Origin of the sequence: Pseudomonas cannabina (assembly GCF_900100365.1) — a bacterium.
GTDB lineage: Bacteria > Pseudomonadota > Gammaproteobacteria > Pseudomonadales > Pseudomonadaceae > Aquipseudomonas > Aquipseudomonas cannabina.
In genome coordinates, this window is sequence record NZ_FNKU01000001.1 from 342,332 (window position 1) to 398,581 (window position 56,250).

Annotated in this window: 57 protein-coding genes and 1 tRNA gene (2 of these 58 only partly in view); 39 read left to right on the plus strand and 19 right to left on the minus strand. The window is 57.6% G+C overall.

Annotated features, from left to right (window positions below; translation table 11 throughout):
• A protein-coding gene (locus tag BLT55_RS01630) for a pectate lyase (RefSeq protein ID WP_054999381.1) crosses the window boundary here: on the minus strand, positions 1–1,052 show its 5' portion. 235 nt of this gene lie to the left of the window's left edge; the window shows 1,052 of its 1,287 coding nt (coding positions 1–1,052); it begins with the start codon at positions 1,050–1,052; its stop codon lies off the left edge, out of view.
• 306 nt (positions 1,053–1,358) lie between these two features.
• Here BLT55_RS01630 and BLT55_RS01635 point away from each other — a divergent pair, with 306 nt between their 5' ends.
• The 3 genes from BLT55_RS01635 to BLT55_RS01645 all read left to right on the plus strand — a co-directional run bounded on the left by BLT55_RS01635 (position 1,359) and on the right by BLT55_RS01645 (position 4,702).
• Complete coding sequence (locus BLT55_RS01635) at positions 1,359–1,853, plus strand: CesT family type III secretion system chaperone (RefSeq protein WP_054999382.1); 495 nt, start codon at positions 1,359–1,361, stop codon at positions 1,851–1,853.
• A complete protein-coding gene (locus BLT55_RS01640) occupies positions 1,850–4,237 on the plus strand; it encodes a restriction endonuclease (protein WP_223862749.1) in 2,388 nt (795 codons plus the stop codon). Before BLT55_RS01635 ends, BLT55_RS01640 begins: the two co-directional genes overlap by 4 nt.
• 75 nt (positions 4,238–4,312) lie before the next feature.
• Positions 4,313–4,702 (plus strand): type III secretion system chaperone, encoded by a 390-nt coding sequence (locus BLT55_RS01645; RefSeq protein WP_054999383.1) that lies wholly within the window; start codon positions 4,313–4,315, stop codon positions 4,700–4,702.
• Positions 4,703–4,750: 48 nt separating this feature from the next.
• Here BLT55_RS01645 and BLT55_RS01650 read toward each other — a convergent pair whose 3' ends face one another.
• Positions 4,751–9,529 (minus strand): AvrE-family type 3 secretion system effector, encoded by a 4,779-nt coding sequence (locus tag BLT55_RS01650; RefSeq protein ID WP_310886930.1) that lies wholly within the window; start codon positions 9,527–9,529, stop codon positions 4,751–4,753.
• Between the two features lie 27 nt (positions 9,530–9,556).
• Here BLT55_RS01650 and BLT55_RS34475 point away from each other — a divergent pair, with 27 nt between their 5' ends.
• The 15 genes from BLT55_RS34475 to BLT55_RS01725 all read left to right on the plus strand — a co-directional run bounded on the left by BLT55_RS34475 (position 9,557) and on the right by BLT55_RS01725 (position 21,959).
• Positions 9,557–9,979, plus strand: a complete 423-nt coding sequence (locus BLT55_RS34475; RefSeq protein ID WP_310886931.1) for a hypothetical protein — start codon at positions 9,557–9,559, stop codon at positions 9,977–9,979.
• Positions 9,980–10,080: 101 nt separating this feature from the next.
• Positions 10,081–11,619 carry a lytic transglycosylase domain-containing protein gene (locus BLT55_RS01655; RefSeq protein WP_054999385.1) on the plus strand — a complete coding sequence of 513 codons (1,539 nt, stop codon included), beginning with the start codon at positions 10,081–10,083 and terminating at the stop codon, positions 11,617–11,619.
• Between the two features lie 1,183 nt (positions 11,620–12,802).
• Positions 12,803–13,747: a sigma 54-interacting transcriptional regulator gene (locus tag BLT55_RS01665; protein ID WP_074799885.1), complete on the plus strand. Its 945-nt coding sequence runs from the start codon at positions 12,803–12,805 to the stop codon at positions 13,745–13,747.
• Positions 13,748–13,792: 45 nt separating this feature from the next.
• Entirely contained in the window at positions 13,793–14,701 is a 909-nt protein-coding gene (locus tag BLT55_RS01670) for a sigma 54-interacting transcriptional regulator (RefSeq protein ID WP_054999386.1), read from the plus strand.
• 94 nt (positions 14,702–14,795) lie between these two features.
• Positions 14,796–15,065, plus strand: a complete 270-nt coding sequence (locus BLT55_RS01675) for a type III secretion system major pilin HrpA (protein WP_054999387.1) — start codon at positions 14,796–14,798, stop codon at positions 15,063–15,065.
• Between the two features lie 52 nt (positions 15,066–15,117).
• A complete protein-coding gene (locus BLT55_RS01680; RefSeq protein ID WP_054999388.1) occupies positions 15,118–16,209 on the plus strand; it encodes a harpin HrpZ family protein in 1,092 nt (363 codons plus the stop codon).
• 33 nt (positions 16,210–16,242) lie between these two features.
• Positions 16,243–16,617, plus strand: coding sequence for a type III secretion system inner rod subunit SctI (sctI, locus tag BLT55_RS01685; RefSeq protein WP_054999389.1), 375 nt, complete (start codon positions 16,243–16,245; stop codon positions 16,615–16,617).
• Positions 16,618–16,625: 8 nt separating this feature from the next.
• Positions 16,626–17,432 (plus strand): type III secretion system inner membrane ring lipoprotein SctJ, encoded by an 807-nt coding sequence (gene sctJ, locus BLT55_RS01690; RefSeq protein ID WP_054999390.1) that lies wholly within the window; start codon positions 16,626–16,628, stop codon positions 17,430–17,432.
• A complete protein-coding gene (locus tag BLT55_RS01695) occupies positions 17,432–17,956 on the plus strand; it encodes a hypothetical protein (protein ID WP_054999419.1) in 525 nt (174 codons plus the stop codon). The genes sctJ and BLT55_RS01695 overlap by 1 nt, the downstream gene beginning before the upstream one ends.
• Positions 17,957–18,002: 46 nt before the next feature.
• Positions 18,003–18,590: a type III secretion system stator protein SctL gene (gene sctL, locus BLT55_RS01700; RefSeq protein ID WP_054999391.1), complete on the plus strand. Its 588-nt coding sequence runs from the start codon at positions 18,003–18,005 to the stop codon at positions 18,588–18,590.
• A gap of 75 nt (positions 18,591–18,665) precedes the next feature.
• Complete coding sequence (locus BLT55_RS01705) at positions 18,666–18,890, plus strand: type III secretion protein (protein ID WP_054999392.1); 225 nt, start codon at positions 18,666–18,668, stop codon at positions 18,888–18,890.
• Positions 18,877–19,308 (plus strand): hypothetical protein, encoded by a 432-nt coding sequence (locus BLT55_RS01710; protein WP_054999393.1) that lies wholly within the window; start codon positions 18,877–18,879, stop codon positions 19,306–19,308. Before BLT55_RS01705 ends, BLT55_RS01710 begins: the two co-directional genes overlap by 14 nt.
• A 1-nt stretch (position 19,309) precedes the next feature.
• Positions 19,310–21,409 (plus strand): type III secretion system outer membrane ring subunit SctC, encoded by a 2,100-nt coding sequence (gene sctC, locus BLT55_RS01715; protein ID WP_054999394.1) that lies wholly within the window; start codon positions 19,310–19,312, stop codon positions 21,407–21,409.
• A complete protein-coding gene (gene hrpT / locus BLT55_RS01720) occupies positions 21,406–21,609 on the plus strand; it encodes an HrpT family type III secretion system protein (RefSeq protein ID WP_054999395.1) in 204 nt (67 codons plus the stop codon). Before sctC ends, hrpT begins: the two co-directional genes overlap by 4 nt.
• A gap of 2 nt (positions 21,610–21,611) precedes the next feature.
• The gene (locus BLT55_RS01725) at positions 21,612–21,959 is read left to right on the plus strand and encodes a hypothetical protein (RefSeq protein ID WP_054999396.1); all 348 of its coding nucleotides are present in this window, start codon (positions 21,612–21,614) and stop codon (positions 21,957–21,959) included.
• A gap of 419 nt (positions 21,960–22,378) precedes the next feature.
• On the opposite strand, the gene sctU is transcribed toward BLT55_RS01725, so the two are convergent.
• The 12 genes from sctU to sctW are packed head-to-tail and all read right to left on the minus strand — an operon-like array spanning position 22,379 to position 32,905.
• Entirely contained in the window at positions 22,379–23,458 is a 1,080-nt protein-coding gene (sctU, locus tag BLT55_RS01730; RefSeq protein WP_054999397.1) for a type III secretion system export apparatus subunit SctU, read from the minus strand.
• A complete protein-coding gene (gene sctT / locus BLT55_RS01735) occupies positions 23,455–24,249 on the minus strand; it encodes a type III secretion system export apparatus subunit SctT (RefSeq protein ID WP_054999398.1) in 795 nt (264 codons plus the stop codon). The genes sctU and sctT overlap by 4 nt, the downstream gene beginning before the upstream one ends.
• A complete protein-coding gene (gene sctS / locus BLT55_RS01740; protein WP_054999399.1) occupies positions 24,250–24,516 on the minus strand; it encodes a type III secretion system export apparatus subunit SctS in 267 nt (88 codons plus the stop codon).
• Between the two features lie 7 nt (positions 24,517–24,523).
• Positions 24,524–25,177, minus strand: coding sequence for a type III secretion system export apparatus subunit SctR (sctR, locus tag BLT55_RS01745; protein ID WP_054999400.1), 654 nt, complete (start codon positions 25,175–25,177; stop codon positions 24,524–24,526).
• The gene (locus tag BLT55_RS01750) at positions 25,174–25,581 is read right to left on the minus strand and encodes a FliM/FliN family flagellar motor switch protein (protein ID WP_054999401.1); all 408 of its coding nucleotides are present in this window, start codon (positions 25,579–25,581) and stop codon (positions 25,174–25,176) included. Before BLT55_RS01750 ends, sctR begins: the two co-directional genes overlap by 4 nt.
• The gene (locus tag BLT55_RS01755) at positions 25,571–26,287 is read right to left on the minus strand and encodes a hypothetical protein (protein WP_054999402.1); all 717 of its coding nucleotides are present in this window, start codon (positions 26,285–26,287) and stop codon (positions 25,571–25,573) included. The genes BLT55_RS01750 and BLT55_RS01755 overlap by 11 nt, the downstream gene beginning before the upstream one ends.
• Positions 26,284–26,880, minus strand: a complete 597-nt coding sequence (locus BLT55_RS34480) for a type III secretion system HrpP C-terminal domain-containing protein (protein ID WP_054999403.1) — start codon at positions 26,878–26,880, stop codon at positions 26,284–26,286. Before BLT55_RS34480 ends, BLT55_RS01755 begins: the two co-directional genes overlap by 4 nt.
• Before the next feature lie 6 nt (positions 26,881–26,886).
• A complete protein-coding gene (locus tag BLT55_RS01765) occupies positions 26,887–27,333 on the minus strand; it encodes a hypothetical protein (RefSeq protein ID WP_054999404.1) in 447 nt (148 codons plus the stop codon).
• 3 nt (positions 27,334–27,336) lie between these two features.
• Positions 27,337–28,686, minus strand: a complete 1,350-nt coding sequence (locus BLT55_RS01770; RefSeq protein ID WP_054999405.1) for a FliI/YscN family ATPase — start codon at positions 28,684–28,686, stop codon at positions 27,337–27,339.
• A complete protein-coding gene (locus tag BLT55_RS01775) occupies positions 28,683–29,669 on the minus strand; it encodes an FHA domain-containing protein (protein WP_054999406.1) in 987 nt (328 codons plus the stop codon). The genes BLT55_RS01770 and BLT55_RS01775 overlap by 4 nt, the downstream gene beginning before the upstream one ends.
• Positions 29,670–29,702: 33 nt before the next feature.
• A complete protein-coding gene (gene sctV / locus BLT55_RS01780) occupies positions 29,703–31,802 on the minus strand; it encodes a type III secretion system export apparatus subunit SctV (RefSeq protein WP_054999407.1) in 2,100 nt (699 codons plus the stop codon).
• Positions 31,802–32,905, minus strand: coding sequence for a type III secretion system gatekeeper subunit SctW (gene sctW / locus BLT55_RS01785; protein ID WP_054999408.1), 1,104 nt, complete (start codon positions 32,903–32,905; stop codon positions 31,802–31,804). The genes sctV and sctW overlap by 1 nt, the downstream gene beginning before the upstream one ends.
• Positions 32,906–33,151: 246 nt before the next feature.
• Between sctW and BLT55_RS01790 the strand changes: the two genes are divergently transcribed.
• Positions 33,152–33,706, plus strand: coding sequence for an RNA polymerase sigma factor (locus BLT55_RS01790; protein WP_054999409.1), 555 nt, complete (start codon positions 33,152–33,154; stop codon positions 33,704–33,706).
• An 83-nt stretch (positions 33,707–33,789) separates the two neighbouring features.
• Positions 33,790–36,114 (plus strand): type III effector HrpK domain-containing protein, encoded by a 2,325-nt coding sequence (locus tag BLT55_RS01795; protein ID WP_054999410.1) that lies wholly within the window; start codon positions 33,790–33,792, stop codon positions 36,112–36,114.
• A 208-nt stretch (positions 36,115–36,322) separates the two neighbouring features.
• Here BLT55_RS01795 and BLT55_RS01800 read toward each other — a convergent pair whose 3' ends face one another.
• Positions 36,323–36,688 carry a PA0061/PA0062 family lipoprotein gene (locus BLT55_RS01800; protein WP_244158992.1) on the minus strand — a complete coding sequence of 122 codons (366 nt, stop codon included), beginning with the start codon at positions 36,686–36,688 and terminating at the stop codon, positions 36,323–36,325.
• Positions 36,689–37,400: 712 nt separating this feature from the next.
• On the opposite strand from BLT55_RS01800, the gene BLT55_RS01805 reads away from it, so the two are divergent.
• The 3 genes from BLT55_RS01805 to BLT55_RS01815 all read left to right on the plus strand — a co-directional run bounded on the left by BLT55_RS01805 (position 37,401) and on the right by BLT55_RS01815 (position 39,919).
• Entirely contained in the window at positions 37,401–38,165 is a 765-nt protein-coding gene (locus BLT55_RS01805; RefSeq protein WP_139206369.1) for an Hrp-dependent type III effector protein, read from the plus strand.
• Between the two features lie 73 nt (positions 38,166–38,238).
• Positions 38,239–38,724, plus strand: coding sequence for a type III secretion system chaperone family protein (locus BLT55_RS01810; RefSeq protein WP_054999413.1), 486 nt, complete (start codon positions 38,239–38,241; stop codon positions 38,722–38,724).
• A gap of 352 nt (positions 38,725–39,076) precedes the next feature.
• Positions 39,077–39,919: a DUF1460 domain-containing protein gene (locus BLT55_RS01815; protein ID WP_054999420.1), complete on the plus strand. Its 843-nt coding sequence runs from the start codon at positions 39,077–39,079 to the stop codon at positions 39,917–39,919.
• Between the two features lie 168 nt (positions 39,920–40,087).
• Here the strand turns inward: BLT55_RS01815 and BLT55_RS01820 are convergent.
• Positions 40,088–40,172, minus strand: a tRNA-Leu gene (locus tag BLT55_RS01820).
• Positions 40,173–40,289: 117 nt separating this feature from the next.
• Between BLT55_RS01820 and queA the strand changes: the two genes are divergently transcribed.
• The 6 genes from queA (at position 40,290) to BLT55_RS01850 (ending at position 46,373) form a co-directional block, all read left to right on the plus strand.
• Complete coding sequence (gene queA, locus BLT55_RS01825; protein WP_054999414.1) at positions 40,290–41,354, plus strand: tRNA preQ1(34) S-adenosylmethionine ribosyltransferase-isomerase QueA; 1,065 nt, start codon at positions 40,290–40,292, stop codon at positions 41,352–41,354.
• A 14-nt stretch (positions 41,355–41,368) separates the two neighbouring features.
• Entirely contained in the window at positions 41,369–42,484 is a 1,116-nt protein-coding gene (gene tgt / locus BLT55_RS01830; RefSeq protein WP_104442755.1) for a tRNA guanosine(34) transglycosylase Tgt, read from the plus strand.
• Between the two features lie 52 nt (positions 42,485–42,536).
• Positions 42,537–42,872, plus strand: a complete 336-nt coding sequence (yajC, locus tag BLT55_RS01835) for a preprotein translocase subunit YajC (RefSeq protein WP_002552468.1) — start codon at positions 42,537–42,539, stop codon at positions 42,870–42,872.
• 63 nt (positions 42,873–42,935) lie between these two features.
• Positions 42,936–44,804 carry a protein translocase subunit SecD gene (gene secD, locus BLT55_RS01840; protein ID WP_054999416.1) on the plus strand — a complete coding sequence of 623 codons (1,869 nt, stop codon included), beginning with the start codon at positions 42,936–42,938 and terminating at the stop codon, positions 44,802–44,804.
• A 9-nt stretch (positions 44,805–44,813) separates the two neighbouring features.
• Positions 44,814–45,725 carry a protein translocase subunit SecF gene (secF, locus tag BLT55_RS01845; RefSeq protein ID WP_054999417.1) on the plus strand — a complete coding sequence of 304 codons (912 nt, stop codon included), beginning with the start codon at positions 44,814–44,816 and terminating at the stop codon, positions 45,723–45,725.
• 108 nt (positions 45,726–45,833) lie between these two features.
• Positions 45,834–46,373: a glycine zipper 2TM domain-containing protein gene (locus BLT55_RS01850; protein ID WP_002552471.1), complete on the plus strand. Its 540-nt coding sequence runs from the start codon at positions 45,834–45,836 to the stop codon at positions 46,371–46,373.
• Positions 46,374–46,427: 54 nt separating this feature from the next.
• Here BLT55_RS01850 and suhB read toward each other — a convergent pair whose 3' ends face one another.
• The gene (suhB, locus tag BLT55_RS01855; RefSeq protein ID WP_007248509.1) at positions 46,428–47,243 is read right to left on the minus strand and encodes a type III secretion system regulator SuhB; all 816 of its coding nucleotides are present in this window, start codon (positions 47,241–47,243) and stop codon (positions 46,428–46,430) included.
• A gap of 224 nt (positions 47,244–47,467) precedes the next feature.
• Here suhB and trmJ point away from each other — a divergent pair, with 224 nt between their 5' ends.
• Positions 47,468–48,232 (plus strand): tRNA (cytosine(32)/uridine(32)-2'-O)-methyltransferase TrmJ, encoded by a 765-nt coding sequence (gene trmJ, locus BLT55_RS01860; RefSeq protein ID WP_074799888.1) that lies wholly within the window; start codon positions 47,468–47,470, stop codon positions 48,230–48,232.
• Positions 48,232–49,008 carry a serine O-acetyltransferase gene (gene cysE, locus BLT55_RS01865; RefSeq protein WP_055000634.1) on the plus strand — a complete coding sequence of 259 codons (777 nt, stop codon included), beginning with the start codon at positions 48,232–48,234 and terminating at the stop codon, positions 49,006–49,008. Before trmJ ends, cysE begins: the two co-directional genes overlap by 1 nt.
• Before the next feature lie 129 nt (positions 49,009–49,137).
• Here the strand turns inward: cysE and BLT55_RS01870 are convergent, their stop codons facing one another.
• Both BLT55_RS01870 and BLT55_RS33840 read right to left on the minus strand, forming a co-directional pair.
• Complete coding sequence (locus BLT55_RS01870) at positions 49,138–49,914, minus strand: thioesterase family protein (protein WP_055000635.1); 777 nt, start codon at positions 49,912–49,914, stop codon at positions 49,138–49,140.
• Between the two features lie 135 nt (positions 49,915–50,049).
• On the minus strand, positions 50,050–50,349 hold the full coding sequence (locus tag BLT55_RS33840) for a YopJ family acetyltransferase (RefSeq protein WP_055000636.1): 300 nt from the start codon (positions 50,347–50,349) through the stop codon (positions 50,050–50,052).
• 473 nt (positions 50,350–50,822) lie between these two features.
• Between BLT55_RS33840 and iscR the strand changes: the two genes are divergently transcribed.
• The 8 genes from iscR to iscX all read left to right on the plus strand — a co-directional run.
• Positions 50,823–51,314: a Fe-S cluster assembly transcriptional regulator IscR gene (gene iscR, locus BLT55_RS01885; protein WP_007248512.1), complete on the plus strand. Its 492-nt coding sequence runs from the start codon at positions 50,823–50,825 to the stop codon at positions 51,312–51,314.
• Between the two features lie 44 nt (positions 51,315–51,358).
• The gene (locus BLT55_RS01890) at positions 51,359–52,573 is read left to right on the plus strand and encodes an IscS subfamily cysteine desulfurase (protein WP_055000637.1); all 1,215 of its coding nucleotides are present in this window, start codon (positions 51,359–51,361) and stop codon (positions 52,571–52,573) included.
• Between the two features lie 81 nt (positions 52,574–52,654).
• Positions 52,655–53,041, plus strand: a complete 387-nt coding sequence (iscU, locus tag BLT55_RS01895; RefSeq protein ID WP_007248515.1) for a Fe-S cluster assembly scaffold IscU — start codon at positions 52,655–52,657, stop codon at positions 53,039–53,041.
• A 33-nt stretch (positions 53,042–53,074) separates the two neighbouring features.
• A complete protein-coding gene (gene iscA, locus BLT55_RS01900; RefSeq protein ID WP_003365093.1) occupies positions 53,075–53,398 on the plus strand; it encodes an iron-sulfur cluster assembly protein IscA in 324 nt (107 codons plus the stop codon).
• Between the two features lie 11 nt (positions 53,399–53,409).
• On the plus strand, positions 53,410–53,931 hold the full coding sequence (gene hscB / locus BLT55_RS01905) for a co-chaperone HscB (RefSeq protein ID WP_055000638.1): 522 nt from the start codon (positions 53,410–53,412) through the stop codon (positions 53,929–53,931).
• A 44-nt stretch (positions 53,932–53,975) separates the two neighbouring features.
• Positions 53,976–55,838, plus strand: coding sequence for a Fe-S protein assembly chaperone HscA (gene hscA, locus BLT55_RS01910; RefSeq protein ID WP_055000648.1), 1,863 nt, complete (start codon positions 53,976–53,978; stop codon positions 55,836–55,838).
• Between the two features lie 3 nt (positions 55,839–55,841).
• A complete protein-coding gene (fdx, locus tag BLT55_RS01915; protein ID WP_055000639.1) occupies positions 55,842–56,183 on the plus strand; it encodes an ISC system 2Fe-2S type ferredoxin in 342 nt (113 codons plus the stop codon).
• A gap of 14 nt (positions 56,184–56,197) precedes the next feature.
• Positions 56,198–56,250, plus strand: the 5' end (the start) of a protein-coding gene (gene iscX, locus BLT55_RS01920) for a Fe-S cluster assembly protein IscX (RefSeq protein ID WP_055000640.1). The gene runs 148 nt beyond the window's last position; the window shows 53 of its 201 coding nt (coding positions 1–53); it begins with the start codon at positions 56,198–56,200; the stop codon falls past the right edge of the window.

Here is a 56,250-nt window from a genome sequence, read left to right on the forward strand (position 1 = left end):
AAGTGGGTGTCAGCGTTTAGCTGGATGATCTTGTCATCTGCACCTTGGGCACTGCTGTTCTTGATGTCCAGATTAGTTAACTTTGCGCCTCCCTCGCCTTTGACGGTGATCAGGTCCTCACCAACGTTTTCGGCGTGCAGGTTATCAATAGTGACTTTAGCGTCTGTGGCGGCTTTGACGTGGATCCCGTCAGCTTCGTTCTGACCCAGGTTCACGTTTTTCAATGTGGCGCCTTCAGCCAGCTCGAACAGAGGTTTCTGGCTCTCGCCCTGGCCTCCGTCGCCCAGCGCGTTGCTGGCAGTGAACGTCTTGCCCTGCCCATCGAAGGTCTCGCCTGCGCCTACCTTGATGGTTTGATTGACAACGACGGTGTCGCCGGAGGCTTTAGGAACTTGCACCGGGCCCGTACCGGTCGGTGCACTACCTTTGTTGGTAGGAGTAGTGCCATTGTCCGTTACGGAAGGAGTCCCGCCATTGCCGCCGTCTGTTGCGGAATGAGTCCCGCCTTTGCCACCTGCTGCAGAAGTTGTATTGCCACCGCCACTACCGCCTGTTGCAGAGGTCGTATTACCACCGCCGCCGCCGCCGCCGCCACCTGCTGCAGAGGTTGTGTCGCCGCCACCACCATTGTCAGTCGCTTCAGGCGTACTGCCGCCACCATCATCAGCCAGCGATGTGTCGCCGCCAAGGCCGTTTTCGTTTTTAAACGGATCCTGCTGCTCACTCGGATTCTGATCAGTGTCCTGCTTCTTATTAGCGTTCGTGAGCATTTGCAGTAACGACATCAGCAGCGCGCTGAGCAACTTGACGATATTGGACTGGCTATCGCCGGCTTTATCGGGATCTTGCAAATTCTGAGTGGTGTCTTCCGGCGTTCCGAAGCGGACGTTCTGTTGCTTGTCGTTACCGAACAGCAGGGCTTCAGCGTCTACAGCGGGTTGATTATTCTGTCCGGCCAACGTGGTTGTCTGCGGGCTTTTGCCGCTTAGCGCCGAGAAGTCCAGTTGGTTTGATGGCGGTTGGTACGGTGTGGACCTGATTCCGATGCTCATGGTTGCTTTACCTCGGTGAGATTGACATATGAACCAGCGTCGTACTCCGGATGTACCTGCGTCGATCGCCGCGTCCTTGTCTGGTTCTATAGGTCGATGAGGACTTTGTACTGACGTTGCTCGAAGTGAGTGGCATCGCGAGGCTGTAGGTTCCCGTTTCCGGCGGTGTTGCAGGGTGATTTTTCAATACGCTCGCTGGATCTGTTCGCCGCGTGCAAGGAACCAAAATGCCAGTGCCTCCGACTCAGTGCTGACACACCGGCGGAAAAACAGGTGTGGTGCCCTATCGGATCAAGAGGCCGTGAAATGACCAACAGTGACCAGTACCAGAAACTCATCAATGAAATCTGCGCGCTCAGCCTGATTTCCAAGCCTGAGCGTTTTTACGAATCTGCCAATTTCAACATCAGCGAAGTGGACTTCACGCTTCAGTTTCGAGACCGCGATGAAGGCAGCGCGGTGCTGATTTACGGTGACATGGGCACGTTGCCCACGCGTGGCCGTGACAGCGCGCTGCTGGCGTTGATGGACATCAACTTTCATATGTTTTCGGGCGCCCACAGCCCCGCGTTTTCATGGAATGCTCAGACCGGTCGAGTATTGTTGATGGGCTCTGTGGGCCTGGAACGAGCGTCGGCCGAAGGCGTGCTGCTGTTGATGAAGTCGTTCGCGGACCTGGCGAAAGAGTGGCGTGAGCACGGTTTCATGGGGGCCGCCGGAACAACACCCTCCCCGACGGCTCAGCCGGTAACGCCAACAGGCAAACGCGACAGCCTTTCAGCGCCCGGGAGGTTCCAATGAACAACTCGCGAATCGGTGGACCAGGCAGTGTCGAGATCACTCAGACACACCAGCAGCCCGTTGCCACGCCTGGCCCGACCGCCCACCCGAATGCGGTGACGCCAGGTATGCACCCGCCGCTGACGCTCACGCAGTCACAGTCAGGAACGCACGCAGCCGAAAGCTCCGCCGCCGGCGCGGCGCGCCTCAAAATAGCGGCACGCCACGCGGAACTGTTAGAGGTGTTTCAGAGTGAGCGGGCGACAGCGCCGGGCAGCGGAGCGCCGATGATCAGCCCGCATGCTGCTTTACTGATTGGTGGCCTGCTGGAATCCGAAAAGCTGCCGTTTGAAGTTGCCGCAGAACGGTTGTCTCCCGAGCGCTATCAATTGAAACAGTTCCAGGGTTCTGACCTGCAGCAACAGCTGGACAGGTTCGCGGCGCCTGGTCACGCGCCCGATAAAGCTGAAGTCGGCCAGCTGATCAAAGGTTTTGCCACGTCAGTCGCCGATCAACTGGAGCACTTTCAGCTCATGCATGACGCTGCGTCCGCTCCGCAAGGCCCGCATGCCGCCGAAGATCGCGCCGCCCTTGCTGCCAGCCAGACGGCTCTGGGTGGATATGCCGGTCGTGCCAGCAAAGCAATCGGGGAGGGGCTGAATAACAGTATTGCAACGCTGGATGAGAACATCGTTTTGCTGGATGTCAGGCTGCAAAATCCCGAAGAGGGTGATAAAGAGGCTCTGCACGCGGACCGGCAGGCACTGGTTGACGCCAAAACCACGCTGGTCGATCTGCAAGCCGACTTCAGCAAATCGCCTGAGGCCAAACGCCTCAATTCTGTCGCTGCCCATGCCCGACTGGACAACGTGGTCAGTGATCTGGTCACTGCGCGTAATACCGTGGCTGGCTGGAAGGGTGCAGGCCCGATTGTCGCCGCCGCGGTTCCGCAGTTTCTCTCGTCAATGACGCACCTGGGCTACGTGCGGTTGTCCACTGCTGATGGAATACGCAATAAGGTGCCGGATGCCAGCAGCGACGCGAACATGCTCAGAGCAGTGGTCACGGGGATGGTCGCGGGTATTGCCCACGAGACTGTCAACAGCGTGGTGAAACCGGTGTTTCAGGCCGCTTTGCAAAAGACCGGCCTCAACGAGCGTCTGAACATGGTGCCGATGAAGGCTATTGATACCAACTCGGTCATTCCCGACCCTTTTGAGCTCAAAAACCAGAACGGTGAGCTGGTCAGAAAAACGCCCGAGGAAGCGACTGAGGACAAAGCGTCCGTCGAAACCCAGCGAGCGATCTTGAATCAGATGAAGGTTCAGGGCTCGTCCACTCACCCTGTGGGCGAAATGATAGCGTACAGTGCCTTTGGTGGTTCTCAGGCAGTGCGCCAGATGCTCAACGATATTCACCAGCTCAATGGCCAGACGCTGAGTGCCCGAGCGCTCGCGTCCGGGTTTGGTGGCGCGGTCTCTGCCAGTTCGCAAACGATCCTGCAATTGAAGTCCACCTACGTTGACCCGCAGGGGCGCAAGATTCCGGTCTTTACGCCGGACCGAGTCGAAGCCGATCTGGGCAAGGATCTGGCGAAAGGTATGAACCTGCTCGATCCGTCGGTGCGTGCTACGTTTTACAGCAAGGCGATATCGGGTGTGCAGAGCTCTGCACTGACCTCAGCCCTGCCGCCAGTGACAACCTTGCCGAAGGGGGCAAGCGGCACGCTCAGTGCGGGAACGATCGTGCGCAACATGACCCTGGCGGCAACCGGGTCGATTTCCTATCTTTCGACCCTGTATGCCAATCAGTCGGTGGCGGGTGAGGCCAAGGCCTTGAAAGAGGCTGGTCAGGGCGGGGCGACGCCGATGCTCGAGCGCACCGAAACGGCGATGAAAAACATCGTCGATCCAGGCCGGGCTTCGCTGCCGCACACGTTCCAGCAGACGACGTTAGGAGGTTTTCCGAGAAAGCTGGAAAACGCCTACCATTCGGCCAGAGGTGTACTGCAGGTAGCCTCGCAGTTTGGCGTGGACATCGCGCGCGCTGCAGACGGGCTGGCCGCTGACGGCGTGTCGTCATTGCGCAATTCGCTGAAATCGGCAAAGCCGCCTGAAGCACAAAGTCGTCCAGAAGCGAGTCAGCAGGCAAGCGAGCCCGTCGACGAGTCGTATGTCGAGCTACAAACGCCACGACCTGGCCCGACAGCGCCACGCGCCGAACGGCCGGCACCTGTCGTCCCGCTCGACGATGCGCAATTGAGTGCGCTGGAAGAAGGTAAGTTGAGGCGTGTAAATCCATCACGCGCCGAACGGCCGTCACCCGTCGTCCCGCTGGACGACGCTCAATTGAGCGCGCTGGAAGAAGGTAAGTTGAACCCTGAAGATCGGTCTGTTTCCCGTTGACCCCACCGCCGGACACAGGTCGCAGCGGCCTGTTGTCCGGCCATTCCGACCGTTTTATTTTAAAGGACTACAACGATGCAAACCTTGCGACCTGACTTCTCGCGCTTCATCAATGCACTGGGTGCCCAACTGGGGACTTCGCTGACCTTGCAGAACGGTGTGTGCGCCCTTAACGACGCTCAGGACAACGAAGCCGCAGTCATCGAGTTGCCCGAACACAGCGAGATGGTGGTCTTTCATTGTCGTGTCGGGCGTTGCCCCGAACGCGCAGCCGATCTGCAGCGCTTGCTGAGTCTGAACTTCGACGTCGCCCGTTTGCATGGCTGCTGGTTTGCGGTCGATCAGGGCGATGTACGCCTGTGTGCGCAACGTGAGCTGGTGTCGCTGGATGAGTCATCATTCTGTGACGTGACACGTGGGTTTATTGTTCAGGCACAAGAAGCTCGCACATTTCTGCACGCTTGAGGATAAAAAAAGCGCCGCTCATGGCGGCGCTTCACGAGCCTTCCGTGATCAGCTTTTCAGTTCGAACCCTTCCTGCTTCAGTTTTTCAGCCGCGTCCTTGAGTGAAGCCGAGGGCCGCGACAGCTCGCCGTCGAAGGTGTAACCAATCGGTTTGTCCTGGTCTGCACCATAAATGAAGTTGATGCGCCCTAAGGTTTTGGTCACGCTCAGGTTGGCACCGCTGTTGTAACTGACCAGCGGTGTCGGCGACGTGAAGTTTTCTGCCTGGGTTGCGGTGTGGAATACCACCAGCCGCTTGATCCGCATGTTGTTACGATCTTCCAGCAGGGTGGACAGGTCTTTCTGCGTCATGGTGCCGTCCAGACTGCCCTCGTCGATGGCGTCGATCATGGAATCCTTGGGCTCCAGACGCACTCGGGCGAGCGTGCCTTCACTGCCTTCCAGTTCCTTGACCATGGCCCTGAGCTTGGGGTCATTACGCATGAATTCGGCGACCCGCTCGGCATTGCCTGGCGCAGTGGCGTCCCGTACCGAGTCCATGATTTTGGTCATGACGCTTTTCTGGCTGAGGCCGGAGAGGTTGGTTTTACTGGTCTCGAAACGTGCGTTGTCCAGCACGCTGTGTTTGTTGACCGCCGCTTTGTGCTCGATCGTCGCCCGTTTCAAGCTGCGCAGCGCCTTGTACTGTTTGTCGTTTTGCGACGATGTGTCTTTGAACAGCTCATTAAGCCCGTCGAGCTGAGCCTGGATGACCTCGGTCGGGTTCTTGCCGACATAGCGTGCATTGAGAGGGTCGGCCAGTTCCGCCAGTCTGGTTTTCGTGGTGTTGTCCTTGAAGGCTTCTCCCAGGCTCTTGGACAGCTTGGTCAAACTTTCAGTGGTCAGGGGTTTGGCCACATTGAAGCGAAACTTGACCCTTTTTACAGTCTTTGCTTCGATTGTCGCCGTTCCGGCGATGCCCAAGTTGTTGGCAGCGGACTGACTGGCCGGTGCCGTGGCGGGCGTAGGAGTCGCGCCGGGCGTAGTAGTCGGGTTGACGTGGCTGGCGCTGATCTGCGCACGTGCCTGCCCGCCGACCGTCAGGCTGTTGAACCAGCGCGGCCGGTTCTTGCCGCCCTCACGCAGTTCAGTCTTGTCGTTTTTCTGGGTCATTGAATAGTCGGTGTATGACATCAGGTTGGCGGTGACATTCGCCGCGATGCCCAAGCGTGCAATGGCGGAAAACGGCGAGCTGCCGCTTTCGGACAGATTGAAACCGACGCGCGCATCAGGGCCACCGCCGAGCGTGATATCGGCGTTGAACCGGCGCGCCTCGTAACTCTCGTGGTCAACCGCTTTTTTCAACATTTCCAGCGGGCTCAATTTGCCTTCGAACAGGTTGTCGACAAACCCGTCGATGTCTTCGTCCGGGATGTTGAACACCACACCGGCGCGTTTGCTCGCGGCGATCGTGCCTGTCAGGTCTCCGCCGAGGCGCAGGTTGGGCGTCATCTTGCGGTCGTTACCGATATCGACACTTCGGGCTGGATTGTTTTCGTCGAAAAAGCCCGGCCAGAAGTCGTGCCCGGCACCCACGCCCGCACTGACTGTACCCGCAGCCTCACTTATCAGGTACAGCGTGATACCGCTTTCAGTGCGCTCCGCGTTGAGAATGTAATTGCGGTTACCCGTGGCACCCGCAGATGGAAACGGTCCCGCCCCCAGGTCGGAGAGGACGTTGAGCGGGCTGGTGAGGTTGAGGCCGTAGCTGCGTTGCAAGCCGATTTCGTCGTCACCGTGTTCGAGTTGTTTAAGCATGCTTTTGAACCTGGAAGCGAGTTCTGTCTGGTCCTTGCTACCGGTGGCGGCGCGCATGTTGACGCTGACCGCATGATCAGGCTTCTTGAATGATTTCAAGAAAGAGTTGACCGCTTCATAACCGCTTTCCAGCCCGGCGTTGTCGGTAAAACCCATGTCCGTGACCTGCTTGACCGGATTCTCGCCGTAGGTTCTTTCACGCAGTATTGTCAGTTTGTTCTTGAACGTAGTGAGGTCGCGTTGCCGCGGTCGTTCTTCGATCTTGTCCAGCAGATCGCCCAGCTCTTTCAGTGTCACCAGGTCCAGTGCCAGACGCGCTTTGCTCAGTCCATGATCTTCACGTGCGTCGCGGCGTTGCCCCAACGGGATCTCGATTTTCGGATGCGTGAGTTTCAGCCCGCTGCGCTTGAGTGTGCTCAGCAGTTTTCCAGTCGGGTTGTCCGCTGAGGGGCTGACCTGGGTCAGGGCGTCTTGCAGTTCTTTGACCATATCGTGCCCGGAGCTTTTGAAGTTGAGCACAGAGCCCAGTTCTGTAAGCTTCTTGCCCAATTCCCTGCGTGTTGACGGTTTGGCCAGTTCGCCATGCTGATTGAGCAGACCGTCCGTCTGCCTGAGGTTTTTCACGCTACCGTAGCTTTGACCAATGGCCATCAGCGCGGTGTAGCTATGATTTTCCAGCTCGTCGCGAAAGGCTTCCAGGTCCTTGACCAATGTCGCACCCTGGGGCCCCAGATCCAGCCCGGCGATACGCGCTTTCAAATCCTTTCCCGGAGCCGGTGGTTCTCCTCCGGTTTCATGAATCAGTTCCAGTTGCTTGAACAGCCTCGACTCGCTTTCATACACCTCTTTCAACCCCAGCCGGCCGCGGAAGCTGTGTTGAATATGGTTGCCGATGTTCTTAATCCAGCGCGGCGGTTCTGCGGTATTTTTGTAAATGTTGGCCCGGATGTATTCGCTGGTGCTGGGACGATTGCGTTTTTCCACGCCGCCCGCCCCGAGGACATTGATGTCAGTCTTGACCGTCAGCCCGGTGCCGGGAATACGCCAGGTCTTGTTGGAGCGCTTGATGCGGGAATGCACGTCGTTCAAGCCGTTCTCTTCCACAGGACGCTGCTTGAACGCTTGCCACTTGCCGTCCTTGAGCTGCATCAGGCCTTGTTCGGGCGCGTCCTCGATCTGCGCGCTCAATCGGTTGTCATCGTTGCTGAACAGCGCTTTGACCGGTTGCCCCTGCGGCGTGGCCACCGGCGTCCACTTGCTTTCGAGCAGCGCCCCGAGCTTGTTTGCTTGCCAGGCGGTTTTGGGCAGACAGAAAAGCCCGCCGGTGCTGGTCCGCGCATAAAGGTTATGCTTTTCGTCCAGCGAGAGTTCCTTGATATCGCCTTCCAGCCCCGGGAAATCCATTGGCACGGGCGGGTGGTCCTTTTTATGGACGGTCAGAAGGTTCTTGTCATCGAGGGCGAAGAAGCGCGTGTCGCTGACCATGGCGAATGCGGTGATTACCCGGTCCTCCAGCCCTTCGATTTCTTTGCCCATCTCGACTTTGGTCGAGCGTGCCGTCTGCGCCAGCGCGGTATTGTGGTCGAAGGCCTGATTGGGATGTTCGGGGGTGACGGTGAGCCGGAGCAGCTTGCCGCCTTTGAGCACATAGGCGTTGCTGTCTGCGCCCCGTTGCAGGCGGTCAATATCCTTTATCCCGGCGTCTTTCCAGCATTGCGGGGTAGCGTCCCAGCGCTGGATGCGCCCACCGCTCATGCCCACCAGCCCTGCGCGATCGAGGTTGAGGCGGTTGGCGGGCTCTGGCGCTGTCGGCATGTTCAGGCCACGCGTGTTATCCAGTACCAGCGCGTTGGTCAGGTTCCAGCCGCTTTCCAGTTTCGATGCCTGCTCGTCGAGCGCGTGCGAGTGGATCTCGCCCTGACGGTTTTTGATCAGCGCATGCACTCGGCCATCATCCCCGTTGATAAACCCGGTGACGCTGTTATGGCCGCCCATCGCTTGACCTGCCAAGGTGTAATGGGTCCGCTCGGGCATCAGGCGCAACGTCGGTTCATTTTTTTCGAAGGCGTTGCGGTCGGCGCTGTAAAGCCTGCCCTGATTGTCGGCAACAAACAGCTTGTTGGCACTCAGCCCGATTGCCACGGCTTGCGCAAGGCCGTGATCGAGCTCCAGGGTTTTGGTCTTTTTCGGCGTCAGGCTGCCGATCACCGGGCTCATGTCAGTCAACAGAACCGCCTGAGTCTCCTTGCCGCTGAGCAACGCCGCGGTGTTGTCTGGTGCCACCGAGAATGCAGCGAGCTCTTTGACCTCGACATGCGGCATGAACGGGCTGGAGAGGTCGACGAGCACGTCATCGCTTTTTGCGTAAACCGAGCCATTACCCCCGGTTGCCAGGCTATTGAAGGCAATCTCTTCCGTATGTTCCGGCGCTTTCCAGCGGGCGCTTGTCGGGTCGAACTGGTACAGCCGGTCTTCATGTACGCGCAGCCGGTCGCCACTGCTGGTCTGGTATACATCGGTGATATGGGCGAAATGTGCCTTGCCGGGTAATTCCAGGCTATTGCGTCCCCTAGGGGCGTCGATGTGGATATGGTCGCCGACACGCTGCATGTCTACGGCCGGCGGTTTGTTTGCTTCTACCGCGAGGGTTGCCGTGCTGCTACGAATCAACGCCAGCGAGCTGTCGTCCTGCTCCAGGTGCAGCAAATGCCCATTGGATTGCAACAGTTGGTGTCCCTGTACGCCTTGCTGACTCTGGCAAGCCAGATAGGTTTGTCCTGATTTAGTGAGAATGTCGCTCAGCAGCGGTGCCATGCCGGGCGTGTCGAAGGTGGAGAAGTCGGGCTTGCCATCAGCACCCAATTGAATAGTGCCTTGGGGTGGCGCGTTGCGCACCAGTTGCTCGTCCTTGAATTCGAAACGACCGCCATCGCTACGCTGCAGGCGAGGTCCCTGAGTTGAGGACGGTTCAATCGGGTCATCCGCTTTGGTTCCGGAACTGCTTGCCTCATCAGGCCTGGTGGCCCGCAATGACTTACCTGTGTCATCGGTGCCTCGATGACTGCTGCCGGGCAGGCGAGATTCGCGAAGATCATTTTTTACTGTTTGCCCATTCGACGTGGGCGGTACGGTTCTGGTGTTTCTGGCAGGGGGAGAGGTGGCAGGCGCCTGGCGAGGCGCTTTGGCTTTCTGAAACAGCTTTCCGGCTTTTTGAAATATCCGTTTACCGACACTTCCCAGCGAGTGCGAGGCGCGCTGGGTAGGCTGTTCGGTCCGCTGCTGCAGGTTGGCGGGGTTGCGAATGTCCGCTGTTGCTGGTTGCTGGATTACGTTTCCGGTGTTCCGGTTGGCCGTCGATACCTGCACGGTGAATCTCCTTGTCCTTTGCTGCCAAGCGATGGCGAGGTGAATCCTGAAAAATCCTTCATCAACTGGGTGTCGCGAGATGACTGGCGGTTCCACAGAAATGCACTCGGCTGAAATGTTTCAGCAAAAAGGTTTTAGCGTGGATATTGACTGCATTGGGAACCGGAATGGCGAGCGCGCCACGTAGGGTGGACACGCACAGGACATTCCCGCCAATGCCAGCCGCTCTCTTTCACAGTTCCAGCCCTCGCTTGCTGGCTCGCTCGGTTCAAATCGCCGTGCTGGCTTTGGGCTCGCTGTGTGTGGGCTGTCAGTCAGTCGACTACTACCAGGCGCGTTATGACCGCGCGCCGCGCCTGGTCGCAGGGTTGGTGTATGGCGCGCCTGATGCGCAAGCCGATGCTGGCCTGCCGGCGGTTTCCGACATGCCCGCTTACAGCGGCGAGGACGTCTGGCAACGGCTCGCTGAACGTTGCCGATTGCTCGACGGGCAGGGCGTCAATGAGCGGATAATCCGTCAGCGTGACTGGCTGCTGAGTAATCGGGGATTTGTGAGCGGTGCCAGCGGTCGCGCCGGTCCTTATCTGCACTTCATTGTCGAGCGTCTGGATGAGCGCAGAATGCCAATGGAGCTGGCGCTGTTGCCGATGATCGAAAGTTCCTACAACCCCATGGCCAACTCACCGGCCGCGGCGGCGGGCCTGTGGCAGTTCATTCCTTCTACCGGGCGGCAATTCAACCTGTCTCAAAGTGCCACCTACGACGCGCGTCGGGACGTGGTGGCCTCCAGCAATGCGGCGATGGATTACCTGACCCGCCTGCATGCGCAATTCGATAATGACTGGCTGCTGGCGCTCGCGGCGTATAACGCCGGCGAGGGCACCGTCGGGCGAGCCATTGAAGCCAACCGACGACGCGGCCTGCCGGTTGATTACTGGCACCTGAACTTGCCGAAGGAAACCCAGGATTACGTACCGCGTCTGCTCGCGCTGTCGCTGTTGGTACGCAACCCTGGCGCCTACGGTGTAAAGCTCACCCCGGTCGCCAACGCGCCTTATTTCGATGTGGTTCAGCTTAACCATTCGGTGGACCTCACCCAGCTCGCCGCTACTACAGGCGTCGATGAAGCCCAACTGGTACGACTCAACCCGGCTTTCTTGCGGAAAAAAACGCCGGAGGGCCCCGGACGTTTGCTGATCCCCAAGGCCCACAAGCAGATTCTGACAGCGGGTATCGAGCGTATTACGGGGGAGGCGCCTGCCACAATCGCCATGCCTCAAAGCGCTGGAAAACGAGCAGTCGAGCGCTTGCCGTCGCCCGCGCCCGTTCAGGTGGCCGAACGTCAGCCATTGCCCGCGCCAGTCCAGGTGGCTGAACGCCAACCGCTGCCTGAACCCGTGGCGGTGGTCATAAAAGAACCTGTGCCAAAGCCTCCGCAAGCCGAGCAGCCCGCACAAGCTGCCGAGCAGCCACCCTCGTCCAGGCCGACGGAGCCCGTGCAGATTGCCGAGCAGACACCACCGCCCAAGCCTGTGGAGTCTGAACAGGTCGCGGAGCATCCGGCGCCTCCTCAAGCCACCTCGCTGGCATCGCAAACCGACAACGATCAGGTACCGACCTTGATACGAAAAGGCCGACTGTATTATGACCGTTCGTCGCCACGTAAACGCGAGGAGTACGAAAACCGCAATGGCCCGCGCGAGCTGCCCAGTGGCCCGAGACTCGTGGTTTACGCAAGTGACACACGCCAATAACCCCCTTTTTTGGCAATTTCCTCATTAAAAATCGCCTGAAAAATGCTCCTTTTTAGTGCTTTTGCCTTTCTGGAGCTCATTGGGCGGGGAGAGGCAGGTATATGATTTCTACTCTTTTTTCATATTTTGGATCGTAAAATGGCAGGTCGCCACCACCCATTTTATTGTCCTGAGTCATTGCATGTCTGAACTTTGTAAAAATTTGTAAGGAGAACCTTACACATATTTAGAAACACTCTCAGTGATGACGGGGTATCAGTGAGGTTTATAGCGCGCCAAGGGGCGTAGAGCGGCAATCCGTGATTGCCGGATTGTCCGACAGTTAAACGTTTAAGCAGAGTAACGATTTGCAGAGCAAGCGGGCAGCAGGCTGCAAAAGTTGACCACGTGTTCGGTTTGCCGAATGGGTGCGTGGCGACTGGCAGCCTCGGAGGGCTTCGAAAAATCAGGGGGTTCGCTGTCCACTCAGTCGGGTGTGAGAGCCGCCGTTCGGAAACCCGAATGGCATTCAAAAACCATCCAAACGATGGGTGGCCGTTTTTCAAAACTGCCATTACCACTGTCTATATTGCGCTGTTTATTTAAGTCTATTAGTTCATTAGCTTGTGCTGCCAGTTAGTTGGATTTCAACCGTGCTATTCAAAAAGCCGGTGGTTGAGTCAGATGATTAAAGTATTGGTTTTCTCTATTGTTTTAATAGTTTTTTCTGTACGGAGTTCAATAACTATTGAACGACAGTCTGTTTTTTAAATTTTGGTTTCCAAGGTTACAGATTTGAGTCTTTTTTGTGTTGCTCGTGGTCCAGAACGGGGCGCGACGCCCCAAGGGCTGGCCAGCAGGCGCCGAAGGCCCGGGGCTGTGCCTGCAACACTATGATTATCTTATGGAAATATAGATATTTAGAGCGTCATCTTAAAGCGCTGAGCTATACCGAGTGTACAGTCGGGTACGTTTACCAAGGGAGGCGCTGATTTATTCGATTTTTCGTCCCTGCAACGCTCTGGAGGCCTTGATTTATCTGGGGGCAACAGCTGGGTTTTAGAATAAATCAGCGTCTCCCAAGTGATAGTAGTTCTCATGTTAGTGGTTTTTTTCTTCTGCGTCGGGGAACTAAATTGCTATATGTCTGCCTTGTAAGACGTGGTATTAATATCTCGCTTTCCACCCGTCATGAGAGTGATCGATGAGCACAGACATAGATAAGGACGTTCGAACGTGTTGGGACGTAACTGCATTATCGGCTGGTCATCAAATCGCAATGAACAGCGCATTTCTGGATATGGATTTGCTGCTTTGCGGGGAAACCGGCACCGGCAAGGACACCCTGGCCAACCGGGTTCACCAGCTGTCCAGCAGGTCAGGACCCTTTGTAGGCATGAACTGTGCGGCCATCCCCGAGTCGCTGGCAGAGAGCCAGCTGTTCGGTGTGGTCAACGGTGCATTCACGGGAGTATGTCGTGCTCGCGAGGGCTACATCGAGGCTTCCAACGGCGGCACGCTTTATCTGGATGAAATCGACAGCATGCCGTTGAGCCTTCAGGCCAAGCTCTTGCGCGTGCTGGAAAGCCGTGGCGTCGAGCGGCTCGGCTCGACAGAGTTCATACCGCTGGATCTGAGGGTGATTGCATCAGCCCAACGTCCGCTGGATGAACTGGTGGAACAAGGACTTTTTCGTCGCGACCTGTTTTTCAGGCTCAACGTGCTGACGCTTCAGCTGCCAGCCTTGCGCAAACGTCGCGAACAGATCCTGCCATTGTTCGACCAGTTCACCCAGGAAATCGCGGCTGAATTCGGCCGCGCCGCCCCCACGCTCGATAACGAGCGTGTGCAGATCCTGCTCAGCCATGACTGGCCGGGGAACGTGCGTGAATTGAAATCTGCGGCCAAGCGGTTCGTGCTCGGGTTCCCGCTGCTGGATGTCGAGCCGGCCGAAGCGCGCGACCCAGTGACCGGGCTGCGCATGCAAATGCGCGTGATCGAAAAAATGCTCATCCAGGGTGCCTTGAAGCGGCATCGACACAACTTCGACGCCGTGCTTCAGGAGCTTGAAATGCCCCGGCGAACGCTTTACCACCGCATGAAGGAACTGGGGGTTGCGGCGCATATCGACGCAGCACCCGGAGTCTGAAGCGCTGCCGTGCTTACGCAACGCTGATGTCATTGGAGTCCCGACATGAATCTTGCCGATGAATTTGACGATGACCTGGACGTGGAGCGCGTGCCCAATCTGGGGATCGTCGCCGAAAGCATCTCGCAACTCGGTATCGATGTCTTGCTGTCAGGCGAGACCGGTACGGGGAAAGACACGATTGCCCGGCGTATTCACGCGATGTCCGGTCGCAAGGGGCGCCTGGTCGCGATGAACTGCGCAGCGATTCCGGAATCCCTTGCCGAGAGCGAGCTGTTCGGGGTCGTCAGCGGCGCCTACACCGGTGCCGACCGTTCTCGGGTGGGTTACATCGAAGCGGCGCAGGGCGGAACGTTGTATCTCGATGAGATCGATAGCATGCCGCTCAGCCTGCAGGCCAAGCTGCTGAGGGTGCTCGAAACCCGTGCACTGGAACGCCTGGGCTCGACCTCTACGATCAAGCTGGATATCTGCGTGATCGCTTCGGCCCAGTCGTCTCTGGATGATGCCGTCGAGCAAGGAAAATTTCGTCGCGACCTGTATTTTCGCCTGAACGTACTCACCCTCAAGCTGCCGCCGTTACGCGATCAGCCCGAGCGTATCTTCCCCTTGTTCAAACGCTTTGCAGCGGCGGCGGCCAAAGAGTTGAACGTTGCGGTACCCGAGGTCTGCCCGTTGCTCCAGCAGGTGCTGATGGGCCATGACTGGCCCGGCAATATCCGCGAGCTCAAAGCTGCGGCGAAGCGCCATGTGCTGGGTTTCCCGTTGCTGGGGGCCGACTCACCGGGTGAGGAACACATGACCAGCGGGCTCAAGTTGCAGCTGCGGGCGATTGAGAAAGCGTTGATTCAGCAAGCCCTGAAACGTAACGGCAATTGCATCGATGCGGCAAGCCAGGAGCTGGATATGCCACGCCGTACGCTCTATCGACGGCTCAAGGAATTGCAGATCTGATTTTTTTGCATTTCTGCTGGAACCGAATCTTTGGCAGTTGCCACCTAGTCAGTACCAAGCAATCACGCTGGTGAAAACGAAGAGGTGACACGTTATGGCTGGCAAAGTTGACCGAAACAACCAAACAAACTATGACACGTCTAAGATGCCTAGCGGCCACGTCAACGACGAGTCGGTCACAGCGCAACAGGACGCCAACAAAACGCTGGACATAACTCAGGCAAGCCTCATCAAACTGCAGACCGCCGAACAGGTCAGAAAGATGAAGATGGATACCATGAACCTCATCGCCTCAGGCAAGCAAGACTCTGCGAACAAAATTATGAGCAGCATGGCGAAAACCGCTAGCGGCATCAACTTCTAAGTGTTCTAGAACGCCCCCTCTGCTGAGGGGGCAGCTATACGAGGGCGGGTTTATGCAAGGTGCGAGCAGAGTCGGTGCCGGGAACAGTCTGGTCCTGGTGATGAACCTGGGCGGTGCCCATAACGACAATCAGAACATCAGCAACTCCAGCAAAGCACTTCAGGAGGTCATCGCGAAGCTGGCCCAGGCATTGCTGAAGAAAGATGGCGGGCTTGATGAAAGCTCACCGCTTGGCAAAATGCTGGCGAAGGCGATGGCGCAAAACGGCAAGTCCGGAGGCGGCATCGAGGACATCATCGCCGCGCTCGACAAGCTGATCCACGACAAGCTCGGCGACAACTTCGGTGCGTCTGCCGACATGAATGCAGGTTCCGGTTCCGGCGCCGGCAATGAAGATGGTGGAGGTGTCGGTGGTGATGCGGGTGGCCAGTCCGACCTGACCACACAGGTACTCAACGGCCTCGCCAAGGCGATGCTGGATGATCTGCTGACGCCTGATAGCCAAGGGTCAAGTCTGTCCAAAGACAACCTGCCGATGCTGGAAAAGATCGGGCAATTCATGGACGACAACAAAGCCCAGTTTCCCGCCTCTGAATCAGGGTCATGGAAAAATCAACTGACTCAGAACACGCAGCTTGGCGCGGATGACACCAAGACGCTGCGCGCGGCGCTTGACATGTTGAGCCAGCTGCTCGGCAAGCAGCAAAACGACTCCGGCATTTCCGGTGGAGGTCTGGGTAGTCCATTGACAGACTCGACGACTTCGCCTGATGAGACCGATGACAGCACGTTGAATACCAATCCCGCCTCCAACGTTGATAACGGTGGCAATGGAGATTCGGGGCTGGGACACCTGTTGGGTGACCTGTTGGAGCGCGGTCTGCAATCGACTATTTCGGGTGGCGGTCTGGGCACGCCTCTTGGCGGGAAGGAGCACTCAAGTGGCAAATCCGGTCATGGCGACCCGCTGCATCTCCACGATCTGGGTCAGTTGCTCGGCGGTCTGATAGAGAAAGGGCTCAAAGCTTCACCTCAAGACGACCAGAAGAAAGGTAGTGACGATTTGAAAATCAGTGCCGAGCTGACTGCTGCGCTGCTGGTCAGTTCATTGCTGCAAGGCAACAACAAACCGGTCCTGTCCTGACAGATGTCCGCCTGATCCTGATGGAGAGCACGTATGACCATTTCCCATTTCAGTAGTGTGAATAGAAGTACAACCGAGCTTGGACAGGACGTGCAACCCGGTCTCGCCTTCGAGCCGGTTCAGGCGGACGCTGACCTGTTCAGCGCAGTCAGTGCACCTGACAAATCGCCTGCCACCTCAAGGCTTTCCGACAAGGTGGCAAGCGCTCTTTCCGATACGCTGGGCGGTAGTGAAAAACTGTCGGAACAAGCGATACGAGCCCTGAAAAAGTTGCCTGCCAGTGGAGACGGTGAGGCGGTTCTTCAGATGGGCCGCGCCCTGTCGCAATGCTCGCTGCAAACGGCGCTGACGACCAAGGTCGTGAGCAAGAGTGTCCAGGCGCTCGACAAGCTGACCAACCTGCAGTAGAGGTTTACGTGAGATTTCTGAGCGCAGGGTTCCTGATGGTATGCATGCTGCTGCTCGGCGGTTGCAGTGACGAAACCGATTTGTTCTCCGGACTTTCCGAGCAGGACGCCAATGAGGTTATCGCACGCCTCGCCGATCAGCATATCGATGCACATAAACGCACGGAAAAGACCGGTAACGTCGTGACGGTCGCGACCAGTAACATGAACCGTGCCGTGCGTGTGCTGGATGCTGCCGGATTACCCAGGCATTCACGCACCAGCCTGGGGGAAATCTTCAAGAAGGAGGGGGTGATTTCGACCCCTCTGGAAGAGCGCGCTCGATACATCTATGCGTTGTCTCAGGAGCTCGAAGCAACCCTGTCGCAGATAGATGGTGTAATTGTGGCGAGGGTGCATGTCGTGCTTCCTGAGCGCATAGCACCGGGCGAGCCGGTTCAGCCTGCCTCTGCAGCGGTGTTTATCAAGCACTCTGCGTCACTCGACCCGGACAGTGTGCGCGGGCGTATCCAGCAAATGGTCGCCAGCAGCATCCCGGGGATGTCCACGCAATCGGCAGAGTCGAAGAAATTCTCCATCGTCTTTGTGCCGGCGGCGGAGTTTCAGGAAACGACACAGTGGGTAAGCTTCGGCCCCTTCAAGCTGGACAGCGCAAACTTGCCATTCTGGAACCTCATGCTCTGGGTTGTGCCTGCCTGTGTGGTGCTGTTTTTGTTGGCGAGCGCCTTGCTGGTACGCAGTGACTGGCGCGCCAGTGTTCTGCGTCGGGTCGGTCTGGGTGGCACGAGTCGTTCGAATCTGCCGGCGCGTGCATGATGCGGTCTACTGCCGAAGACCATTGGGTCAGCTGGTGGTGCAATCCATGGCAGTGGGCGCATCCGGCGTGGCGAAGCAGGTTTGCAGAAGGCTGCGGCTTGTCGGTCAGCGATTGTGATGCGCTCATGACCAGCCGCCACGGCTTGTTTTTGCAGGCTATGGGTATAGAACCCACTCAACCGCCTGCGCCAACCGAGGTGCTGTCGCGCTGGTTGGCATTGACGGTTTCTCAGCAAGACCACGCTCTGGACCTGGCGCGGCGTGTCTGCTTCGCTAAAGAGGCAGAGGGTGCTGACGGTCAATGGTGTCAGGGGCTTGCCAAAGCCTTGCGTCCGGCCATGTGGTTACAGCCCGACAGCCAGGATGAGCGATTGCTGCTGGGTGCCTGGCTTGGGCCGGATTACTGGCCACGCGTGCGACTTTTCTGGGCGCCGGGTGAGGTTGCCGAGTCGCTCTGTGACGTTCCTCAGAACAAGTTACAGACGTTATGGCAAGCCATTCTCTGGCGCATCACCGCAGCCTGATCCCGTCTCATTCTTTATTTCTTCTTCATCGCATCGGGGGTTTTTCATGCTCGCCAAACGCAGTATTGCCATGACGGCTGAAGCGCTGCTGCCTGAGCCTGTCTTGCGCCGCGAAGTGCTCGCCGACAGCCTTCTGGCGCGCGACATCCTCACCCGTGCGCAGGTGCAGGCTGATGAGTTACTGGCTCGCAAACAGGCAGAGGCTGACCGGCTTCAGCAACAGGCTCTGGTGCAGTTCTGGGAGTCGGCCAACGCGTTGCTCGCTGAATTGCAGGCTCAACGCGAGGCGTTGCAGCAACAGGCTATGTTGGCTGTGGAGCAGCTGTTGAGCGAGTCATTGCGGCATCTGCTGGACGACACCACGCTGCCTGAGCGGGCGAGGGCGCTGGCCCGAAACCTGGCAGCCAGCCAGCTCAATGAAGTGGTCGCGACGCTTAGCGTTCATCCCGAGATGGCGCAGCCGGTGAGTGAGTGGTTGACAGAAAGCCGTTTTGTCGAGCACTGGCAGCTCAAGCGTGATGCAGCGGTTGCCGTGGGCAGCCTGCGTCTGAGTGATGCCAATGGCGCATTCGATATTGACTGGGCGACGCTGCGTAACGGACTGCAAGGCGGCGATGTCACGGTGGATGCTTGACGTTCGTCGCAAAATGGAACCGCCATAAGCTTTTGCTCCACTCAGGGTCTGAACCCTTTTGTTGGAGCGACCCGCATGATCAGTTTCAAAAGTCTGCAAAACCATCTTGATCATTCTCTGAGCCGTGCTAATAGCGAGCTGGAGGATACCGCCATGGACGCCTCGGAAAGCGGCTCAGTTGAAGACGTGAAAGCGTTCACTGATGCCCAGCAGCAGCTCAGCGTCGCCAACCTTGCCGCAAGCGAGTGCCTGCGCGTCAAGCACAGCAGTACGAAAGCAATCATCGATGGAATTCAGTGACTTCACCGAGGTCCTCGGCCAGTGGATCAGCCAGCGCCCTTCCAGTGCGCTGGACTGCTGGATCGACGACGCCAATGCACGTCTTGCCAGGGATGGCAACGGCATCACATGCAGCATTGAAGTGCTCGATCCTTATGATTCCCAAGACCCGCAAAGACTTGAAGCCTTGCTCAGCGAAGGCGGCGCAAGCTTGGCATGCGGTTGTTACGGCGCTCTCGCTATCGATCCGCAGACCCGTTGTTGTGTCCTGCTGTGCTGGTTACCGGATTCGTGCAGCCTTGATGACCTGCTTGACCGTCTGGAAGGCCTGGCCAATCAGCGTGCGGCCATGCTCAACCTGATGCACGCCACCATTGGCAGCCCTGTGCCCCTGTCAACCGGGCACCCGACTCTAAATCACCGGCAACCGGGAGTGTGAAATGCGCAAGGCCTTAATGTGGTTGCCCTTATTGTGGCTCATGATTACACCTGCCACCTGGGCGGCAGTGCCTGAAGCCTGGAAACAGACCGCCTACGCTTACGATGCCCGGCAGACCGAACTGGTGACGGCATTGGCCGACTTCGCCAAAGAGTTCGGTCTGGCGCTGGATACGTCCGAAATACCCGGAAAACTCGATGGCCGTATTCGTGCCCAGAGTCCTCAGGATTTCCTCGACCGACTGGGTCAGGAATACCATTTTCAGTGGTTCGTCTATAACGACACGCTTTATGTCAGCCGCTCCAGTGAGCACACCTCGGCGCGCATCGAGGTTTCATCCGATGCCGTGGATGACCTGCAAAAGGCACTGACCGATGTTGGCCTGCTGGATAAGCGTTTTGGCTGGGGTGTCTTGTCGGATGAAGGTGTGGTGCTGGTCCGGGGCCCTGCGAAATATGTGGAGTTTGTGCGCGACTACAGCAAGAAAGTCGAGAAGCCGGACAAGGCAGACAAGCAAGATGTTGTGGTGTTGCCACTCAAATATGCTAACGCAGCTGACCGCACCATTCACTATCGTGATCAGGAGCTGATGGTTGCAGGTGTCGCCAGTATTCTGCAGGAACTGCTGGAGGCCCGCTCGCGAGGTGATGACATCAGTAGCGTCAATATGCTGTCGGGCTCTGGTGGCAGTACCTCAGGCTTGGGTGGGGGCGCTGGTTCCAGTCTTTCTTACAATATGGACTCGAGTGGCATCGATACCAGTGCCGTGCAGCACGGTATTGACCAGGTCCTGAGCTTTGGTAGCAAGAAATCCGGTAAAGGCGGAAAATCAGGCGGAAAGTCAAGTATCCGGGTCAGTGCGGACGTGCGTAACAATGCCGTGTTGATTTACGACCTGCCATCGCGCAAGCCGATGTACGAGAAACTGGTCAAGGAGCTGGACGTCCCACGTAACCTGATTGAAATCGATGCAGTGATTCTCGACATTGACCGCAATGAGCTCGCACAACTGTCCAGTCGCTGGAATTTCAATGCAGGCAGTGTCAGTGGCGGCGCCAACCTGTTCGATACGGGCACCAGTTCTACGATGTTTATCCAGAACGCCGGCAAGTTTTCTGCCGAGCTTCATGCGCTCGAAGGCAATGGTGCGGCATCCGTCATCGGCAATCCGTCGATTCTGACCCTCGAAAATCAGCCGGCAGTCATCGACCTGAGCCGTACCGAATACCTCACGGCAACCTCCGAACGTGTCGCCAACATCATGCCGATCACCGCCGGTACAAGCCTTCAGGTCATCCCTCGCTCACTCGATAACGAGGGCAAACCGCAAGTGCAATTGATCGTCGACATCGAGGATGGCCAGATCGATGTGTCGACGATCAATGATTTACAGCCGAGTGTGCGCAAGGGCAACGTCAGTACTCAGGCGGTGATCGCCGAGCACGGTTCCCTGGTGATTGGTGGCTTTCACAGCCTGGAATCCAACGACAGGATTCGCAAGATCCCGCTTCTGGGCGACATTCCCTACATCGGTAAGCTGTTGTTTCAGTCCCGCAGCCGTGAGCTGAGTCAGCGTGAGCGATTGTTCATCCTGACGCCTCGTTTGATCGGTGACCAGGTCAATCCAGCCCGTTACGTACAAAACGGCAATCCGCACGACGTCGATGATCAGATGAAGAAGATCAAGGAACGGCGCGATGGTGGCGAGCTGCCGACGCGGGGCGATGTCCAGAAAGTCTTCACGCAGATGGTCGATGGTGCTGCGCCAGAGGGAATGCGTGCTGGCGAAACGATGCCTTTTGAGACCGACAGCCTGTGTGACCCGGGCCAGGGTTTGACACTCGATGGCCAGCGCTCGCAGTGGTATAGCCGCAAGGATTGGGGGGTTGCTGTCGTTGTCGCGCACAACGATACCGACAAGCCGGTGCGGATAGACGAAAGCCGATGTGGCGGTCGTTGGGTCATCGGCGTCGCTGCCTGGCCTCACGCCTGGTTGCAACCGGGGGAGGAAAGCGAGGTGTACATCGCTGTACGTCAGCCACAGATATCGAAAATGGCGAAAGAAAGCCGGCCATCACTGCTCCGGGGGGCGAAACCATGAAGATAAGTAGCATTGCCATCGTTCTATTGGTGTTCGCTACCCTGACAGGGTGTGCCACCCACGGCTGTTCGGGCTACGCGTGCAAACGCCCGGACTCCACTCACCGCGAACTGGTTATCTGGTGGCCGCCAGACATGCGCGACGGTCTGGACGACCAGGATCATGAGCGGGATTACTCTGTCGTGCAGCTAAAGGACTGAAGATGATTGAGGTAACGGAAAAAGTGGCGTTCTACACTCAGGTCGCCGCTCAGAGCCCTGCCGTATGGCCGGTGGCTAACGGGGTAGCCTTCGTCAGCCGTCGTGAACATCAAGACTGGGGTATTGCGCTGCACATCGAAGTAAGAGCGCTGCGCCCCGAACAACTGCGAGAAGCACTGCAACTCAGGTTCTCGGAGGCGGAGCGGTTCAATAACTACTTCCTGTTTCTGGACGTCCAGCGTGATTTCGTTGTATGGCATGCAGTCAGCGACGCGCCTGACTCGGTCACCAATCTGGATGAAATCCGGCGACACGAGCTGATCCTGGCCGGTTTGCATCATCTGGCCTAGCCCTGTCAGCGCGCATCCCCAGACTGAAAGATGACCGCTTCCACACTGTGGAAGCGGTTTTTTCGTTCTTGCTGTTCAGTTCACCGGGCAGTCACTGCAATAGCCTCGCCTCACAGCAAGCAAAGCACCGCGTGTGTCAGGTCTGGGATACGCTGAAGAAAGAGACTTGGTGGGGGTGAGCCGGGCGACGCTTTGCTTGCTCGCGAAGGCCATGCCTCAAGCGCAACCTCTCTACTGGATGTACCGGACCCCTTGGTGAGCTAACTCTCTCGTGTTTCTGTGTGTTGCGAGACAGCAATTTCCATCAACACACGTTACTCGCGCACAAGCAAAGCAGCGCACGTGCCCGCGCCTGGAACCACCGGGCCAGGCGCGCGCCGAAACAGGAAGCGCTGTGCAAGTGAGAAAGGAGAAAGGGTCTACAGCTCGACTTCGACCTGGATAATCTCGTCGGTGACTTCTTCCAGCTGACGAACCACTTTGTAAATGTGACCCACAGCCAGCAGGGTAGGGCGGGGGATGTATTTGCCAACCTTGACCCGGTACAGCGTGCGGGTCAGCCAGATGCTCTGTACCACAGGAATGCCGGCTTTCCTGGCTTTGGCAATCAGGTCCAGCGCATCATCGTCTTCCCCCTTGCAATGAATCAATGGCAAAGGTGTTTCGCCCGGTCGGTAATACAGTGCTACCGCGTAGTGCGTGGGGTTGACCAGCAGCATGTCGGCATCTTCCACCGGTTTTGGCGCAGCGCTGGGTGCCTGATTGAGAATTTCGTGAGCAAGCTGACGACGATGGCCTTTGACGTGCGGATCGCCCTCTGACTGTTTGTGTTCTTTCTTGATGTCTTCATGGCTCATGCGCAGCTTTTTAGCATGGAAGTATTTCTGCAACGCAAAGTCTGCCATGGCGATCACCAACAGCAGGCCTAATATCACCCGCAGAATGTGCCTGAATAGCTCGAGCAGTGCGTGCCAGTACGTGACCAGATCGCTGTTGGCCAGAATGATCAGGGTGCCCAGTGCCGGTTTTACCTGGCTGTATAACGTTGCACCAATGGCGACGGCCTTGAGAATACTCAGCAGCAGGGTGGTGATGTTCTGCCCCGAGAACATCTGCTTGGCGTGGGAAAACGGATTGATCTTGTTGATGTCGATCTTCAAGGCTTTAGGTGCAAACAGAAAGCCGATCTGCACCCAACTGCTGATCAGGCGCATGAGCATCGCCAGGCCAACGCTGCATAAGGTGAAACTGATCAACACTGAAAGGCCTTCGCTGGTGAGGCGCTCGACCGCCGAGAGGAAGGAGCGGTCGATGCCCTTGAAGGAAAGCGCCAGCAACGCTTGCAGTCGATTGACACTCTCATCGGCAAGACCGAGGGTCAATTCGCTGACGGCCATCAGGACCAGTAGCTTGCCCAGGTCCTGGCTCTGTCCGACCTGGCCTTTTTCCCTCGCATCACGTATCTGTTTGGGCGTGGCCTTTTCTGTTTTTTCGCTCACGGCACTTGCACCAGCAGGCCGAACAGCGATTTCAGGTCGGTCAGCTTAAGCAGTTGTCCGGTGCCCAGTTCCAACAGTGTTGGCAAGTAGATGAGCAGAAATGCCAGGCCGGCCATACTCTTGGCCGGCATGGCCAGGATAGAGACATTCAGTTGTTGCGCGTACAGGCCAATGATTGCAAACCCCGCTTCGATCAACAGCAGCAGCGCGATGAAAGGCGCGGCGTAGAGCATGATGTGGCGCATTGTCTGATTCAGTTGTTCGAGAAAGACGCCCAGACCGTCGGCTGTCATGCCCGGCAGCCAGGCGGTAGGTGGCCAGACACTGTAACTGTCCCAAATGACTTGAGTGATCAAGGACAATCCGCCGGTGAGAATCACCAGCATGATCAGGACTTCCTGAAACAGCTCGCCCAGGGGTGTTGCGTCCGGGCCAAGGCTGGGGTTTATCTGCCCTCCGCTCAGCGCGCCGCGCTGGCTGTCCAACAGTGCACCGACAGAGGCGAACATCCAGAACGGCGCATACAACAGCAGCCCCATCAAGGTGCCCAGTACCGCTTCCTTGATGATCAGGCCGCCGATTTCAAACCAGTTACCGTTCATCAAGCTCAGTGCACGGCTGATGGCAGGCGCAGGGATCATCGAAACCGCTGCCACAACGGCATAGCGCAAAGGCCCTTTGAGGTACTTGAAGCAGAAGGCCGGTACCAACATCATGCACGGCACCAGGCGCGCCATCGCCAACGCTATGCCCTGCATAAGCTCGAAAAGGTATTGCGCGTCGAAGGGCATCTAGTGATTGACCCCGGACCGAGCGATCAGGTCGAAGGCCATGTTGATGAACTGGATCAGCTCGACACCGATCCAGCGTCCGGTCATGGCCAGCGTCATCCCGACCGCGCCCAGTTTGATACCGAAAGGCAATGTCTGGTCCTGGATCTGCATCAGGGCCTGCAGTAACGAAGTGATCACGCCCACGATTACCGCCACTGCCAGGGGAGGCGCGGTAAGAATGACCACCAGAAACATGCCTTGCTTGAACAACGCCAACGCTTCCATGGTCGCCTCACATGTAGGAATAGAAGAGGCTGTCGAGCAGACGTGTCCAGCCTGACACCAGCACGAACAGCAACAGCTTGAGCGGCAGTGACAGGGTCATGGGTGAAACCATTTGCATGCCCAGCGCCAACAGCAGGTTCGAGACAATCAGATCGATGACGATGAACGGGATGTAGATCAGAAAACCGATTTCGAATCCGGCCTGCAATTCCGACAGCACGAAGGCCGGGATCGCCAGCAGCAGGTCGTCTTTGGTTGCCTGATCGGCCATCTCCTTGGGCCACATGCGTTGGGTGTTTTCCAGCAGATGGGTGACCACATCCGGGTCGGTGTTGCGCGTCATGAAGCGTTGCAGCGGATCGATCACGGTTCTCAGGCTGGCTTGCAATTTCTCGGTGTTGCCCAACTCCACGGGGTGCTCTTGCACCCGTTTCTGAATATCGTGTGCCACCGGGGCCATGACGAACATCGTGGCGGCCAGAGCAATGCCATACAGAGCCATGTTCGGCGGCACTTGCTGAACGCCAATGGCGTTTCGGGTAATCAACAAGGTCATGGCAATCTTCAGGAACGCGGTGCAGACGATCAACAGGAACGGAATCAGCGACAGCGACCCGAGAAGCAGCGCAAGCATGATCGGGTTCACGCCCTCCATGATCATGGCTGCTTCACCATTCTGGTGATCTGTAAACCAAGCCGGCCGTCGACATCCACCAGTTCGCCTTCGGCCACGACTCGCTCTCCGTGGCACAGCGTAGCGTATCCCGGAGCGATGCCTGCGACTTCAAGGATGGTTCCGGCGTCCAGACGCCGAAGCTCTGCAAGGGTCAGCTTGATCTGACCGCAACGCAGCGTCAGGTCCAGCGCCAGACTCTCGAATGCAGCGGGCTCAGGGGCAGGCTGCGATTGCTCGTCGTCTGCCGGCTCAGAGTCCTGCCAGGTCGGGTCATCCTCGAGCCCGTACTCATCTTCGTGGGCATGATCGTTTTCATTGACCTCGTCAACGGTCTGGTCATCGTCGTCCAGGTTTTCGACCTCTTCCTGGTAAAGATCCTCAGTACTCATCGTGATCCTGCTCCTCGTGGCTGATCCGCAGAAATAATTGCTGCGCCTGGCTGTCGACGTGCGCGGCCCATTGCCGTCCGCCGAGTGCCAGACGGCCTTGACCCGCGCTGTCGAATCGGCAACGGGCAGGCAACACCACGTCTCCGGGGCGCAGCGATGCGAGCTCATTGAGTGTCAGCTCCAGCTCACCGATGATCAGCGGCGTCGTCACTGTCATGGTGTCATCCACCGGGTTGTGTCGGGCCTGCCAGGGTGCCGAGTGCAACAGCCTGAGCAGGGTTTGCGATGAACTGTGCAGGTGCGCGTGAAGCGATTCCCCGCCCAGACGAACCTGAACCCGGCAGCCTGATGGAGCTTCGTCAGGGGTATCGAACAACGGCTCGACAGGGGCCAGCACATCGGCGATCGTCGGGCTCAGGCGCTGGTTGAAAAACTGCCAGTACCAGTCTTGATGTTCGCCGCCCAACGTCAGTGGTGCATTGCCCAGGAGGCTCAATACGGCCTCAGCGTCGCTCAGGCACACAGGCCCGACCGCGGTGTTGAACCAGACGCCATTGGCGAGGCTGTCGGGTCCGGCACCCAGTGGTAGAAGTGTCAATTCGCCACGCTGATCCTGTGCGTCGAACACGAGTGATTGTCCGGCACCCAGCGCACGCGTGGCCTGGGCTTGCAGCGGGTCGACCTTGCGCAGTTGCAGCGCGTTCATGCCTCGAGGTCTTCATGGAAATCGAGATCGACATCGTGGCCCAGGGTTTGTGCCAGTGCATCGCGGCAGGCGCGCGAGTGGCCGCTCACACGTTTGAATACGTCACGGCGGCTGAAGCCCAATTGAATGCTCCAGCGGTTGTCGGTTTTTTCGGCATTGACGCGGACTTTGCCCAGTGTCGGCATCAGCAGGGTGAAATTGAGCGGGCCTGGCGGTTGCTCCGGAAGACGCTGCGCGAGCTCATTGATCAGTTGCGTGGGCACCGCTTCCGCTTTCGCCGAGAAGTCCAGGCTGCTTCCTGCAAAGCTGTGCTGTTCAGGCTCTTCGCTCACAGGCGCGATCAACAGTTGGGAAAAGAACAGCCCGTCGGCGCTCATCGGCTCGTCCTGCAAGAGTCTGCTCGTCGAGGACCTTCCTGAGAGCGAGTCGCCACGGCCAATGCCAGCGGATGGCACGCGTTTTTCAACCTGCCCGGCAGGCACCCGCCCAGACGGTGCAGTGCGTCGTGCCGGTACAGACGCTTCATGTTCTCCGGTGTCCTGGCGCTGAAGCGCGGGGGATGCTTTTGGTACATGTTTGATAGCTGTGGACATCGGCGCTTAACCTTCTTCGTTGAGTGCCTCGCTCATGCAGGCCAGTTTCTCTACTGCACGCTGAGACGCCTTGGCTTGTTGCTGTCGCTCTTGCAGCAGGGCTTGCTGTTCGCTGATCCGCCGTTGTTGTTGCTCAATGTCCTCGCGGATACTGGCCAGGCGTTCGAGCATGGCGTTCTCTTGCGCATGCCACCGATCCACATCATTGCGGCTGATGGTCTTTTCCAGATGAGCGTCTGACAGCGTGTCGCGTTGTAGCTTTTGCTGATCACGCTCCTGGCTCAGCGACGCTCGGGTTACTGATAAGTGGTCGAGCATGGATTTCAGTTCCACCTGTGCCTGGCGTTGCGCCCGTTCTGCACTGGCCTGACGGTGTTGACGCAAGGGGGTCAGCAGGCCGATTACCTGTTCGAACGCCTGCCGTTGCGGGTCTTCTTCAAGGTTTTCGTCCATCGTTTACTCCGGCAACTGCGAGGTAATCCTCAGCAATGCGTCCAGTGTTTCTTCCAGCGGCACCGGTTCACGCAAGTCTTGGCGCAGGAATGCATTGATGTCCTCGTTCAGCCTCACGGCGCAGTCTGTGACGGGATCGGACCCTGCCTGGTACTCGCCCAGACGCAGCAGCATTTCCACCTGCTTGTACGCCGCCAGCAATTGACGCAGGCGATTATTGGCTTTTTGATGTTCTCGACCGGTCACGTTGCTCAGGATCCGGCTGATGCTGGCGGAGACGTCAATGGCCGGGTAATGACCGCGTTCTGCCAGCTTGCGCGAGAGCACGATGTGGCCGTCCAGCAGTGAACGCACTTCGTCCGCCACCGGGTCGTTCATCGAGTCCTGCTCGATCAATACGGTGTAAAGCGCAGTGATCGAGCCGTTCTCGCTCATGCCGGCGCGCTCCACCAGACGCGGCAGCAAGGTGTACACGGAGGGCGGCAGGCCGCCGCGCCCCAGAGGCTCGCCGGAGGCAATACCGATCTCACGCTGTGCGCGGGCAAATCGCGTCAGCGAGTCGAGCAACAGCAGCACCTTCTGGCCCCTTGCGCGAAACGCCTCGGCGATGGCGGTGGCAGTGAACGCTGCGCGAGCGCGCTCCATGCTCGAGCGATCGGACGTAGCGCAGACCAGCACCGAGCGGCTGCGCAGGGTTTCATCCAGCTCATGATCGAGAAACTCGCGTAGCTCACGGCCCCGTTCGCCAATCAGGCCGAAGACGATCACATCGCAATCCATGTTGCGGGCCAGTTCAGCCATGAGCGTGGTTTTGCCGCAACCGGCACCGGCGAACAGACCGACACGCTGGCCTTCGCCCAGCAGGATGGCGCTGTCGATGGCGCGCACGCCGGTGGGCAAGGCCCTGCTGATGCGCGGGCGTTGGGTAGGGGGCAGGGCATCGGCAATGACTGGCAAGGTCGGACGGCGATCATCCGGGCCTGCGAAAGCACCCAGGGCGTCGCCCAGTAGCGGTCGGCCGAAGCCATCCAGCACGCAGCCCAACAGGCTGTCGTCCACGCCAATCCGGTGGGCGATGCCCAGCGGACGAATCGTTGCGCCGACCTGAATCCCGTCGGGCGCGCCCAAAGCACTGAGCAGCGTGCAATCCGGTGTGAAACCGACGATTTCGGCAAGCAACAGACTGCCATCGGCTCTGCTCACTTCGCACAGATCGCCGACTTTGGCGGCGGGGAGTTTGCACTCCAGCAAAATGCCGCGTACAGCACTCACCCGGCCGCTGACGCGCACAGCGCTGTACTGTGAAAGGCGAGCCGCGTGAACCGCTTTCCAGTGGTCCAGCGCAGCGTTCACCAGGTCACCTCGAAGTGGCGTTCGCCGTCGAACTGCAGGCGGTGCTCATCGATTCTGGAAAGACGCAACCCGTCCACCTCATCGCCTACGTACACGCGACGGCCGTCAGCGGTCACCAGATGCGCGTGGGGGCCGGTCATAATCTGTACCACGACGAAGGGGAGCGTGTTGCGCGCGCTGGAAACGTTATCGAGCACCGTAACGGGCGAGCTGTAGGTATCCTTGAAACGTTGCAGCATGCGCTGGTAAACCAGCAGCGCTTCGTCCTTGGCATTGCCATTGAGAACGAGACCTTCCGGTGTTTCGTCAACGCTGATATTGCTGAGCATGCGGTCGCTGAGCATGGTATTGAGCTGGTGCCGAACGGCATCCGTATCGGCCAGACGTATGCGTGTGTCGGGCGCCTCTTTGACAGGCGCAGCGGGCCTGCTCAACGATTTTTCCTGCCCCTTTGCGGCGGTCTGGGTCAGCGCTGCAACCTGAGCGACTTCCGGATCGATCGCAGTGGGGCCTGAGCGGGTCAGGCTCCAGGCGCTGCCGATCACGCCGATCAGCAAGCCTGCGATGATGCCGGTGGTGCGGTTCAGCAGTTTTTGCGAACGCGACTGTACCTTCTGCAGCGGTGCAGTGTTGCGCACCGGCTCAGGCTCGGGCTCAGGCGTTGGGGCCACTTGCTCAGGAACCTGCGGCCATTCATCGCCGGCAGGCGAGACGCACAGCCACACCGAACCTAGCATGAATGGGTGGTTCAGGGTCAGCTCGATAAGGGTCTGCGCAGCACCTTCTTCGTCGCACACCTGTCCTTCTTCAGCGTTCAGGACCCAGCGCTCATCCACGCGCTGCAGACGACCGTGAAGGCTTTCAATGCCTGAATCTTCCAGCGCCAGATCTTGCTCCTGAGCTGAACCAATCGACCACTGTTCACCCACCAGCGGCAGCGCAGCCCCCTGGTGATGACCGTTCAGTACGCGTAATTCAAACATCCGACTCTCTCCCTGTGCCCAGGCCGTTCAGGCTCAGGCCGCATGCTCGTTATCCAGCGGTTCGAGATCATCTTCCAGGTCGAAACGACCCATGACTTTGACCTTGGCCGCATTGCTGATTTCGGCGAAAGACAACACCGGGACGTGGTAAAACTCTTCCCTGAGCAAGTTGCGCAGCGGGCTGCGCAAGTCCTGCGCGACCAACAACACAGCCTGCTCGGGCGCCCGCAACGGAAACGCCATGTGGAGTTGCTGTACGAGCATTTGACTGGTCTCGTTGCTCAGCGCAAAAAAGGTTTCGGTCTGCGTCTGGCGCAGGCCGTCGCGCAGCAAGCCTTCGCTCTCCGGCGTCAACAGCCAGACCATCAAGCCTTCGGCACCGCAGTACTGGTGGTAGATCTGTGACTTGAGCGCAATACGCACGTAGTCGGTCAGCACGCTGATATCGCGTTCGTGTTGAGCGTGCTCGATCAGGGTTTCGGCGATCACGCGAACTGCGCGCAGCGGTACGCACTCCGAGGCGAGTCGTTGCAGAACGGCGGAGAAACGACTCAGGGTCAGCACCCGCTGCAGCTCCTGCGCCAGTTCGGACTGTTCGGACTCCAGCCAACTGAGGATGGCCTTGCTTTCCTGCAAGCCGATGAACTGCGGCCCGCAGGATTGCAATGCACGCTCCATGCGCTCGACGATCAATGTCATGGCGCTCACACCAGTGAGTCGGCTGTCTTGAAATTCGGGCAAATCGGCAGGCAGCCAGACCCACTGCTCCTCTTGGCGGTCGCTATTACCGGGAATTGCGAGTGCCGTAGTTTCGTGGTCCACTTCGCGAGCATCCACCGCCAAATGGGTTTGACTGAAAGTCGCCTTGAGCATCGGCACCTCGTAGACCATAAAGCGGAACTCATCCGGCTGCAGGTGCTGTGCCCTCTCGATAATGAACGAGGGCAAGGTGAGGCCATAATTGACCACCAGACGATTGCGTCGCTGCCGGATTTCGCTGACCAGCGTCTCGATCTGTGCCATGTTCTGGCCTGGATGGAACTGCAGGACGAACTGGCGGCTCGGAGCGAACGTGCGCAGGTCTTCGCTGCCGTTCATTTCTGGCGGCACAGGCGCTGCGTCTGCCTGCTGCTTCTTGGGTTTTGCCCGCTGCAGTTGGAGCAGTCCACCTGCGCCACAGATGATGGCAATCACAATAAACACCCCGGTCGGCATGCCGGGCAGGGCGGCAAAGCCGAGCATCGCCACCGAGGCGATAATCCACGCCTTGGGCTGGCTGGTGATCTGCTCTGCGATCTCTCGACCAATGTTCGCTTCCACGCCCTCCTCGTTGTTGGGGACGCGGGTAATGATCATGCCGCTGGTGACCGAGATCAGCAGTGCCGGGATCTGCGCGATCAGGCCGTCACCGATGGTCAGTACGGTGTACAGCTGCAAAGCATCACCTGCGGTCATGCCGTGCTGCACGACGCCGATGGAGATGCCGCCGATCATGTTGATCGCAACGATAATCAGGCTGGCGATGGCGTCGCCGTTGACGAATTTCATCGCCCCGTCCATCGCCCCGAACAGTTGACTCTCTTTGTTCAGCTCGGCCCGACGGTTACGTGCTTCGTAGACGGTAATCAGGTTGGCGCGCAGGTCACTGTCGATGGACATTTGTTTGCCGGGCATCGCATCCAGCGTAAATCGCGCGCCGACTTCGGCGACCCGCTCGGACCCCTTGGTGATCACCAGGAAGTTGACCACGGTCAGGATCAGAAAGATCACCAGACCGACAGCGAGGTTGCCGCCCACCACGAACTGGCCAAATGCCTCGACGATGTGCCCTGCATCCTGGTTGAGCAGAATCAAACGCGTGGTGGAGACCGACAGTGCCAGTCGAAACATGGTGGTCAGCAGCAGCACGGCCGGAAAGGTCGAGAACGCCAGCGGCCTGGGAAGGTGCATGGCCAGCATGATCAGCAGGCACGAAATACAGATGTTCACGGCGATGAGCACGTCTACCAGACCGGTCGGCAGGGGCGTGATCATCATGAACACAATGGCGATGACAAAGAACGCGCCGACCAGCTCCGAGCGGCGCATCGCCGCCAGCGCCACGCCGTTCAACAGATCAATGATTTTGTTCATCAGGCCATGTCCTCGTACATCTGCTTCTGTTCCTGTTGAGTGAGTTCGCTCATCAGGACGAGCAGGTTGTTCAGCGCGGTGTGGCGGCTTTTCATGTCTCGCCACAGCAGAATGGGCAGCTGCATGAGCATTGGCCGCAGGCCATTGAGAAATGCCAGTTGGTGCTTGAGCTGCTCACCACCAATGTGCTGAGTCAGTTGCAACGTCTGATTCACATTCATGCCATTGGCCGTCAGGGTCAGCAGGTGTTTGAGAAACGCCGGAGGATCAACCTTCAGGTCGGGATTTTTTTTGCGCATCCGCTTTAGCAATTGTTCACACCCGCCCAGCAAAGTGGCCACATGCCGCGCAGTGGTCAGGCCATGCATCAATGTGCGCAGTTGCTCATGGGAAGCGGAAGGAGAAACAGCCGACAGGTCGTCGGCAATCGCCACGCGCATGTCGCGCAGGTCGAGATCGAACTGTCCGGGTTCTTCCTGTTCGCTGATCAACGCTTCGATCAGCCCGATGATGTTCGGTTGGCCGCTTACCGCGACGCTATACAGCTTGCGCAACGCGGCGCGGCGCGTGTTATCCGTGTTCTGGCGACCAAAGGCCTTGGCGGTGTTGATACCGGCCCTTGCACGCGTACCGAGCTCACGTCGCAGGTGTTTGAGCTTGCTGGTGAGGACCTCGTATTCTCGCGGGCTGCCTTCTGACTCTGCCTGCTTGCGCGCGGCCTGCAGCACGACATAAGCCTTGGCGGCGTCATCCTCGGCAAATTTCAGAACCTCTGTGATCTCGGATGACTCGTCTTGAGCCAGTTTTTTGCGCAGCACCCTGGCGGCGTTATCGAGCCCGGTGTCCTCTTCATTCATCAGCAGCTGATAGAGCTCGCCCAGTTTGATCGCCCGGGATTGCAGGGCGTTTCTGCTGGCGATCAGCTCTCGCTGGCGCAGGATTCGACTCCGCTGTACCAGTTCCGCTGTGAAGCGCGAGATCTGTTTGGCTGATGTCCCCTTGCTGGGTGGCTCCTGTGCTCGCGTCTGCCGCGCTGCAGGCACCGAAACACGAGTCGGGGCGACCGGAAGGGTTTGCACTATAGGCGGGGCGACGATTTTCATAGGAAGGTTCTGAGCCTGATCATGACTGCTGAGTGGACCGTTGAGTCAGTTCAGTTCCCTTCTCTGAAGAGGTGAAGCGGTTGTGCCAAAAGCTGCTCTTGAAAAACGGGTGGTTGCGCAAAAAAATGTATTTCAAATAGTTACAGAATTATTAAAATACTTATAAATCAGTGGGTTATTATTGTTTTTTTGTATGGCACGGTTATCGCTATAGGGGTTGTACACCATCACTGAAGGGTAAGCCCCATGTTCCCACGCGTTGTGATTCTCGATAAGACTCAATCCCGTCAGTCGTCTTCTCAAGCTGGCGTGCGACAGATGACTCAGGACCAGATTCAGATGCTCAAAGCTTTTATTCAGAAGCGCGTGATGAACCCTGACGATGCGGACGACATCCTGCAATGTGTCTTTCTCGAAGCGCTGCGCAACGAACATAAGTTCCAGCATGCAAGCAAACCGCAAACCTGGTTGTGCGGTATTGCGCTGAATCTGATCCGCAGCCATTTCCGTAAAATGTATCGCCAGCCTTATCAGGAGAGCTGGGAGGATGAGGTTCACTCTGAGCTCGAAGGGCACAGTGATGTTGGCCATCAGGTAGACGGACATCGGCAACTGGCACGTGTCATCCAGGCCATCGGCTCTCTGCCGTCGAACATGCAGAAGGTGCTTGAAGTCTCACTGGAAATGGACGGCAACTATCATGAGACGGCAAACAGCCTGGGTGTGCCGATCGGCACGGTGCGTTCGCGACTTTCGCGCGCCCGAGTGCAGTTGAAGCAGCACATCGATCCGTTCGCGTGAAACACATTATGTGGCAGAGCTGGAACCGAGTGACGTCGTCGGCCACACAGTGATTAACCTTCACTTATGGATGGCGACTTCTCATGCGTATAACCAGCTCTTCCAGCTTTAGCAGTAATCTCCCCCAAATAAACCCTGGCGAGCTGGCTTATACGTTGCCAGCAGTCAAGAATCTGAAAAATGCGGACAATGGCGTTCAGTTTGGCTCGTCTCGATCGAGCGTTTCTGATCTTGTCGATAAAGCTGATCAGGTCATATCCGATTCCACATCGTCTCTGGAGTCTTTGTACCGAACTGCGTTTGCAAGCAATGACGTTAGTGCTTGTGACGAACCGGAGCCGGAATCTGAACCGGAGCCGGAAACCTCCAGTGTTTCACCCACCAGTCCGACGGTGCCTGCTGAAAGCACGAAAGCCAGCGACGCATCAGATGCGGCCAATGCGCCTAAAGCCAGCGACGCAGCCTTCCTCGACAATTCCGAATACTCCTCTCCCGAAGCGCTCCAGCGTTGGGCACCGATGGTTTCTCATCTGCCAGAAGGAGAGCGCGAGCAAGCGGCCAAAGAACTCAATCGACCCATCGCCGCGGCCTGGATGGCGCGTGAGAAAGGCGAAAATTCTGCCAAGGCCATGGAATTCATCAATGCCAACCCGGCGCTGAAAACCGCAGTGGACACCGCGCAGGGCAGCGGTGGCAATGCGGACGGCAAAATCACCAACAAAGACCTCAAGACCTTTGCCAAAAACATGGAAAAGGCTGCCGACAACGCTGACAAGGACGTTGAAAAGTTTAAGAATGACAACCCCGGCGCAGATCCGCAGTCACTGGAGATGGTACGTAATGCCGCCGTTATGCGGGCCAACATGCCATTGGCCAGAGCCGCCGATCCCCACAACGCGGTGGGCGCCACGGACAAGACTAATGTTGATGACAATGTCGGTGCCGAAGACCTGAAGAATCTGGCCGCCAACAATCCGGGCCTCTCGGGGACGCTCAAACAGTCTTGCAGCACCTGGTCGCAGCCTGGCTTTCTGAGTCAGTTGGATGAGGCGGGTATGACGGGCCGTGCGAAAGCTGCCCATAGCCCCGATATGTTATTCAACGCAAAGAACCTGAGCGAATGGATCAGGAAGAGCGCGCCCACCAACGGCGGTCAGTTCGCCGGCATGCTCAGCGATGCAGCGACCATGAACGCCGTTGCGGGTATTGACATCAGCAAGCTTGACGCAAGCGTGTTTGATCCAGAGAAGTCCAAGTCCTACAGCGGTGCTCAAAAGGCAGCGGTGATGATCAAGCTGCAACAGACACAGCAATGTGTAATAGCAGGGCGAAAGCTGCGCAATACCGAGGAAACCGAAAAGGATCTTGCCGCGCGGATTGCCCAACTGCAGAAGGATCCGGACGTACAGACGTATCTGAACAAAAGTGTTCCTGAACAAGAGCGCAAACTGGTGCGCAGTGATGCAGCGTTGCACAAAGCGATCACCGATCAGACCAAAAGCGTCAATAGCGGCCAGGCGCTGCAAAACGACCTGACCACAGCCGACAACGCGGTCAACAAGCATAATCCCAACCCGGATTACAGCAGCGCCCTTAATGGTCTGTCCGCTCAGTTGCAGTTACAGCACGATTTGTTCGGCGGGAACGTGCCTGATCCTCAGGAGGTGGTGAGCAAGAATCCGAAGGTGGAGTCCAGAATCCAGAACTCCTACTTGAACAATTTTGCCGACGGTGGCGCGCTCAAGCAGCTTCTGGGTCAGAAAGACGTCGACGGCGAACAGGCCATGCAGATGCTGGCGGGCCAGAAAGCAACCTACGACAGTGTGCTCTCCGGCGACTTCACTCAAGGTCTGAATGAGGACTACGCCAATTCCACGGTCAACGAACTGCAGAACTCCAAGAAAGGGCGCAAGTTGTTGGAAGGCAATACTGACAAGAGTCAGGCGCCTGCGGTCGTGAAGGATCTTCTTGCCGGTCACGGGCCGAAATTTCTAAAGTCCATCATGGGCTTTGCTTCTGTAAAGGACATGCTCAAGAACGGCGACAAGATCGGTGCCGCGCAAACGATCTACGACAGTGCCAAGTACGGTGCAGAAGCGATCAAGGGCGGTATCGACGCAGGTGCCAAGATGCTTGGCCGCGAGGCTTCGGTCGGACTTGGCCGTATGGCCGGGCAAATGGTCGGGCGCGCTGTGGGTATGGTCGCGGGTGAAGCCGCCGGTATGGCCGCAGGTATGGCAGTCGGTGCGTCACTTCCCATCATCGGCTGGGCCGCCGACGCTGCCATGGCGGTGGGCTTCGGGATTTCCATGATTGTCGATGCGGTCAAGAAGCACAAAGCACAGAAAGCGTTCGACCATAACGTCGATCCGGTACTGACACAGTTCGGGATTGCGAAGGCGCATTGATTCCTGGTATTGCAATGGCCGGCCCTTGTCGAGGGCCGGTCTGGCTGTACTTTACGTTTCACCAGGCAGGGATCACGCCAATAATAATGTTTCCCATGACTGGGGGGCTTGCTCAGGAAAGCGGACGGTCTTCTGAGGAAAAATTCACCCTCATACACCCATACATGCTTACGGGTGTCAGAGCGACACCCGGAGCCCGTTATAACAGTTACAGGCAAGGCACGTTGTCAGTTTCAGCCAAGGCAACGCCCTTATTGTCGAAAAGTGTAACTTTAACGTCCATGCCTGATCTGTTTTCGATCAGCGTATAAGTTTCGTTGGGCTGAAATCCGCCGTACGCGAGTGTCGCGACGCAACGACGCTGACTTTTCTGATAACCCTTGGCCACAATGCCCACTTCCATCGTATGCTCTCCTGCCGACACTTTGAAGTAGCTCAGGCTTGAGGCAGGTTTCGTATCGATGCGTCGTGCAATCATTTCATCGCCCACCTGTGCTTCAAAATGAACGATGGATGTGCTGTTTCCGGGTACTGGCGCTTCTGTGGTGCATCCAGCCAAACTTGATACGATCAAAAGGATTGCTGCACGTGTTCGGCACTTCATGGGAAACCTTTGGGTAGGGTGTATAAAGTATCCGCGTATCCGCGTGGCCAAAGTAATGAGGCCGCAAGGACGCAAGTAATGTTGAGCGTTTAAGCGTCGTGAAATGTTTGGATCCGTTCATTGATTCAATCAGTGTGCGTCGTTTGTATATTTTAAAATGTCCAGATAAATTGAGTTTGCATATGTTAGTCGCGTATATCGTCATGCTATAAAATCTTCGCTGCCTATTAAGTAGGCAGCTATGCAATGGGCTCCGTGCGTCAGCGCTGCCAGACACTCGACACAGGCTAATGACTTTTTTTCGAAAAGGTTACCCACTCAAAAACTCATGTAGATATGAAAATCGCTCAGTAATGCTCTGCGTGTCTTGACGCCGCTGGTCTTGGGTATGGACTGGGAGCGGTGCGTATAGGGAAACTGACCAAACCTCTGTGGATGCACATGAGTACTCGCTCCTCGTGATCAAGCCATGTCAAACCGCTTTATGAAGAAAAAGCTAAATAACCCGGAGGAACTGGTCAAGGCGATCTCGCCACTGACCATTGGGACCTAGGGAGACGCTGATTTATTCTAAAGCACAGCTGTTGCCCCCTGATAAATCAAGGCCTCCAGAGCGTTGCAGGGACGAAAAATCGAATAAATCAGCGTCTCCCTCACGGGGAGTCTTTTTAAGCGCACGAGAATGTCTTATGATATTCAATACGCTATGAATACAGGGCATTCAGACCCTTTGCAGCACATGGCATTTGTGGCCGCATCTGTTCAGGCGGGTAACTGTGATCAGATGGCGGACGTCAACTTGTTATTGCTGTCTGCTTCAAATGTCCACACCCGAGTCGCGCTCATGGGCGCGAGCGACGTCGGACACGCCTACGTCAGAATCGGGGATGCACGGGAATCTGACAAATTTGTAGTTTCAGACGCCTGGCCTGAATTTGGCCGTGCCGTTCGGGCAGAAGATTTCAAACTTGGGGAAGGTAGACTACACGTCGTCCGTGAGTATGACGCCCACCCTAATCCTGATACACGTCAACAATTGCTCAATGCTCCGAAGTGGGCACAATCGCAAGTCGATCAACACTTTGAAGCTAACTATAAACAGTACAAAGGCCTTCGAGGAGAGGCATTGGCACACGAGCTACTGTATAATTCGGGCCTGACATTTTATAAGCAGGTGCACAGCTCAAAAAACCTGGGCATGACTTATCATGACCCCTCTACTTCGCAAACGGTGGACCAATCACTGTCCATGCGGCAATTCAACGAGCGGCTCGTCAAGGCGGCATACCCACCCATTGAACCGGCCCAGCCTGCTAGGGCTCATCCAGATCTCCATATGTCTGACGCCCAGTTTGCCAATTCGATGGACGATGTGGATGTGGATGTGGATATGGATATGGATGTGGACATGTATTTCAATGACGATCCTTACGATGACAGGTGGTAATGCGCTGCGCCGTACATCCATGACGGTGAACAACGTTTTTCAAACCCGTGCCCTTTGAGGCGATGGAGGACGTATGGAAAGTCGACTCAAGAAACTTCTGATGCCTGTATTCCAGCTTTTGGCAGTGCCGGTAGATAAACTGGAGGCCTCCGACAGCTATGTCGTTACGCTGAAAGGTGGTCTGGCGATTGAGATGAAAGAGTCGCCTGATGACTTTCTTACCGTCAGTTGCCTGATTCCGATATCTGCTGAACGCTTTCAAGATCCGGAAACGCTGGGCATTCTGCTGCAGACAAACTTGCTGGGGCTTGAACATCCGCCCATCCTGACAGCTGCTATCGTCGAGCAGCAAAAAGTTATCATGTGGACGCGGCAGGCTTTTTTGATCCTCGATCAGGCTGCCATGATCCGGTTATTCAAACGTTTCACCGAGCAAGCTCAAAAAACGAAGGGATGGCTCTCGCTACCGCTGAAGGATAGCAAAGGTGCGAAACAGCCAGCTCAAGCTTCTCAAGCTAAAACCAGCCTCAACGCTGGTTTGAAAAGGGTGCTGACGTAGTGACCTTTTCTTCGCCAGACGAAAAAAGACCTTGAAATTCGAGGTTTTTTTTTTGTTAGTGCCGTTGATCTCTGCGGGCACACAGTATCGCCTGTTCTACCCGTTGCGGCATTGCCGAAACCTTCCAGGTTGCAGCCATTCGTCTCGTCAAAGGTATTGAGTTGTATCGCATTTTTCATACTGACTTCGCTATAGAATGAAACCTTTTTAAGGTGTTTTCGGGCGCTCCACCCGTTATAAGTTGACTCTATTAGACGTCAAGCGTTACACGCTTGATCTGGGCTTGAAGGCAGGTTTGGGATCCATTTTATTAGCGGTGCATGAGGTGCTCATTGGTATGATGGTGAATCAAGTGCAAAAAATATCTGTTTTGGTTTTAGTTTCTGCCCTGTTAGCAGGCTGCGGGTTTTCAGAGGCGGAGATAAAAAATGGTATTCCTGACACCCGGTCAAATACAGAAAAACCGGTTCCCGTCAACCTGGACGCTTACACGTCGAAAAAACTGGACTCTGTTCTGGAGGCCAAGGCCAGCAGCCGTAACCTTGATAAAGGTCAGATAATTGACTTGATCTCGGAGAAATTCCTGGGGGCACCGTATCGCGCCAACAGGTTGCAGGGTGCAGAACATACACCTGAACAACTAGTCATCGACTTCAGAGGTCTGGACTGTTTTACATACCTGGACTATGTAGAGGCGTTACGAAAATCGACATCGCGGCAGATGTTTGTAAAAAATTTAATTCAGACGCGTTATCATGACGGTGACGTTGATTTTTTGAAGCGCAAGCATTTTTTTACTGACTGGGCTTACAGTCAAACGCAGAATCTGGCGGATGACATTACTACTCAGGTAAGCTCGAATACAGTACGTGTTGAAAAGCGCCTTAATGAAAGGCCCAATGGCAAGAGCTATATTCCTGGATTGCCAGTCGTTAAACGCAGTATCACCTACATCCCGAGCCGTCTTGTTGATAATAAGGTGGTGAGTCAACTGCGGACGGGTGATTACATCGGCATTTACGCCAGTCTTCCTGGCGTGGATGTGACTCATGTCGGTGTTTTTATCATGACTGACAAGGGCCCTGTTCTACGAAATGCGTCTTCGCGAAAGGAAAATGAAAAGGTAGTGGACTCACCCTTTTTTGAGTATGTGGCGCGAAAGCCGGGGATTGTTGTTTTCAGGGCGAAAGATTAAAAACCTTGACCATTTGACGCGCAGGTACCTCGGACGCTTTCTCCACTGCTTTAGGGCCCGAGAGTGATACACATCCTCGCGCGCCGGGTGAGGCTGGGCAAACCCATCACGCCAGCTTTCCACCAGACGAAAAAAAAGACCTTGAAATTCAAGGTCTTTTTTCAATTTTGGTGCCCCGAGGGAGAATCGAACTCCCACTTCTTTCGAAAACGGATTTTGAATCCGCCGCGTCTACCAATTCCGCCATCAGGGCTCAATGGCGGCGAAGTATAAGGATGAGTTTTCCGTTGGTCAACAGGGATTTACGCAGGTTTTTTACTAATGCCGTCAAACCGGATAAACTTCCCGGCCCTGCTAAACGAACCCGATCATGCGCGTCGCTGACTTTATCTTCGAACTCCCTGATTCCCTGATTGCTCGTCACCCGTTGGCCGAGCGTCGCAGCAGTCGTCTGTTGACCCTCGATGGGCCGACGGGCGCGCTGGCACATCGTCAATTCACCGATTTGCTCGAGCATGTGCGCACGGGCGATTTGATGGTGTTCAACAATACCCGTGTCATCCCCGCACGTTTGTTCGGGCAGAAGGCGTCCGGCGGCAAGCTGGAGATTCTGGTCGAGCGCGTGCTGGACAGCCACCGTGTGCTGGCGCATGTGCGTGCCAGCAAGTCGCCCAAGCCCGGCTCGTCGATTCTGATCGACGGCGGTGGCGAGGCCGAGATGGTGGCACGGCACGATACGCTGTTCGAGCTGCGCTTCGCTGAAGAGGTGCTGCCGCTGCTGGATCGTGTCGGGCACATGCCTTTGCCTTCTTATATAGACCGTCCGGACGAAGGCGCGGACCGCGAGCGCTATCAGACCGTCTACGCCGAGCGCGCCGGTGCTGTGGCCGCACCGACTGCCGGGCTGCATTTCGACCAGCCGTTGCTGGACGCGATTGCCGCCAAGGGCGTCGAAACCGCGTTCGTCACGCTGCACGTCGGCGCGGGCACGTTCCAGCCGGTGCGCGTCGAGCAGATCGAAGATCACCACATGCACAGCGAGTGGCTGGAAGTCAGCCAAAGCGTGGTCGATGCCGTGGCGGCGTGCCGCGCGCGTGGCGGGCGGGTGATTGCGGTCGGCACCACCAGCGTGCGTTCACTGGAGAGTGCCGCGCGCGATGGCGTGTTGAAGCCGTTCAGTGGCGATACCGACATCTTTATCTATCCGGGGCGGCCGTTTCATGTGGTCGATGCCCTGGTGACCAATTTCCATCTGCCTGAATCCACGCTTTTGATGCTGGTTTCGGCGTTCGCCGGTTACCCCGAGACCATGGCTGCCTATGCGGCGGCGGTCGAGCGTGGGTACCGCTTCTTCAGTTACGGTGATGCGATGTTCATCACCCGCAATCCCGCGCCGACGGCCCCACAGGAATCGGCACCAGAGGATCACGCATGAGTCGCACCTGTCGTATGTCTTTCGAGTTGTTGGCCACCGACGGCAAGGCCCGTCGCGGTCGCCTGACCTTTCCGCGTGGCGTGGTCGAGACCCCGGCGTTCATGCCGGTGGGCACCTACGGCACGGTCAAGGGCATGTTGCCGCGTGATATCGAGGCCACCGGTGCGCAGATGATTCTGGGCAATACCTTTCACTTGTGGCTGCGTCCCGGCACCGAGGTCATCAAGGGCCACGGCGATCTGCACGATTTCATGCAGTGGAAAGGGCCGATTCTGACCGACTCCGGCGGTTTTCAGGTGTTCAGCCTGGGCGCCATGCGCAAGATCAAGGAGGAGGGCGTGACCTTCGCCTCGCCGGTCGATGGCGCCAAGGTGTTCATGGGCCCGGAAGAGTCGATGCAGGTCCAGCGTGACCTGGGCTCTGACGTCATGATGATCTTCGACGAATGCACGCCGTACCCGGCTGATGAAGACGTGGCGCGTGTCTCCATGGAGCTGTCGCTGCGTTGGGCCAAGCGCTCCAAGGTTGCGCACGGCGAAAACACCGCAGCGCTGTTCGGCATCGTTCAGGGTGGCATGCACGAGAACCTGCGCAAGCGTTCGCTCGAAGGCCTGGACGATATCGGTTTTGACGGTCTGGCGATCGGCGGTCTGTCGGTCGGCGAGCCCAAGCACGAAATGATCAAGGTGCTGGATTACCTGCCGGGCCTGATGCCGGCAGACAAACCTCGTTACTTGATGGGTGTAGGCAAGCCGGAAGATCTGGTCGAAGGTGTGCGCCGTGGCGTCGATATGTTCGATTGTGTCATGCCGACCCGCAACGCCCGCAATGGCCACCTGTTCATCGATACCGGTGTGCTGAAAATCCGTAACGCGTTCCATCGCCATGACAATTCGCCGCTGGATCCGAGCTGTGATTGCTACACCTGCAAGAACTTCTCGCGCGCTTATCTGCATCACCTGGACAAGTGCGGAGAAATGCTGGGGAGCATGCTCAATACCATCCACAATTTGCGGCACTACCAGCTGCTGATGACTGGTTTGCGCGAGGCTATTCAACAGGGTACATTGGCCGCCTTCGTCGATGCCTTCTATGCCAAACGCGGCCTTCCAACGCCGCCTCTGGGTTGAAACAGAACGAGTTTTTCCTGCTTTTATACTAATTATGTAACTGGAGCGACACATGAGCTTTTTCATCTCTCCCGCTTTTGCGGATGCTGCTGCACCGGCTGCCGGTCCTGCGGGCAGTGGTTTCGAGTGGATCTTTCTGGTCGGCTTTCTGGTCATCTTCTACCTGATGATCTGGCGTCCACAGGCCAAGCGCGCGAAAGAGCAGAAAAACCTGCTGGGCAACCTGCAGAAGGGCGACGAAGTGGTCACCAGCGGTGGTATTGCCGGCAAGATCAACAAAGTGACCGACGATTTCGTGGTCATCGAAGTGTCTGACACCGTCGAGCTGAAAATCCAGAAAGGCGCCATCGCGGCCACTCTGCCTAAAGGCACCCTGAAAGCGATCTGAGTAGCAACTTTTTACCCATCGACGGGGCGCGCAAGGCGCCCCGCGTTTTAAGCGGGCGGCGTGATGCTGAACAAATACCCTCTGTGGAAATACATACTGATCCTGGCTGTGCTGGTGGTCGGTTTTATTTATTCCGCACCTAATCTCTATCCTGATGATTCTGCCATCCAGATCAGCGGCGCAATCACTGCGCTGCAAGTCAATCAGGCAGACGTGGATCGTGCAGCCAAGGCGCTTACCGATGCCGGCATCGCGGTCAAGGCTTCTTCTCTGGCCGAGAATGGCAAGGGCGGTCTGTTGCGTCTGAGCAAGCAGGAAGACCAGTTGCCGGCCAAGGATGTCGTGCGCAAGGCGCTGGGCGATGATTATGTCGTCGCACTGAACCTGGCCCGTACCACGCCGACCTGGCTGCGTAACCTGGGCGCAAGCCCGATGAAGCTCGGTCTCGACCTGTCCGGTGGTGTGCACTTCCTGCTGGAAGTCGACATGGACAAGGCGATCGATGCTCGTCTGAAAGTGTACGAAGGCGAAGTCAAATCCTTGCTGCGCAAGGAAAAGGTCCGCTATCGCAGCCTGCCGCAGCTGGGCAATGTGATTCAGCTGGGTTTTACCGATGACGCCGAGCGCGAGCAGGCTCGTGCGCTGGTTCGCAAGACCTTCACCGACTTCGAAATCACGCCTGCCGAGCTGAACGGTATTCCCGTGCTGCGCATGGCGTTGACCCCGGCCAAACTGGCCGAGATTCGTGAATACTCGATCAAGCAGAACCTGACCACCGTGCGTAACCGGGTCAACGAGCTGGGTGTTGCCGAGCCGCTGGTTCAGCGTCAGGGTGCCAACCGCATCGTGGTCGAGCTGCCGGGTGTGCAGGACACGGCCGAAGCCAAGCGTATTCTGGGCAAGACTGCCAACCTCGAATTCCGTCTGGGCGCAGGCCCGGATGATTCGAAAGGCACCACCGAGATGTTCGAATTCCGCGAAGGCGGTCGTCCGGCAGCGGCGGTGGAGCGTGGTCTGATCATTACCGGCGACCAGGTCACCGACGCCAAGGCCAGTTTCGACGAGCATGGCCGTCCACAGGTGAACATCAATCTTGATGGTCGCGGTGGCGAGCTCATGAGCCGCGCAACCCGCAGCAATGTGGGCCGTAGCATGGCGGTGATCTTCATCGAGCAGCGTCCGACTACCACTTACACCAGGCCGATGGTCAACGGCGTCGAAAAAGACGTGCCGGTGCAGACCTTCAAGGAAGAGAAGAAAATCATCAGCCTGGCGACCATCCAGTCGCCGTTGGGCAGCCAGTTCCGGATTACCGGTCTGAACGGCCAGGGTGAATCTTCCGAGCTGGCGCTGCTATTGCGTGCCGGTGGTCTGGCTGCACCGATGTACTTCGCTGAAGAGCGCACCATCGGTCCGAGCCTGGGGGCCGACAACATCACCAAGGGTATCGACGCTTCCCTGTGGGGCATGCTGTTCGTCTCCATCTTCATCATGGCGATCTACCGTTTCTTCGGCCTGATCGCTACCGTCGCGCTGGCCCTGAACATGGTCATGTTGCTGGCGCTGATGTCCTTGCTGGGTGCAACGCTGACCCTGCCGGGTATCGCCGGTATCGTATTGACCATGGGCATGGCGGTGGATGCCAACGTGCTGATCTTCTCGCGTATTCGTGAGGAGATCGCCAACGGCATGACGGTGCAACGCGCTATCAACGAAGGTTTCGATCGAGCCTACACGGCGATCCTCGACGCCAACCTGACGACACTGCTGGTCGGCGGCATTCTCTTTGCGATGGGCACCGGCCCGGTCAAAGGGTTTGCGGTGACCATGTCGCTCGGGATCTTTACCTCGATGTTCACGGCCATCATGGTGACCCGCGCTATGGTCAACCTGATCTACGGCGGTCGTGACTTCAAGAAGTTGTGGATTTAAGGGGCTGCCATGTTACGTACCATCAACTTCATGGGCGTTCGCAATGTTGCGTTCGCCGTCACGATGCTCCTTACCGTACTGGCGTTGTTCAGCTGGTTCCATAAAGGGCTCAACTTTGGTCTGGACTTCACCGGCGGTACGCTCATCGAGCTGACCTACGAGCGTCCGGCCGATCTGGGCAAGGTTCGTCAGGAACTGGTTGCAGCGGGCTATCACGATGCCGTTGTGCAGAGCTTCGGCGCAACGACTGATCTGCTGGTGCGCATGCCTGGTGAAGACCCGCAACTGGGTACTCAGGTAGCTGAAGCGCTGCGCAAGGCGGGCGCTGATAACCCGGCAGTGGTCAAGCGTGTCGAGTTCGTAGGCCCGCAAGTGGGTGAAGAGCTGCGCGATCAGGGCGGTATTGGCATGCTGCTGGCGCTGGGCGGTGTGCTGATCTACCTGGCCTTCCGCTTCCAGTGGAAATTCGCGGTCGGTGCAATCATCTCGCTGATTCACGACGTGGTGGTGACGATGGGGATCCTGTCGTTCTTCCAGATCACCTTCGACCTGACAGTGCTGGCGGCGGTACTGGCGATCATCGGTTACTCGTTGAACGACACCATTGTGGTCTTCGACCGGGTACGCGAGAACTTCCGCCTGCTGCGCAAAGCTTCGCTGATCGAAAACATCAACATCTCCACCACGCAGACACTGCTGCGCACCATTGCCACCTCGGTTTCGACCCTGTTGGCGATCTCTGCGCTGTGGGCGTTCGGCGGCGACAGCCTGGAAGGCTTCTCCATCGCGTTGTTCATCGGCGTACTGGCGGGTACCTACTCGTCGATCTACATCGCCAACGTGGTGCTGATCTGGCTGAACCTGACCACCGAGGATCTGATCCCTCCAGTGGTGGTGGACAAGGCTGACGATCTGCCGTAGATCCGGCCATCATAAAAAAGGCGCGAGTGCTGAACTCGCGCCTTTTTTTATGCTCCAAGGCTAGGTATTGCGCAGCCATGCTGCGTTTCGTTTGGTCAGGAGGTTCTAGTGAACAAGTCTATGCTTGTTGGTGCTGTGTTAGGTGCTGCTGTCGTAACTGCTGGCGGCGCCGTTGCCACCTATAGCTTGGTCAAGGGTGGTCCTGAGTATGCGGATGTGTTGGCGGTCGAGCCAATCAACCAGCAGATCAAAACCCCCCGTGAAGTTTGCAAGGACGTAACCGTTACCCGTCAGGCGCCGGTCAAGGACCAGCATCAGATCGTCGGTAGCGTGATTGGCGCGGTTGCCGGTGGTTTGCTGGGCAACCAGATTGGTGGCGGCAACGGCAAGAAGATCGCTACTGTCGCCGGTGCGGTCGGCGGTGGTTATGCCGGTAACAAGGTGCAGGAAGGCATGCAGGAGCGTGATACCTACACCACGACTCAGAACCGTTGCACAACGGTCAATGACGTCAGCGACAAAGTTGTGGGCTACAACGTCAAGTACAAGCTGAACGAGAAAGTGGGTCAGGTTCGTATGGAGCGTGATCCAGGTAGCCAGATTCCGGTCGACAAGAACGGTCAGCTGATTTTGGGTCAGGCGCAGTAACGTTCTTCAAGGCATAAAAAAACCGGCGAAAGCCGGTTTTTTTACATCTGCCGTTTAGCGCTTGAGCGACGCGGGCAGGTGTGGCGCAATGGCGGTCAGCACGGCCTTGAAGCATTTGGTGTTGCCGGCGACGATATGGCCTTTCTCGAGGAAATCGTGACCGCCGGTGAAGTCGCTGACCAGACCGCCTGCTTCCTGAATCAGCAGCGCGCCCGCAGCCATGTCCCATTCGGACAGGCCCGACTCCCAGAACGCATCGAAGCGACCGGCAGCAACGTAGGCGAGGTCGAGGCTGGCAGCGCCTGCGCGACGAATGCCTGCGGTCTGGCCGACCAGGCTGCGGAACATGCCCAGGTAGTTTTCGAGGTTGTCCATCTGGTTGTCCCGGAACGGGAAGCCGGTGCCGAGCAGGGCGCCTTCCAGGCTCTTGCGCTGGCTGACGCGCAGGCGACGACCGTTAAGGGCTGCACCACGACCACGGCTGGCGGTGAATTCTTCCTGGCGGACCGGGTCCAGAACAACGGCGTGCTCGAGGCGGCCGCGGTATTTGCAGGCAATGCTGACGGCGAAGTGCGGGATGCCGCGAACGAAGTTAGTGGTGCCGTCCAGCGGGTCGATGATCCACAGGTAATCTGTGCCTTCGCCACTGCCTTCATGCATGCCGCTTTCTTCGCCGAGGATGCCGTGAGTCGGGTAGGCCTTGCGCAGCGCAGTGATGATGCTCTGTTCAGCAGCGCGGTCGATCTCTGTGACGTAATCCTTGGCTTCTTTTTCGTCAACCTTGATGGTATCCAAGCGCTCGATGGAGCGGAAAATCAATTCGCTGGCGCTGCGGGCGGCGCGCAGCGCGATATTCAGCATGGGCTGCATGGACAATTCACCTAAGGTTGTTAAAGAGAGCCGGGCATTCTATGGGCTGATTCGAATTATTTCCAGCCTTGCGTTGTTACGACTGTCGACCTGGCATGAGTTTTTTCGTCACTCGACGGGCGGATCCGGATCATCCCGTGTGCACGGGTTCGTAGCGTTAGGCGGACCGTTTCTGTAAGATTCCCCCCCCCCCCCCCCCTAATTCGCGTCAGTGAGCGTTCGCCTTGTTGCAGAACATCCGTGTTGTCCTGGTCGGCACTACCCATCCCGGAAATATCGGCGGGGCCGCTCGCGCCATGAAAAACATGGGGCTTGCGCGTCTGGTACTGGTTGATCCGCGTATTTTTCCGTCGCCCGATGCCGATGCGCGGGCGTCTGGCGCCACCGATATTCTTGAAGGCGCGCAAGTTGTTGCGACGCTGGAAGAGGCGCTGGTCGGTTGCCGTCTGGTGCTCGGCACCAGTGCGCGGGATCGCAGCCTGCCCTGGCCGATGCTCGATCCGCGCGGGTCTGGCGAAAAAGTCATCGAGCAGGCCGGGGAGGGCGCCGAGGTGGCGCTGGTCTTCGGTCGCGAGCATTCGGGCCTGACCAACGAAGAGTTGCAGCGTTGTCACTTCCACGTGCACATTCCGTCGGACCCCACGTTCAGCTCGCTCAATCTCGCCGCCGCTGTGCAAGTGCTCAGTTACGAAGTGCGTATGGCCTGGCTGGCCGTGTCTTCGCGGGGCGAAGCGCCCAAAACGGCGTCGGCACACAGTGCCGAGCTGGCGACGATGGACGAGATGGAAGGCTTCTATGGGCATCTGGAAACCACGCTGGTGGACATCGGCTTCCTTGACCCCGAAAAGCCGCGGCACCTGATGGCACGGCTGCGCAGGCTGTTCGGTCGCAGTGAGGTCGAGCGCTCCGAGCTGAGTATTCTGCGCGGTGTGCTCACCGAGACCCAGAAAGTCGCACGCGGCGAACCCTACAAGCGAAAGGATCAGTGATGTTCGAGCGTCTGCGAGAAGACATTCAAAGCGTATTTCATCGCGACCCTGCGGCGCGTAATGCCTTTGAGGTGCTGACCTGCTATCCGGGTATGCACGCCATCTGGCTGCACCGTTTTGCACACATTCTGTGGCGCAATGGCTGGAAATGGCCGGCGCGGGTGGTGTCCAACTTCGGTCGCTGGATGACCGGTATCGAGATTCATCCCGGCGCACGCATCGGTCGCCGCTTTTTCATCGACCATGGCATGGGCATCGTGATCGGTGAAACCGCCGAGATCGGCAATGACGTCACGCTTTATCAGGGCGTGACCCTTGGCGGTACCAGCTGGAACGCCGGCAAGCGCCACCCGACGCTGGAAGATGGTGTGGTGGTCGGCGCAGGTGCCAAAGTCCTCGGTCCGTTCACGGTAGGCGCAGGCGCCAAGATCGGTTCCAATGCGGTGGTGACCAAGGCGGTGCCTGCCGGTGCAACTGCTGTGGGAATCCCCGGGCGGATCATCGTCAAATCGGATGAAGAGACCGAAGCCCGGCGCAAGGCCATGGCGGAAAAGCTCGGTTTCGATGCCTATGGGATCAGTGGCGACATGCCTGACCCGATCGCCCGCGCCATCGGCCAGTTGCTCGATCACTTGCAGGCGGTCGACGGTCGACTGGAAGGCATGTGCGACGCGCTTGGCAAACTTGGCAGCGATTATTGCGCCAAAGAGCTGCCCGAGCTGCGTGATGAAGTCTTTGACTGCGTTAAAGAAGTGCGCGAAGGCACGGTTGATTAAGTGTGGCGGCTGCATCCGGTTGGGTCTAGACCTTGCTGTTTGATTGGCCGACGCGGTTCCGTTTTTTTGATGAGCGTGCAAGCTTTGCTTGGGGGGCTGTCATAGATTTATCAATTAATCGATCAACACTCAGGCAAAAATAGCGACTGTCTGACGCCCCATCAGTATCAGTTCGCCCCTCTCGCTCCATATTTCCATGTCTTGCAACGAATAGCCGCCCCCTGCCTGGCAGCTTGAAGACTTCAACAAGAACCACTCGCCACTTCGGGGGAGAGTGATGATGTCAAATGCCCAGGAAATGGTACTGAGAGGGACGGGTTCGGTTAAAACCGTCGCTGCAGCAGGCGGCAGAACATCTGCCAGCGCGATGAGGGCAACCATTGGATCTACGCCTTCGGAATCAAGGTGCCTTGCCCACATGACCATTTGAGGAAAGCTTGCGCCGGAAAACGGTAATGCACCCCCGGTGGCGGGCCTTATTTCAAAATTGTGAATGCAGGCGGGCGCATGAGGCCTGGCAAGCTCTATGATGTTTTCCGGGCGCTCTGCGACAGGTGGTTGGGGATAGGTGTGTTGAATGCGTGTCGTGCGGTGAGCCGTAAAAACCATGCTTGTTCGAAGTGCCAGGGCTTCTGATGAGAAACATTCTGTTGCGATGGTGGTAACTGATTTGCCCTTGTGCAGCACAGTCGTCTCAAACACCTGCTCTTGGCTGGATGGGTTGACGAATAACGCCTGCACCGAGCGAAGATGATCGAGGGGGACATCTGTCTTTTGGCGTACTGCCTCCAGTGACAGCGCAGTCGTAAGGCCGCCATAAACCGTCCTGCCTTGTAGCCAGTTTGCAGGCACCGTAAACGGCTCTGTCGAGCGGAAATCTTTGATTAGCTGACCTAGCGATATCACGATTGTCTTCCTCAATCAGGTGTTTCTCGATTAACGATGTGGATGACCCACGCATGTCGGTAAGGTTACTCTATAACACTAAAATGAAGTTTACATTCCAGTCATTCGAGGCGGATGTGCGTGCTGGCTCAGTGATTACACTGTCGGCTTTCTGCTGGGGTGCAGGCGGACATCGGCCATAACGTGGTGGCTGGCAGGTTGGCCGGTCGAATCGCTGGTCTGGGGGGAAATCGCCCAGAACGAGTCTGAGCCCTTGCTCTTTAGCGCCTTGATAAACTTCGTCTGGTTGCCGAAGCGCCTGAGGTTCAGGTCGGAGTTTCGCTGGTTCTCTGCATTGATCATGTCGAGAAGATGAGTGGCGTCGAGCTTAGCGAAACTGGCGCTTGTCTTCTTGCCGGATGCGCGATCAATGGCGGCCTGGCCGTAGGCTTTCAATGGAGTAGGTGCAGTAAGTGAGGTCGAAAATCTTCTTTTTTTGTTGCAGTCAAGCTCTCGCTGACGTGCTCTGCTTCCGCCTCGTTCACCGAGGCAGTATTTTGAGCAGCAGTCGAGGTGGCGATGTAATCAGGTGTGTGCAAATGCTGGGTCGTACGAGATGCGCTGAGGCATACATTTCCCATTGGAGAAATCCTGCAAGCGTCAAGTTGGTATCCTATTGAGTAGCTCCTCATGAGTGATCAGTTCCACATCGTCCACGCCATGCACAATGGCATACGCCCGCAGGTGCCCCGAGATGCACGCGAGGCCGTCGTGCCGACGGGGCTTGGAACGTGCCATTACGCCGCACCTTTGCTATGATGCAGCCCGCGCTTTTCGCTAATCCCGACTGTTTTACTGGGTCTAATACTTGACTCATTTACTCGGGAATAGCATACTCGCCCTCATTCCGAACCTCTGCGGTATATGCCATGCGACTGACTACTAAAGGCCGATACGCTGTGACTGCCATGCTTGACTTGGCATTGCACGCGCAGAACGGGCCAGTGTCTCTGGCTGATATTTCCGAGCGGCAGGGCATATCCCTGTCCTACCTCGAGCAGCTGTTCGCCAAGCTGCGCCGGGGCAATCTGGTTTCCAGTGTGCGTGGCCCGGGCGGTGGCTATCAGCTGTCCCGCGACATGAAAGGCATCCAGGTTGCGCAGGTCGTCGATGCGGTCAACGAATCGGTCGATGCCACACGTTGTCAGGGGCTTGGCGATTGCCATGCCGGGGATACCTGCCTCACCCACCACTTGTGGTGCGACCTGAGCCAGCAGATTCACGAATTTCTAAGCGGTATCAGCTTGGCGGATCTTGTCACTCGCCGTGAGGTACAAGAAGTCGCTCAGCGCCAGGACATGCGCCGTGGTCATAACCACGCGTCGCAACTGGGTAAGATCGAAACGTCCGCCGTCGAATGAACGCAGATGAATGAGCGGTGCGCCTGCCTGATAGGAGAGCTTCAATGAAATTGCCAATTTACCTCGACTACTCCGCGACGACCCCGGTCGATCCGCGTGTCGCGCAGAAAATGATCGAATGCCTGACAGTCGAAGGCAACTTCGGCAACCCGGCCTCGCGCTCTCACGTTTTTGGCTGGAAAGCCGAAGAGGCGGTCGAGAACGCTCGCCGTCAGGTCGCTGATCTGGTCAGTGCCGACCCGCGTGAAATCGTCTGGACCTCGGGTGCCACCGAGTCCAATAACCTGGCGATCAAGGGTGTGGCGCACTTCTACGCCAGCAAAGGCAAGCACCTGATCACTTCGAAAGTCGAACACAAGGCTGTGCTCGATACCACGCGGCAGCTTGAGCGCGAAGGGTTCGAAGTGACGTACATCGAGCCGGGCGAAGACGGTCTGATCACGCCTTCGATGATTGAAGCCGCACTGCGCGACGACACCATCTTGGTGTCGGTCATGCACGTGAACAACGAAATCGGCACCATCAACGACATCGCTGCTATCGGTGAGCTGACCCGTTCGCGCGGCGTACTGTTCCACGTTGACGGCGCGCAATCGACCGGCAAGGTTGAAATCGATCTGGCCAGCCTCAAGGTTGACCTGATGTCGTTCTCGGCACACAAGACCTACGGTCCGAAAGGCATCGGCGCGCTGTACGTCAGCCGCAAGCCGCGCGTCCGCCTTGAGGCGGCCATGCACGGCGGTGGTCACGAGCGCGGCATGCGTTCCGGGACACTGGCCACGCACCAGATCGTCGGCATGGGTGAAGCGTTCCGGATCGCCAAAGAAGAAATGGCCGCTGAAAACGTGCGCATCAAGGCGCTCAGCGACCGGTTCTTCAAGCAGGTCGAAAATCTGGAAGAGCTCTACGTCAACGGCAGCCTGACTGCCCGCGTACCGCACAACCTGAACCTGAGCTTCAACTACGTCGAAGGCGAGTCGCTGATCATGGCGCTCAAGGATCTGGCGGTTTCGTCCGGTTCGGCCTGTACCTCGGCCTCGCTGGAGCCTTCCTACGTGCTGCGCGCCCTGGGTCGTAACGACGAGCTGGCACACAGCTCGATTCGTTTCACCTTCGGTCGTTTCAGCACCGAGGAAGAGATCGATTACGCCGCGCAGAAGGTCTGCGAGGCTGTCACCAGGCTGCGTGCTCTTTCGCCGCTGTGGGACATGTTCAAAGACGGCGTCGATATCTCCAAGATCGAGTGGGCGGCGCACTAATTTAAAGTCGCCTTCAAGACAGGTCATGCGCAAACCGGCGTGACCTGCAGAGCGGCTCCCTGATGTGAGAGGAACAGAATCATGGCTTACAGCGAAAAGGTCATCGACCACTACGAGAATCCACGTAACGTCGGCAAGATGAACGCGGAAGACCCGGATGTCGGCACTGGCATGGTCGGCGCTCCTGCGTGCGGCGACGTAATGCGTCTGCAGATCAAGGTCAACGATCAGGGCGTTATCGAAGACGCCAAGTTCAAGACCTATGGCTGCGGTTCGGCGATTGCGTCCAGCTCACTGGCGACCGAGTGGATGAAAGGCAAGACTCTGGACGAAGCAGAGACCATCAAGAACACTCAGCTGGCTGAAGAGCTGGCACTGCCGCCAGTCAAGATTCACTGCTCGGTACTCGCCGAAGACGCTATCAAGGCGGCCGTTCGCGATTACAAGCAGAAGAAAGGCTTGCTATAAGCAGGTCTTCACGAAGAAAAGTAAGGAGCTCCGATGGCTATCAGCATGACAGAAGCTGCCGCTAACCACGTGCGACGTTCCCTTGAGGGGCGTGGCAAGGGTGATGGCGTTCGTCTGGGTGTTCGCACCACAGGCTGTTCAGGTCTTGCCTACGTGCTCGAGTTCGTCGACGAGGCGGCCAGCGAAGACACCGTGTTTGAAATGCACGGCGTCAAGGTCATCATTGACCCGAAAAGCCTGGTCTATCTGGATGGCACCGAGCTCGACTTCGTGCGCGAAGGGTTGAACGAAGGCTTCAAGTTCAACAACCCTAACTCGCGCGGTGAGTGCGGCTGTGGCGAAAGCTTCAACGTCTGAGGCTTTTTATTGTGGGTACTCCCTGTCATTTCGCCCTGTTCGAGCTCAAGCCTGAGTTTCAGCTTGATCTTGACCAGTTGGCAACGCGTTACCGAGAGCTGGCGCGCAACGTCCACCCGGACCGTTTCGCCGATGCTCCCGAGCAAGAGCAGCGTCAGGCGCTGGAGCGTTCTGCCAGCCTCAACGAAGCCTATCAGACCCTGAAGAGCCCGCCGAAAAGGGCGCGTTATCTGCTGGCGATGAATGGCAACGAGGTGCCGCTCGAGGTCACTGTCCATGATCCCGAATTTCTTCTGCAGCAGATGCAATTGCGCGAAGATCTCGAGGATTTGCAGGATGAAGCCGATCTTGCCGGGGTCGCGACCTTCAAGCGCCAGCTCAAGATCACCCAGGAGGAGCTGAACCAGAGCTTCGCTGCCTGCTGGAGTGATCCTGCACAACGCGAGCACGCTGAAAAGCTGATGCGGCGTATGCAGTTTCTCGACAAGCTTTCTCACGAAGTGCGCCAGCTAGAAGAGCGCCTCGACGATTAACCCCGTGCGGCTTCGGCTGCACGCCAGTGATTATTCTGAACAGCATGGCCTTACTGCAAATCGCCGAACCCGGCCTGAGTCCTCAACCGCACCAGCGTCGTCTGGCTGTGGGGATCGACCTGGGCACCACAAATTCTCTGGTTGCTGCCGTGCGCAGCGGCCTGTCTGAACCGCTGGCCGATGCAGAAGGGCAGGTCATTCTGCCGTCTGCGGTGCGCTATCACGCTGATCGTGTCGAAGTAGGGCAGTCGGCGAAAACCGCCGCCTCTCAGGACCCGTTCAATACCGTGCTGTCGGTCAAGCGCCTGATGGGCCGCGGCCTGACCGACGTCAAGCAATTGGGCGAGCAGTTGCCTTATCGTTTCGTTGGCGGCGAGTCGCACATGCCGTTCATTGACACCGTGCAGGGTCCGAAAAGCCCGGTTGAAGTGTCCGCCGACATCCTCAAAGTTCTGCGTCAGCGTGCTGAAGCGGCGTTGGGTGGCGAACTGGTGGGGGCGGTGATTACGGTTCCGGCCTATTTCGATGATTCCCAGCGTCAGGCCACCAAGGATGCCGCCAAACTGGCCGGCCTCAACGTGCTGCGCCTGCTCAACGAGCCTACGGCCGCTGCGGTTGCCTACGGCCTGGATCAAAAGGCCGAAGGTGTCGTGGCTATTTATGACCTGGGCGGCGGCACCTTCGATATTTCGATCCTGCGCCTGACCGGCGGTGTCTTCGAAGTCTTGGCGACGGGTGGCGACACGGCCTTGGGCGGCGATGATTTCGATCATGCGATTGCCAGCTGGATCGTTGCCGATGCCGGACTGTCTGCCGACATCGATCCGTCCGCGCAACGCAATCTATTGCAGACCGCCTGTTCGGCCAAGGAAGCGCTGACTGACGCCGAGTCTGTCGAGGTTGCCTACGGTGACTGGCGCGGCACGTTGACCCGCGAGGCGTTCAATGCGCTGATCGAGCCGATGGTTGCACGTAGCCTCAAAGCCTGTCGTCGTGCGGTGCGTGACACCGGTATCGAACTTGAAGAAGTCGAAGCAGTGGTCATGGTCGGTGGTTCGATCCGCGTTCCTCGCGTTCGCGAAGCAGTCGCCGAGCTGTTCGGTCGTCAGCCGCTGACGGATATCGATCCGGATCAAGTGGTGGCCATCGGGGCTGCGATCCAGGCGGATACCCTAGCCGGCAACAAGCGCGATGGTGGCGAGCTGCTGTTGCTTGATGTAATTCCGCTCTCGCTAGGGCTGGAAACCATGGGCGGGCTGATGGAAAAGGTCATTCCGCGCAACACCACGATCCCTGTGGCGCGTGGTCAGGAATTCACTACGTACAAAGATGGCCAGACGGCCATGAAAATCCATGTGTTGCAGGGTGAGCGCGAGCTGGTCAGCGACTGCCGGTCGCTGGCGCGTTTCGAATTGCGCGGCATTCCGCCGATGGTGGCGGGTGCGGCGAAAATCCGTGTCACGTTCCAGGTCGACGCGGATGGCCTGCTCAGCGTTTCGGCGCGTGAGATGGGCTCGGGCATCGAGTCGAGCATCCAGGTCAAGCCGTCCTACGGGCTGACCGATGGCGAAATCACCCGCATGCTCAAAGACTCCTTCGAATATGCCGGTGACGACAAGGTCGCCCGTGTACTGCGTGAGCATCAGGTTGACGCCGAGCGCTTGCTCGAAGCCGTTCAGGGCGCGCTGGATGCCGACGGCGAGCGCCTTCTCGACGAAGAAGAGCGCATGGTCATCACCCTGCAGATGGAAGAATTACGTGAATTGATGCAAGGCACCGATGGCTATGCCATCGAGCAGCAGACCAAGCGTCTGTCGCAGGTGACCGATGCATTTGCTGCCCGACGCCTCGATTCGACGGTAAAAGCCGCACTGGCCGGGCGCAACTTGAATGAGATTGAGGAATAACTGATGCCGCAGGTGATTTTTCTGCCCCACGCCGAGCATTGCCCGGACGGGTTGGTTGTAGAAGTGGAGCCGGGCACGTCTATTCTCGACATCGCCCACGAGCACCACATCGAGATCGAAAGCGCCTGTGGTGGCGTGTGCGCTTGCACCACGTGTCACTGTGTCATTCGCGAAGGCTTCGATTCGCTGAACGAAGCTGACGAACTGGAAGAAGACATGCTCGACAAGGCGTGGGGACTGGAAACGCAATCGCGTCTATCCTGTCAGGCCATTGTCGGCACCGAAGACCTGACCGTCGAAATACCCAAGTATTCGCTCAACCACGCGGCTGAAGCGCCGCACTGATTGAAGGTTTGCTCATGAGTCTCAAATGGGTTGATGTGCAGGAAATTGCCATCCAGCTGGCCGAAAG

Coding starts and splice junctions, on each gene's coding strand:
- queA (WP_054999414.1), top strand. CDS start 40,290: ATGCGCGTCGCTGACTTTATCTTCGAACTCCCTGATTCCCTGATTGCT.
- BLT55_RS01680 (WP_054999388.1), top strand. CDS start 15,118: ATGCAAGGTGCGAGCAGAGTCGGTGCCGGGAACAGTCTGGTCCTGGTG.
- secD (WP_054999416.1), top strand. CDS start 42,936: ATGCTGAACAAATACCCTCTGTGGAAATACATACTGATCCTGGCTGTG.
- sctR (WP_054999400.1), bottom strand. CDS start 25,177: ATGATCATGGAGGGCGTGAACCCGATCATGCTTGCGCTGCTTCTCGGG.
- sctC (WP_054999394.1), top strand. CDS start 19,310: ATGCGCAAGGCCTTAATGTGGTTGCCCTTATTGTGGCTCATGATTACA.
- BLT55_RS01725 (WP_054999396.1), top strand. CDS start 21,612: ATGATTGAGGTAACGGAAAAAGTGGCGTTCTACACTCAGGTCGCCGCT.
- fdx (WP_055000639.1), top strand. CDS start 55,842: ATGCCGCAGGTGATTTTTCTGCCCCACGCCGAGCATTGCCCGGACGGG.
- BLT55_RS01805 (WP_139206369.1), top strand. CDS start 37,401: ATGTCTTATGATATTCAATACGCTATGAATACAGGGCATTCAGACCCT.
- BLT55_RS01645 (WP_054999383.1), top strand. CDS start 4,313: ATGCAAACCTTGCGACCTGACTTCTCGCGCTTCATCAATGCACTGGGT.
- BLT55_RS01795 (WP_054999410.1), top strand. CDS start 33,790: ATGCGTATAACCAGCTCTTCCAGCTTTAGCAGTAATCTCCCCCAAATA.
- hrpT (WP_054999395.1), top strand. CDS start 21,406: ATGAAGATAAGTAGCATTGCCATCGTTCTATTGGTGTTCGCTACCCTG.
- sctT (WP_054999398.1), bottom strand. CDS start 24,249: ATGCCCTTCGACGCGCAATACCTTTTCGAGCTTATGCAGGGCATAGCG.
- sctW (WP_054999408.1), bottom strand. CDS start 32,905: ATGAAAATCGTCGCCCCGCCTATAGTGCAAACCCTTCCGGTCGCCCCG.
- sctS (WP_054999399.1), bottom strand. CDS start 24,516: ATGGAAGCGTTGGCGTTGTTCAAGCAAGGCATGTTTCTGGTGGTCATT.
- BLT55_RS01640 (WP_223862749.1), top strand. CDS start 1,850: ATGAACAACTCGCGAATCGGTGGACCAGGCAGTGTCGAGATCACTCAG.
- BLT55_RS01775 (WP_054999406.1), bottom strand. CDS start 29,669: ATGTTTGAATTACGCGTACTGAACGGTCATCACCAGGGGGCTGCGCTG.
- sctI (WP_054999389.1), top strand. CDS start 16,243: ATGACCATTTCCCATTTCAGTAGTGTGAATAGAAGTACAACCGAGCTT.
- BLT55_RS01755 (WP_054999402.1), bottom strand. CDS start 26,287: ATGAACGCGCTGCAACTGCGCAAGGTCGACCCGCTGCAAGCCCAGGCC.
- BLT55_RS01635 (WP_054999382.1), top strand. CDS start 1,359: ATGACCAACAGTGACCAGTACCAGAAACTCATCAATGAAATCTGCGCG.
- BLT55_RS01810 (WP_054999413.1), top strand. CDS start 38,239: ATGGAAAGTCGACTCAAGAAACTTCTGATGCCTGTATTCCAGCTTTTG.
- sctV (WP_054999407.1), bottom strand. CDS start 31,802: ATGAACAAAATCATTGATCTGTTGAACGGCGTGGCGCTGGCGGCGATG.
- suhB (WP_007248509.1), bottom strand. CDS start 47,243: ATGCAGCCCATGCTGAATATCGCGCTGCGCGCCGCCCGCAGCGCCAGC.
- iscA (WP_003365093.1), top strand. CDS start 53,075: ATGGCTATCAGCATGACAGAAGCTGCCGCTAACCACGTGCGACGTTCC.
- BLT55_RS01665 (WP_074799885.1), top strand. CDS start 12,803: ATGAGCACAGACATAGATAAGGACGTTCGAACGTGTTGGGACGTAACT.
- BLT55_RS01675 (WP_054999387.1), top strand. CDS start 14,796: ATGGCTGGCAAAGTTGACCGAAACAACCAAACAAACTATGACACGTCT.
- BLT55_RS34475 (WP_310886931.1), top strand. CDS start 9,557: ATGACTGCTGCCGGGCAGGCGAGATTCGCGAAGATCATTTTTTACTGT.
- yajC (WP_002552468.1), top strand. CDS start 42,537: ATGAGCTTTTTCATCTCTCCCGCTTTTGCGGATGCTGCTGCACCGGCT.
- BLT55_RS01750 (WP_054999401.1), bottom strand. CDS start 25,581: ATGAGTACTGAGGATCTTTACCAGGAAGAGGTCGAAAACCTGGACGAC.
- BLT55_RS01695 (WP_054999419.1), top strand. CDS start 17,432: ATGCGGTCTACTGCCGAAGACCATTGGGTCAGCTGGTGGTGCAATCCA.
- BLT55_RS01670 (WP_054999386.1), top strand. CDS start 13,793: ATGAATCTTGCCGATGAATTTGACGATGACCTGGACGTGGAGCGCGTG.
- BLT55_RS01705 (WP_054999392.1), top strand. CDS start 18,666: ATGATCAGTTTCAAAAGTCTGCAAAACCATCTTGATCATTCTCTGAGC.
- BLT55_RS01765 (WP_054999404.1), bottom strand. CDS start 27,333: ATGGACGAAAACCTTGAAGAAGACCCGCAACGGCAGGCGTTCGAACAG.
- BLT55_RS34480 (WP_054999403.1), bottom strand. CDS start 26,880: ATGTCCACAGCTATCAAACATGTACCAAAAGCATCCCCCGCGCTTCAG.
- BLT55_RS01655 (WP_054999385.1), top strand. CDS start 10,081: ATGCCAGCCGCTCTCTTTCACAGTTCCAGCCCTCGCTTGCTGGCTCGC.
- iscR (WP_007248512.1), top strand. CDS start 50,823: ATGCGACTGACTACTAAAGGCCGATACGCTGTGACTGCCATGCTTGAC.
- iscU (WP_007248515.1), top strand. CDS start 52,655: ATGGCTTACAGCGAAAAGGTCATCGACCACTACGAGAATCCACGTAAC.
- tgt (WP_104442755.1), top strand. CDS start 41,369: ATGTCTTTCGAGTTGTTGGCCACCGACGGCAAGGCCCGTCGCGGTCGC.
- sctL (WP_054999391.1), top strand. CDS start 18,003: ATGCTCGCCAAACGCAGTATTGCCATGACGGCTGAAGCGCTGCTGCCT.
- BLT55_RS01890 (WP_055000637.1), top strand. CDS start 51,359: ATGAAATTGCCAATTTACCTCGACTACTCCGCGACGACCCCGGTCGAT.
- secF (WP_054999417.1), top strand. CDS start 44,814: ATGTTACGTACCATCAACTTCATGGGCGTTCGCAATGTTGCGTTCGCC.
- cysE (WP_055000634.1), top strand. CDS start 48,232: ATGTTCGAGCGTCTGCGAGAAGACATTCAAAGCGTATTTCATCGCGAC.
- BLT55_RS01710 (WP_054999393.1), top strand. CDS start 18,877: ATGGAATTCAGTGACTTCACCGAGGTCCTCGGCCAGTGGATCAGCCAG.
- BLT55_RS01790 (WP_054999409.1), top strand. CDS start 33,152: ATGTTCCCACGCGTTGTGATTCTCGATAAGACTCAATCCCGTCAGTCG.
- hscA (WP_055000648.1), top strand. CDS start 53,976: ATGGCCTTACTGCAAATCGCCGAACCCGGCCTGAGTCCTCAACCGCAC.